Annotated in this window: 49 protein-coding genes (1 of these 49 running past the window's edge); 28 read left to right on the forward strand and 21 right to left on the reverse strand. The window is 42.6% G+C overall.

Translation table 11 applies throughout. The annotated features are described in order from the left end of the window. Nucleotides 1–195: 195 nt before the first annotated feature. The 6 genes from I6E84_RS05510 to uraD form a co-directional block, all read right to left on the reverse strand. Nucleotides 196–732: an ureidoglycolate lyase gene (locus I6E84_RS05510; RefSeq protein WP_227681314.1), complete on the reverse strand. Its 537-nt coding sequence runs from the start codon at nucleotides 730–732 to the stop codon at nucleotides 196–198. A 180-nt stretch (nucleotides 733–912) separates the two neighbouring features. Continuing rightward, complete coding sequence (locus I6E84_RS05515; protein ID WP_197216685.1) at nucleotides 913–1,749, reverse strand: bifunctional allantoicase/(S)-ureidoglycine aminohydrolase; 837 nt, start codon at nucleotides 1,747–1,749, stop codon at nucleotides 913–915. A gap of 74 nt (nucleotides 1,750–1,823) precedes the next feature. After that, nucleotides 1,824–2,804, reverse strand: coding sequence for an allantoinase PuuE (gene puuE, locus I6E84_RS05520; protein ID WP_197216688.1), 981 nt, complete (start codon nucleotides 2,802–2,804; stop codon nucleotides 1,824–1,826). Between the two features lie 106 nt (nucleotides 2,805–2,910). After that, nucleotides 2,911–4,260, reverse strand: coding sequence for a urate hydroxylase PuuD (locus I6E84_RS05525; RefSeq protein WP_197216690.1), 1,350 nt, complete (start codon nucleotides 4,258–4,260; stop codon nucleotides 2,911–2,913). A 171-nt stretch (nucleotides 4,261–4,431) separates the two neighbouring features. After that, the gene (uraH, locus tag I6E84_RS05530; RefSeq protein ID WP_197216692.1) at nucleotides 4,432–4,800 is read right to left on the reverse strand and encodes a hydroxyisourate hydrolase; all 369 of its coding nucleotides are present in this window, start codon (nucleotides 4,798–4,800) and stop codon (nucleotides 4,432–4,434) included. Nucleotides 4,801–4,835: 35 nt separating this feature from the next. Continuing rightward, a complete protein-coding gene (gene uraD, locus I6E84_RS05535; protein WP_197216694.1) occupies nucleotides 4,836–5,357 on the reverse strand; it encodes a 2-oxo-4-hydroxy-4-carboxy-5-ureidoimidazoline decarboxylase in 522 nt (173 codons plus the stop codon). 284 nt (nucleotides 5,358–5,641) lie between these two features. On the opposite strand from uraD, the gene I6E84_RS05540 reads away from it, so the two are divergent. Beyond that, nucleotides 5,642–6,307: a TetR/AcrR family transcriptional regulator gene (locus tag I6E84_RS05540; protein WP_194197766.1), complete on the forward strand. Its 666-nt coding sequence runs from the start codon at nucleotides 5,642–5,644 to the stop codon at nucleotides 6,305–6,307. A 90-nt stretch (nucleotides 6,308–6,397) separates the two neighbouring features. Here I6E84_RS05540 and I6E84_RS05545 read toward each other — a convergent pair whose 3' ends face one another. Further along, nucleotides 6,398–7,804, reverse strand: coding sequence for a uracil-xanthine permease family protein (locus tag I6E84_RS05545; RefSeq protein WP_197216696.1), 1,407 nt, complete (start codon nucleotides 7,802–7,804; stop codon nucleotides 6,398–6,400). 774 nt (nucleotides 7,805–8,578) lie between these two features. Between I6E84_RS05545 and I6E84_RS05550 the strand changes: the two genes are divergently transcribed. From I6E84_RS05550 to I6E84_RS05565, 4 genes are all read left to right on the forward strand, one after another. Continuing rightward, nucleotides 8,579–10,630 carry a TonB-dependent receptor domain-containing protein gene (locus I6E84_RS05550; protein WP_197216698.1) on the forward strand — a complete coding sequence of 684 codons (2,052 nt, stop codon included), beginning with the start codon at nucleotides 8,579–8,581 and terminating at the stop codon, nucleotides 10,628–10,630. 218 nt (nucleotides 10,631–10,848) lie between these two features. Next, on the forward strand, nucleotides 10,849–11,607 hold the full coding sequence (locus tag I6E84_RS05555; protein WP_197216699.1) for a siderophore-interacting protein: 759 nt from the start codon (nucleotides 10,849–10,851) through the stop codon (nucleotides 11,605–11,607). 528 nt (nucleotides 11,608–12,135) lie between these two features. Next, on the forward strand, nucleotides 12,136–14,439 hold the full coding sequence (locus I6E84_RS05560; protein WP_197216700.1) for a FepA family TonB-dependent siderophore receptor: 2,304 nt from the start codon (nucleotides 12,136–12,138) through the stop codon (nucleotides 14,437–14,439). A gap of 145 nt (nucleotides 14,440–14,584) precedes the next feature. Continuing rightward, nucleotides 14,585–15,934 (forward strand): PepSY-associated TM helix domain-containing protein, encoded by a 1,350-nt coding sequence (locus I6E84_RS05565; protein ID WP_197216701.1) that lies wholly within the window; start codon nucleotides 14,585–14,587, stop codon nucleotides 15,932–15,934. Between the two features lie 433 nt (nucleotides 15,935–16,367). Here I6E84_RS05565 and I6E84_RS05570 read toward each other — a convergent pair whose 3' ends face one another. From I6E84_RS05570 to I6E84_RS05585, 4 genes are all read right to left on the reverse strand, one after another. Beyond that, a complete protein-coding gene (locus I6E84_RS05570; RefSeq protein WP_197216702.1) occupies nucleotides 16,368–17,126 on the reverse strand; it encodes an ATP-binding cassette domain-containing protein in 759 nt (252 codons plus the stop codon). 40 nt (nucleotides 17,127–17,166) lie between these two features. Beyond that, nucleotides 17,167–18,279 (reverse strand): iron chelate uptake ABC transporter family permease subunit, encoded by a 1,113-nt coding sequence (locus I6E84_RS05575; protein ID WP_265090849.1) that lies wholly within the window; start codon nucleotides 18,277–18,279, stop codon nucleotides 17,167–17,169. Nucleotides 18,280–18,315: 36 nt separating this feature from the next. Continuing rightward, nucleotides 18,316–19,293 carry an ABC transporter permease gene (locus I6E84_RS05580; RefSeq protein ID WP_227681330.1) on the reverse strand — a complete coding sequence of 326 codons (978 nt, stop codon included), beginning with the start codon at nucleotides 19,291–19,293 and terminating at the stop codon, nucleotides 18,316–18,318. Between the two features lie 206 nt (nucleotides 19,294–19,499). Next, nucleotides 19,500–20,525, reverse strand: coding sequence for a siderophore ABC transporter substrate-binding protein (locus tag I6E84_RS05585; protein ID WP_197216704.1), 1,026 nt, complete (start codon nucleotides 20,523–20,525; stop codon nucleotides 19,500–19,502). A gap of 424 nt (nucleotides 20,526–20,949) precedes the next feature. On the opposite strand from I6E84_RS05585, the gene I6E84_RS05590 reads away from it, so the two are divergent. The 3 genes from I6E84_RS05590 to I6E84_RS05600 all read left to right on the forward strand — a co-directional run bounded on the left by I6E84_RS05590 (nucleotide 20,950) and on the right by I6E84_RS05600 (nucleotide 23,219). Continuing rightward, a complete protein-coding gene (locus I6E84_RS05590; RefSeq protein ID WP_197216705.1) occupies nucleotides 20,950–21,888 on the forward strand; it encodes an energy transducer TonB in 939 nt (312 codons plus the stop codon). Between the two features lie 123 nt (nucleotides 21,889–22,011). Further along, nucleotides 22,012–22,683, forward strand: coding sequence for a MotA/TolQ/ExbB proton channel family protein (locus tag I6E84_RS05595; RefSeq protein ID WP_197216707.1), 672 nt, complete (start codon nucleotides 22,012–22,014; stop codon nucleotides 22,681–22,683). Nucleotides 22,684–22,817: 134 nt separating this feature from the next. Beyond that, entirely contained in the window at nucleotides 22,818–23,219 is a 402-nt protein-coding gene (locus tag I6E84_RS05600; RefSeq protein ID WP_110923171.1) for an ExbD/TolR family protein, read from the forward strand. Nucleotides 23,220–23,432: 213 nt separating this feature from the next. On the opposite strand, the gene I6E84_RS05605 is transcribed toward I6E84_RS05600, so the two are convergent. Further along, nucleotides 23,433–23,966: a DUF2799 domain-containing protein gene (locus I6E84_RS05605; protein WP_227681316.1), complete on the reverse strand. Its 534-nt coding sequence runs from the start codon at nucleotides 23,964–23,966 to the stop codon at nucleotides 23,433–23,435. A gap of 256 nt (nucleotides 23,967–24,222) precedes the next feature. On the opposite strand from I6E84_RS05605, the gene I6E84_RS05610 reads away from it, so the two are divergent. Beyond that, nucleotides 24,223–24,816: a hypothetical protein gene (locus I6E84_RS05610; RefSeq protein WP_197216708.1), complete on the forward strand. Its 594-nt coding sequence runs from the start codon at nucleotides 24,223–24,225 to the stop codon at nucleotides 24,814–24,816. Between the two features lie 307 nt (nucleotides 24,817–25,123). After that, nucleotides 25,124–27,781, forward strand: a complete 2,658-nt coding sequence (gene topA / locus I6E84_RS05615; RefSeq protein ID WP_197216709.1) for a type I DNA topoisomerase — start codon at nucleotides 25,124–25,126, stop codon at nucleotides 27,779–27,781. Between the two features lie 158 nt (nucleotides 27,782–27,939). On the opposite strand, the gene I6E84_RS05620 is transcribed toward topA, so the two are convergent. Beyond that, nucleotides 27,940–28,497: a superoxide dismutase family protein gene (locus tag I6E84_RS05620; RefSeq protein ID WP_197216710.1), complete on the reverse strand. Its 558-nt coding sequence runs from the start codon at nucleotides 28,495–28,497 to the stop codon at nucleotides 27,940–27,942. A gap of 366 nt (nucleotides 28,498–28,863) precedes the next feature. Then, the gene (gene lon / locus I6E84_RS05625) at nucleotides 28,864–31,494 is read right to left on the reverse strand and encodes an endopeptidase La (RefSeq protein ID WP_197216711.1); all 2,631 of its coding nucleotides are present in this window, start codon (nucleotides 31,492–31,494) and stop codon (nucleotides 28,864–28,866) included. A 469-nt stretch (nucleotides 31,495–31,963) separates the two neighbouring features. Between lon and I6E84_RS05630 the strand changes: the two genes are divergently transcribed. Together I6E84_RS05630 and I6E84_RS05635 are read left to right on the forward strand one after the other, a co-directional pair. After that, nucleotides 31,964–33,325 (forward strand): Na+/H+ antiporter family protein, encoded by a 1,362-nt coding sequence (locus I6E84_RS05630; RefSeq protein ID WP_197216712.1) that lies wholly within the window; start codon nucleotides 31,964–31,966, stop codon nucleotides 33,323–33,325. 880 nt (nucleotides 33,326–34,205) lie between these two features. Further along, a complete protein-coding gene (locus I6E84_RS05635) occupies nucleotides 34,206–34,637 on the forward strand; it encodes a hypothetical protein (RefSeq protein WP_197216713.1) in 432 nt (143 codons plus the stop codon). 108 nt (nucleotides 34,638–34,745) lie between these two features. Here I6E84_RS05635 and I6E84_RS05640 read toward each other — a convergent pair whose 3' ends face one another. After that, on the reverse strand, nucleotides 34,746–34,988 hold the full coding sequence (locus I6E84_RS05640; protein WP_197216715.1) for a hypothetical protein: 243 nt from the start codon (nucleotides 34,986–34,988) through the stop codon (nucleotides 34,746–34,748). After that, nucleotides 34,988–35,638, reverse strand: a complete 651-nt coding sequence (locus I6E84_RS05645) for a 5-formyltetrahydrofolate cyclo-ligase (RefSeq protein ID WP_227681317.1) — start codon at nucleotides 35,636–35,638, stop codon at nucleotides 34,988–34,990. Before I6E84_RS05645 ends, I6E84_RS05640 begins: the two co-directional genes overlap by 1 nt. A gap of 198 nt (nucleotides 35,639–35,836) precedes the next feature. On the opposite strand from I6E84_RS05645, the gene fumC reads away from it, so the two are divergent. The 5 genes from fumC (at nucleotide 35,837) to I6E84_RS05670 (ending at nucleotide 39,922) form a co-directional block, all read left to right on the forward strand. Further along, nucleotides 35,837–37,240 (forward strand): class II fumarate hydratase, encoded by a 1,404-nt coding sequence (gene fumC / locus I6E84_RS05650; protein ID WP_197101792.1) that lies wholly within the window; start codon nucleotides 35,837–35,839, stop codon nucleotides 37,238–37,240. A gap of 163 nt (nucleotides 37,241–37,403) precedes the next feature. Next, nucleotides 37,404–37,931 carry a peroxiredoxin gene (locus I6E84_RS05655; protein ID WP_020444073.1) on the forward strand — a complete coding sequence of 176 codons (528 nt, stop codon included), beginning with the start codon at nucleotides 37,404–37,406 and terminating at the stop codon, nucleotides 37,929–37,931. A 313-nt stretch (nucleotides 37,932–38,244) separates the two neighbouring features. Next, on the forward strand, nucleotides 38,245–38,613 hold the full coding sequence (locus tag I6E84_RS05660) for a hypothetical protein (protein ID WP_227680913.1): 369 nt from the start codon (nucleotides 38,245–38,247) through the stop codon (nucleotides 38,611–38,613). Nucleotides 38,614–38,889: 276 nt separating this feature from the next. Then, nucleotides 38,890–39,279: a hypothetical protein gene (locus I6E84_RS05665; RefSeq protein WP_227681318.1), complete on the forward strand. Its 390-nt coding sequence runs from the start codon at nucleotides 38,890–38,892 to the stop codon at nucleotides 39,277–39,279. Between the two features lie 205 nt (nucleotides 39,280–39,484). After that, a complete protein-coding gene (locus tag I6E84_RS05670) occupies nucleotides 39,485–39,922 on the forward strand; it encodes a hypothetical protein (protein ID WP_197101796.1) in 438 nt (145 codons plus the stop codon). A 103-nt stretch (nucleotides 39,923–40,025) separates the two neighbouring features. Here I6E84_RS05670 and I6E84_RS05675 read toward each other — a convergent pair whose 3' ends face one another. The 4 genes from I6E84_RS05675 to I6E84_RS05690 all read right to left on the reverse strand — a co-directional run bounded on the left by I6E84_RS05675 (nucleotide 40,026) and on the right by I6E84_RS05690 (nucleotide 43,642). Further along, nucleotides 40,026–40,838: a MipA/OmpV family protein gene (locus tag I6E84_RS05675; protein WP_197101798.1), complete on the reverse strand. Its 813-nt coding sequence runs from the start codon at nucleotides 40,836–40,838 to the stop codon at nucleotides 40,026–40,028. 114 nt (nucleotides 40,839–40,952) lie between these two features. After that, entirely contained in the window at nucleotides 40,953–41,933 is a 981-nt protein-coding gene (locus I6E84_RS05680) for a rhomboid family intramembrane serine protease (RefSeq protein ID WP_197101799.1), read from the reverse strand. A 162-nt stretch (nucleotides 41,934–42,095) separates the two neighbouring features. Next, on the reverse strand, nucleotides 42,096–43,295 hold the full coding sequence (locus I6E84_RS05685; RefSeq protein WP_197216721.1) for an alpha-hydroxy acid oxidase: 1,200 nt from the start codon (nucleotides 43,293–43,295) through the stop codon (nucleotides 42,096–42,098). 38 nt (nucleotides 43,296–43,333) lie between these two features. Continuing rightward, a complete protein-coding gene (locus I6E84_RS05690) occupies nucleotides 43,334–43,642 on the reverse strand; it encodes a glutaredoxin family protein (RefSeq protein ID WP_197101802.1) in 309 nt (102 codons plus the stop codon). A gap of 207 nt (nucleotides 43,643–43,849) precedes the next feature. On the opposite strand from I6E84_RS05690, the gene mtgA reads away from it, so the two are divergent. The 6 genes from mtgA to I6E84_RS05720 all read left to right on the forward strand — a co-directional run bounded on the left by mtgA (nucleotide 43,850) and on the right by I6E84_RS05720 (nucleotide 48,342). Next, complete coding sequence (gene mtgA, locus I6E84_RS05695) at nucleotides 43,850–44,527, forward strand: monofunctional biosynthetic peptidoglycan transglycosylase (RefSeq protein ID WP_197101804.1); 678 nt, start codon at nucleotides 43,850–43,852, stop codon at nucleotides 44,525–44,527. Between the two features lie 103 nt (nucleotides 44,528–44,630). Continuing rightward, nucleotides 44,631–46,805 (forward strand): polyphosphate kinase 1, encoded by a 2,175-nt coding sequence (gene ppk1, locus I6E84_RS05700; RefSeq protein WP_413786943.1) that lies wholly within the window; start codon nucleotides 44,631–44,633, stop codon nucleotides 46,803–46,805. Between the two features lie 275 nt (nucleotides 46,806–47,080). Beyond that, complete coding sequence (locus I6E84_RS05705) at nucleotides 47,081–47,251, forward strand: hypothetical protein (protein ID WP_197216723.1); 171 nt, start codon at nucleotides 47,081–47,083, stop codon at nucleotides 47,249–47,251. A 161-nt stretch (nucleotides 47,252–47,412) separates the two neighbouring features. Further along, complete coding sequence (locus I6E84_RS05710) at nucleotides 47,413–47,664, forward strand: hypothetical protein (protein ID WP_197216725.1); 252 nt, start codon at nucleotides 47,413–47,415, stop codon at nucleotides 47,662–47,664. 113 nt (nucleotides 47,665–47,777) lie between these two features. Further along, nucleotides 47,778–48,077 carry a hypothetical protein gene (locus I6E84_RS05715; protein WP_227681319.1) on the forward strand — a complete coding sequence of 100 codons (300 nt, stop codon included), beginning with the start codon at nucleotides 47,778–47,780 and terminating at the stop codon, nucleotides 48,075–48,077. Nucleotides 48,078–48,141: 64 nt separating this feature from the next. Beyond that, entirely contained in the window at nucleotides 48,142–48,342 is a 201-nt protein-coding gene (locus I6E84_RS05720) for a hypothetical protein (protein WP_197216727.1), read from the forward strand. 180 nt (nucleotides 48,343–48,522) lie between these two features. On the opposite strand, the gene I6E84_RS05725 is transcribed toward I6E84_RS05720, so the two are convergent. Further along, nucleotides 48,523–49,263, reverse strand: coding sequence for a tRNA-(ms[2]io[6]A)-hydroxylase (locus I6E84_RS05725; RefSeq protein ID WP_197216729.1), 741 nt, complete (start codon nucleotides 49,261–49,263; stop codon nucleotides 48,523–48,525). 630 nt (nucleotides 49,264–49,893) lie between these two features. Here I6E84_RS05725 and I6E84_RS05730 point away from each other — a divergent pair. From I6E84_RS05730 to kdsA, 5 genes are all read left to right on the forward strand, one after another. After that, complete coding sequence (locus I6E84_RS05730) at nucleotides 49,894–52,092, forward strand: malate synthase G (protein WP_197216731.1); 2,199 nt, start codon at nucleotides 49,894–49,896, stop codon at nucleotides 52,090–52,092. A gap of 616 nt (nucleotides 52,093–52,708) precedes the next feature. Then, a complete protein-coding gene (locus tag I6E84_RS05735) occupies nucleotides 52,709–53,758 on the forward strand; it encodes a porin (RefSeq protein WP_197216733.1) in 1,050 nt (349 codons plus the stop codon). 279 nt (nucleotides 53,759–54,037) lie between these two features. Then, entirely contained in the window at nucleotides 54,038–55,081 is a 1,044-nt protein-coding gene (locus tag I6E84_RS05740) for a porin (protein ID WP_197216735.1), read from the forward strand. A gap of 192 nt (nucleotides 55,082–55,273) precedes the next feature. After that, nucleotides 55,274–56,908, forward strand: coding sequence for a CTP synthase (locus I6E84_RS05745; RefSeq protein ID WP_197216736.1), 1,635 nt, complete (start codon nucleotides 55,274–55,276; stop codon nucleotides 56,906–56,908). A gap of 339 nt (nucleotides 56,909–57,247) precedes the next feature. After that, nucleotides 57,248–57,671: the 5' end (the start) of a 3-deoxy-8-phosphooctulonate synthase gene (kdsA, locus tag I6E84_RS05750; protein ID WP_197216737.1), read on the forward strand. The gene runs 452 nt beyond the window's last position; only the first 424 of its 876 coding nucleotides appear in the window; its start codon is at nucleotides 57,248–57,250; the stop codon falls past the right edge of the window.

The following is a 57,671-nucleotide window of genomic DNA, read 5'->3' on the forward strand; positions in this document are numbered from 1 at the left end:
GATAGATGACTATCTTGCTTGCTTTAGCCTTGTTTCAGTATTCTAGTACAGTAGTACGTAAAAGACAAGTAAAGTCATAAAATGCTTCCTTCTTTTCACTAAACCTTTCCATAAAACTGAACTTGTCTAAAGTAAAAAACCAGCTAATGGTGATTAGCTGGCCTGTCTATCATTTGTTATTAATACTGTTTTAACCTACTCTGAGGCAAGCTCAATTTGTACCTGCCAACCGTCTATATCAAGCTCATAGCAATTTTTGCCTTCACCATTGATACGGTCAATCACTAAAAAGTCAGAGTCATGGCCCAGTGCGAGTAGGGGGTGATGCCAAACATTGGCGTCATATTGTACCCCTTGATGAGATTTGGCATAAAACACGGTCAAATCATCAGCAGATTGAGGCGGTGTACCTGCGGGAGCAACGACAACGATATAGTCCTGAGCATTCATTGAAAAAAACGCTTGCGTGCCAAATGGATGGTATTCCATCACCGATAAGCAGATAGGGAAATCACGTTTTTTGGCACGGAAGATACTCATGCCCACATTACCACCATCGAGCTTAGCCTCGGCAATGGCATGATGGCGACATGCGTAGCCTTTATTGATATGGTAGCTGTTTTCAGGCGTTTGCTCATCCTTGTTATAGGGTTCGATAACGGTGCCGTAGGGCGCAAAATCAGCTTTGGTTAAAGGTTTTGCAACGATCGTAGTCTTCATAAGAGTACTCATGATTTGCCTTACTTTTGGCGATTACTATTTATAATCACTGTTTATACTTATTATGAGCTAATTTATCATAAACCAGTACGCGACCTAAATCACCACTTGAGAATAAATGACATACTCAAATAAACGATGATGCGTCTATATTGTTTATTTATAGTCAGGTTAATACAAAAAAGAGACGACTTATCGCTCTGGGCGAATAAATGGCATATGTCTATTCACGTCTTTATAGAGCAAGTATCTAAATGGACCAGGTCCACCGGCATAACAAGACTGCGGGCAAAATGCGCGTAGCCACATAAAATCACCGGCCTCCACTTCGACCCATTCACCGTTTAAGTGATAAACGGCTTTACCTTCTAGTACATACAAGCCATGTTCCATCACATGCGTTTCATCAAATGGAATCACGCCACCCGGTTGGAAAGTGACGATATTTACATGCATGTCGTGACGCATATCAGACTGCTCTGTAAACCGAGTGGTTGCCCATACGCCGTCTGTGCCCAGCATCTCAATAGCAGCAACTTCGTGATCGCTGGTGACAAAAGGCTCAGGCGCATCAATACCGTCTACAAACTGATAGGCTTTGCGGATCCAATGAAATTTAACGTGCTTATCGCTGTTGTTTTTCACCGTCCACTTACATTCAGGCGGTAAGAAAGCATAGCCACCCGCTTCCAGATGATGCGCTTCGCCCTCAATGGTAATATCCATTTCACCTTCAACGACAAATAATACCCCTTCAGCTTTAGCGTCCAGTTCAGGCTTTTGTGAGCCTCCGTTTGGCGCTACTTCAACGATGTATTGTGAGAAGGTCTCTGAAAAGCCAGTTAAAGGACGTGCAATCACCCACATTCGCATGCCTTCCCAAAATGGTAGGTAGCTAATAACAATGTCGGTTAGTACACGTTTAGGAATAATTGCATAAGCTTCGGTGAAGATAGCACGATCGGACAGTAGCTGTGTTTGCGGAGGTAAGCCGCCAGTTGGTGCGTAATAAGTGCTTTTTTTTGACATTATTAATATTCCTTAATGGTGTTGTGCCGCGATAATAATGGTGTGCTGCGATAAATGGGTATCTAAACGTAGGGTTACAGCCAGTTTGCCGTGTTGTCCGCAGTGGCTGGATGGTTTTTATACCAGTGTTTGGCAATGTCATCGCGGCGGCATACCCACACGTCAGGTTTGCTAGTGATGTATTGCAAAAACTTTTTGAGGGCAGTGATGCGACCAGCGCGGCCAATAATGCGGCAATGCAAACCGATAGTCAGCATTTTAGGTGTATGTTCGCCTTCCTCGTATAAGGTGTCGAAGCTGTCTTTTAAGTACTGATAAAAAGGTTCAGCGTTGGTAAATCCGGGGCTAGAAGCGAAACGCATATCATTGGTTTCTAGCGTGTACGGAATGACCAGATGCGGTTTGCGTGCGATTTTGTTACCGTCTTCTACTTTGACATTGAGCCAGTATGGTAGCTCGTCAGCATAAGAGTCAGAGTCATAAATATAGCCACCTTGCTCGGCGACCAGTTCACGAGTGTTGGGGCTATCGCGACCAGTGTACCAACCAAGCGGCTGACAACCAATCATGCTCTCGAATATCTCAGTTGCACGGCGCACATGCTCGCGCTCGGTTTCGCGGTACATATTTTGATAAGTAATCCAGCGTAGACCATGACTGGCAATTTCGTGTCCATCTTCTAATACGCGTTCGATGATATGCGGTGTTTTTTCGGCAGCGGCAGCACAAGTAAAAGTGGTAATAGGTAAACCATACTCTTTAAAGGTATCCAATACTCGCCACACACCGACACGGCTACCGTACTCAAATGCTGACTCAATCGACTGGTGACGATTGTTAAACTCAGGCGTGCCCAAAACATCCGATAAAAATCGCTCTGACTGACTATCACCATGAATGACGCTGTTCTCTGCGCCTTCTTCAATATTGAGAACGAACTGAACAGCGATTTTGGCACCGCCTGGCCAGTTGGCTTTTGGCGGGTTATCGCCATAGCCTTTTAGGTCACGAGGGTAGGCATCTTGATTGAAATCACTGGTTATTTTTTTACTCATTGTAAATCTATCCTCAATATCTTAAATGCCTTAAATAAACTAAAGCAACTACAGCAAAGTAAGGCGTAACTTTGGATTTATACGATCTTTATCTATCGACTGTGATCTATAACCCTGACGCATAGGCAACCATCTGCTGACGTTCTTCATCCGTCAACTGAGTGAGGTTGGCTAATGGCATATAGCCTGTTTGTACGGCAGTGATTATTTTGGCTTTATGCATTTTTATGTCTGCTGGCGTTTGCAAGATGATACCTGCGGGCGGCGCGGCAAATCCCTGCTGAGTAGGCTGTGCTGCATGGCAAGTGCTACAGCGCGTGTGCACGACATTCATCATGGCATCGTCAGCAGAAGCAGTTACTGGCACGACATCGGCGGTGACACTTTCATTGGAGACAGCTTCATCCGAAACGGCATCAGTACTCACAGCAGAACTGGCGACGGCACTCTCAGTAGTTGGTGGCACATTATCGGGCGGTACGCTATCTAGTGTTGTTTCCGCAGCGACTGCAGCAGTAGCAACAGGCAACGGTTCAATTGGCTCAGGACGCATCCAAATAATTAATAAAACCGTTAATACCGCAGGGATAACCAAATAGCGGGGCTTATGATTGTCCAAATGCTTTTGGTTAAAGTAATGACGTACGATTGCAGTGATAATACAGACAAAGACTAAAACCAACCAACCGTGCGCATGAGCGTACATCATCGGATAGTGATTGCTAATCATGATAAAAATAAGCGGTAGAGTGAAGTAGTTATTCATCAACGAGCGGTTTTTGGCTTGTAGTGCCAAATCGGCTACTTCCTTGCCCGGTTTCTCTCCACGCCTCACGCAATCGACTAGCGCTCGTTGGGCGGGCATGATACCAAAGAAGACGTTACCCGCCATGACCGTACCTAAAATGGCACCGATATGGATAAACGACGCACGGTCACTGAATAACTGGTACGAACCCCAGCAAGCGATAATCAATAGGATAAAAATAATGCTACTAAAGATGAGTGAGTTTTTGCCCAAGTGACTACGGACAATCACTTCATAGATAAAGTAGCTACCAAATAAGAACAACAAGCTGGTCGAGATAGCACCAACACTGCTACCAAAGGCAACTTTGCTTGGGTCAATCAGATACGCCGTAGCATTGGCATAGTAGACGATAGACAGCATGGCCATACCCGTCAGCCAAGTGGTATAAGCCTCCCATTTGAACCAATGTAGCGTTTTGGGCATCTGTTCAGGTTCGAGCTTATATTTGGCAATTTCATAAAAGCCACCGCCATGTACCGCCCATAGGTCACCGGAAATACCTTTGTCCGTTTTCCACTGTGGAGGCTTACGTAGACTGAGATCTAACCAAACAAAATAAAATGAAGCTCCAATCCATGCTACGCCAGCGATGACGTGGAACCAGCGGAAAAATAAATTTAACCAGTCGAGATAATAAGCGCCCATGTGGCAAATGTCCTTTTTTACAATGTTCTGTCGTCAGCGTTTTTTTGTTCGATATGCTTTGTTATTTAATATACCGTTGTACTGGGATGTATTGTGATGTGCTCTTGCACCATCATTTCGTCGTCATGACCTCAAATCAAATGCCATTAAATCAAATGCCATTAAATACAGTCACGAGCCACGATAAGTGCTATAGCCATGTGCGCTAAGCAATAATGGTATGTGGTAATGATTGGCATCATGCACCATAAAATCGATGATGACTTGCGGATAAAATGCGGTGAGCTGCTGCGCATCAAAGTAAGACTGCGTATCAAAAGTCAGCGTATAACGGCCATGACTCAAATCAGATTCGCTACTATCAATTTCTGAGCCAAACTGCCAGCTATCAGGAGCCACGCGGCCATCGGCATTGGTGATACCGTTTGCTAATAGAGTAGCTTCGCCGCTATCGGTAATACGATGTAGGGTCACGGCGACATCAGCCGCTGGTTTGCCAAGATGAGTGTCTAAAATATGTGATGAGAGAGTGGCTGACATAATAACTCCGTTTATATATGTGGGGCAGATAAGATTTACGCGGCGCTCAGCAGTTTCTGTAACCGTAAACGCGTGATTTTATTTTGCTCGGCAGCGGCATTGACGAGTTCAGTATCGCGATCATTTGGTAGCCGTGCTAACAGTAGATCCAGCATTTGCTGAGCGCTCTTACCGGTGGCAAATACAATAAAGATAAAACCAAATTTATCGAGATAATCTTGATTGCCTTGTGCCAATGCTGCAATGACATCGTCTTCAGCATCATTGGCACCTGATTGCTCGTGTGCTGCACTGTCTTGAGTGTTGCGATATTTTGCTTTTAGCGAATCGACATTACCAATTTGTGGATGCCCATCAAACGCCTCTAGTAGATTTTTCTCATCCGTTTGAGCTTGTACCCAAGCGTCATCACTATGAGCGATTAAGGCGTGCATGTCGATGAAAGGACGTTTATTTACTAAAGTCTGCGCCCAGTGAGTGCTAGTACAACAGGTCAATAGATGTGAGGTTGCGTCAGCTGGCGAGAGTTCGTTAAATTGCTGTAAAGATAATTTCACAGTAATATCCTTTTCATTTAACAGTGATGGATTAGAATGGGCGGGCATTGGGTTTATGGTGATACGCTCATGCTGCTAGATACAAAATCACATACTGAAATAGTATTTATCGAATAATAATTGGTTTAATATTACTATTCTGCTCAAACCTGACCATTTGGTCAACTACTTTATCAGGATATTTTATTTAAGTGGCTTATATTTCATAAAAATTAGAAATTAAATAGAGCTACTTACTCGAATCCTGCTATCTATTCATCATAATAACGACAGGTATAACTCATATGGCCCAAGAGACCGACATAAACATACAAGAGACGTTTGAGGCGGCGACACCGCACAACCAGCAAGGCATTCGTGCGCATAATCAGGCTGTCATTCTAGCGGCAGCTGAAGAAGAGTTTGTGCTGCAAGGATTTGGTGGTGCGACGATGCAAAGTATCGCTGATAGAGCCAAGCTGCCAAAAGCCAATATTCATTATTATTTTAAAAATAAAAAGAATCTATATCAGATGGTGCTGCACTCTATTATTCAAGAGTGGAATGATGGTTTAGTGACTATGACAGTTGATAGTGACCCTAAAGTGGTCATCGAAAAATTTGTTCGTACCAAATTGCATCAAGCCTTTGCTAATCCAAACCGACATAAACTGTTTGCGCTTGAAGTCATCGGCGGCGCACCACATTTGAATAATTTTATGTCGACGACGATGAAAGAGTGGGCGATTGATAAAGCGAAGGTCATGAAAGTCTGGCATGAGCAAGGCAAAATTGGTATTGCTGACCCATTACAGTTATTGATTTTAATTTGGGCAACAACGCAACGCTATGCTGAATTTGAAACAGAAATCGTTGGCTTGATGGAAAAGACTGATTATGACCAGCAGGACGAAACACGTGCCGCTGATTTCTTGGTGCCGTTTATCTTACGCGGCTGTGGTCTTGAATAACGATTGTTTCTTGCCATTTTTTACGCACAAATTATAAAAAATAACGCTAGTACATTATCAATGCGCTAGCGTTATTTTCATTAGGAAAGGTTAAATTTTTTGTCTAAGCGGTTTTAGACCGTCATCCAAATGCTGCTCTGCTGTATCAAATTCGACACCGTAATTCTTGGGTAAAATCATATCAAGTGCAATGGCGACGATACCCGACATGGTCACCGCTGAACCAAAGATATTACGGAATAGCTGCGGTGCTTGTGCGAATACATCAGGTACAAAAGCCACACCCATTGATAGACCTAGAGAGGTTGCAATAATCAAGATATTGCGATGGGTAAAGTTCACCGTTGATAGGATGCGAATACCAGCAGTCGCTACCGTTGCAAACATCAGCAATGTCACACCGCCAACGACCGGCTTGGGTAACTGAGTAAAGATAGCGCCAAGGATAGGGAACATGCCCATGGTGAATAAGATAGCGCCAACATAAAAGCCAATATAGCGGCTGGCAATACCCGTCATTTGAATAACACCATTATTCTGACTAAAAGTCGTCACTGGGAACGTGTTGAATACCGCTGCAATCAATGAGTTGACACCGTCACCTAGTACACCGCCTTTGATACGTTTCTCGTATATTGGGCCTTTGATTGGCTCGCCTGAGATCATCGAAGTCGCCGTCAAATCACCTGACGTTTCAATACTGGTAATGACATACATAAAGGCGATAGGGATAAAAGCCTGCCAGTCAAAACCAAAACCGAATTTAAAAGGTACAGGCATTGTAAATAGAGGGGCTTCAGAGACCAAAGAAAAATCTATACGTCCCATAAAGACAGCAGCTATCAGCCCAAGCATCAACCCAATAAAGATCGCACTTGAGCGAATAACCTTATTATTGACGATGCTAATTAATACCACACTGACCAATACACCGCCACCTAATAGTAAGTTCTGCATACTACCAAAGTCTTCTGCACCGACACCGCCTGCCAAATCTGTCAAACCAACCTTAGTTAGTGATAGACCGATAGTTACGATCACACAACCTGTCACGATTGGACTCATCAATGATTTGAGTTTGGTGATGAACTGACTCAAGAAAATTTCGACAAAGGCACCAAGAAATGACACCCCAAAGATGACAGAGAGAATTTCCTCTGGACTACCGCCCCTGTTTTTTACCACAAAGCCTGCTGCTAGTACGGCGGCTAAGAAGCCAAAACTGGTGCCTTGTAATGCCATTAAACCTGAACCCACTGGCCCAACTTTACGTGTTTGGATAAAGGTTGCAATACCTGAAACCATCAATGACATGCTGATGAGATAGGGGATATGTTCCCCCAAACCCAAGACCCCGCCTATGATTAATGATGGAGTGATGATACCAACGAAGCTGGCAAGTACGTGTTGTACTGCCCCTAAAAATGCTTTTGCAGGAGCAGGACGGTCATGCAGTCCATACAATAAATCGGGGTTCCCTTGAGTGTGCTCACTCATCTTGGCTTCCTCCTAAGGTGACTTTCAGTCCCAGCTCTATGGAGATTATTAAGCAATGCGATGATACATAGTGTCAATGCACTATAAATGCGTTACAGCGTCAGCCTCACTTGAAGTATTCAATATACCTCTACACTCGGTTGCCCTGTCATACTTTCCAACTGAATTGATTCTAGTTTAGAGAAGCAGTCGTATTGTTTAGCCATCTCACAAAGAGTCGCACTTATTTTTATGTGAATACATAAAAGTAGGTAGCTATTAGTTATTTATGAGTCTAGCAAATAGCCACTATTACAAACCTGACTAATTGGTCAACTACCTAAGGGTATAGGGAAAGGGTTAGTTATTGCAACATTTTTCTAACATTAGCATGTTTATTTCTAAAATAATGGTTATTTATTACAAGAATGTGGATATGGACTTTACGGTAGAGGCATTGTTATATAAGGCTTTGATTAATAAGTAATCAGAATGTTTTGATGAAAGGTTAAGCCTTCAAACCTGCCTAAATATGAAATTAATCATAGTAATTATTGCTAAATTGTTAATATTTAGTTAGGATACCTATCTTTAATAAATGCTAACAATTATCATTAGCATTTTTATTTATGAGATAGATTTGGCATGGTAAAAATGGCTATTCATCTGAACGCCTATCATGCAAAAAGCAGTTGTTAATCATTAATAGAAGCGATTATTCAAAACAATCAACGTTTGAATAAATCGTCTTAAAACTCCTAATTCTTAATAGTAAATAAAGTGAGTAAGTTCGTTATGCGTGAAGTAAAATCATCAAAGCTCTCTAGCCCATTAACGGTATTGTCTATGGGTGTTGCTGCGGTATTGTGGTCGCAAGCGGCTAGTGCAGCTCCTGTAGAAGAGGTGCCAAACGTCACGTTACAGACCATCACAGTGACAGCCAATAGCTCTGTACGTGATGATTTGCAAAAGAATTCTGTTGATTCAGCTCAGTATATACCTGCGGGGCAAGCGAGTCTTTTGAGTGACTTTTTAGATGGCGTACCAGGCGCTTCGGTAGGCGGTACATCGGCTGTCAATCAACGTGTTCGTATTCGCGGATTAGATGATACGAATCTAAAAGTGACTGTTGATGGTGCTCGTCAAGAAGGCTATGCATTTCACCATGCTGGAGATTTGGTCATTGATCCAGACTTGTTGAAGCGCTCTGAGGTTTCAGTTGGTAATAACTCAGTCACTTTAGGCAATAATGCAATTGGTGGTGCAGTCGCTTTCGAAACAGTCGATGCAGCAGATTTGCTTGATGTTGATCAAAAGGTAGGCGCAAAAGTCCATACAGGCTACGCCAGTAACAATGACGAGCTGTTGACCTCAGCGACCGTATTTGCCGCACCAACTGAAAACGTTGATTTGTTGGCTTATTATGGCAAGCGTACTGCTGGGGCAGGTGAAGATGGTGCTGGCCGTGATATTCAAACGGAAGACAGTGACACAGAAAGCATTTTGCTAAAGGCAGGCACCTATTTAGGTGACAACCATCATGTCAGCGGTAGCTTTAGCCGTACAGAAAATGAAGGTATGTACCCAAACCGAGCAGATTTTCCGCTGACTGATGAAAATGGCTGGAACCCTGCTGTACCTTGGATACAAAACCGTGATACCTACACATTAGAATATGCTTACCAACCTGCAAACGACTTAATTGATATCAAAGCCAACATTTATCAGTCTGAAATGGAACTCGATAAAGACAATGGATATATTGAAGTAGATTTGGTAACAAAAGGCGGCAAGATAGAAAACACCAGTCGCATAGCAAGTAAGCTTGGCTCACATAAGCTGATTACTGGTGTTGAGTATTACACAAAAGAGTCTGATACTACCTTTTCAGGTGTGTTTGCAGGAAATGATGAAGCAAAAAATACGTCTGTATATTTAGAAGATCAGTGGCAGATGGGTAAACTAACGCTAACACCTGGTGTTCGATATGATCGATATGAAGCGCCAGGCGAAGTAACAAATGATGAGACATACGACAATGTCGTGGGTGCCTTTGCTGCTAACTATCAAGTGTTGCCAAGCACTAATGTGTTTGCAAGTTATACCCAGTTGTTCAATGGTCCTGACTTACAGGAAGCCATCCGTAATACAGATGGTGCAGATAAATATATTTCTTCTGATTTAGAGCCTGAAACTGGCAGTAATACTGAAGTTGGTGTATCAACTATTTTCCGTAATTTAACCATCGCGGATGATTCGCTACAGCTATCTGGTAAGTACTTTGTGACAGATTTGGAAAACTGGATTTCTTACGAAAGCGGCCTTGATTGCACCACAGGGTTGGCCTCTGATACGGGCACATGCGCAGGCTCATTTAATGCAGATGAAGATTATGAAATCAAAGGGGTAGAGCTCTCAGCTGATTACCGTACCAATAACTTCAATATGGGATTGAGCTATGCGCGTGCGCGTAGCGAAGGTAAAGAGACTGGCTATAGTCTGTCTCAAGGCACTGGTGATGAGAATGACTCTGGTGATAAGTATATGATTAACTTGGGATATGCCCCAACTGACACGCTTGATCTAGGCTGGCGTAGTACGTATGTGACCTCTATTAACCCTAATACAGGTGATGATACAGATACCGAAAAAGAAGGCTATGACGTACATGATATATTCATGACCTACACGCCTCAGCAGTTAGCGGGCGTGAAAGCGACGCTAGGGGTATATAACATGTTTGATGAAACATATGCAAATCATTCATCGCGCTACTCAGATGATGCGGACTATACGGATTATGCGGCTGGTAGAAATGTGAAAGCCTCTCTAACCTATCAATTTTAATAGCTAGATTTGATAGCTAGACAACGGGCATTTGATCATTCATGTTTAACACGTCAATTTGACAGCTAATAGCAGCCAGTTACCTTTTTGAGGTGGCTGGCTTTTTAATGTTTATATGAGATTGACTGTTCTATTTTTACCCCTGTTAAAGAACTATTGATTGAGTTGTTGTCAGACACTAAACGTTAGAGATAACTTTATAGAAAAAGGATGCAAAAATGGCCAAACCAACTCCTAGAATTTTAGAGGTTAAAAGTATTGTCGATATCACGCCCAACATGCGCCGTATTACGTTAGGCGGAGAGGCATTTGACGGTTTTCCCGCCGATCAGGAAAGCGGCTATATCAAGCTGATGTTTCCACAGGGTGAAGGGCGTAAACCGATTATGCGCACTTACACCATTGTCCAACAGCGTTACAGTGAGATCGATGTCGATTTTGTATTACATGGTCTTAATCATCAAGGTACCGAAGGACTGGCATCGCACTGGGCAAAAACAACTGCCATAGGAGATGAGATTTTGATTGGCGGCCCTGGTGAAAAAAAGCTGATCAATCATCAGGCAGACTGGTTTTTGTTAGTAGGCGATATGACGGCACTGCCAGCTATCACGGTGAATTTAGCACAGCTACCTGATGACGCAGTCGGTTATGCCGTCATAGAAGTGCTAAGCGACGCTGATATTCAGTCTGTTAAAAAACCACAAAATCTAGAGGTTCATTGGGTTATCAATCCAGCGGCAAGTGATAGCCACTATCCTTTACTAGAGCAAGTCAAAGCACTGACTTGGTTAGAGGGCGAGGCTGCCGTATGGACAGCGTGTGAGTTCAATAGTATGCGAGCACTGCGCCAGTACTTCAAACATGACCGAAATGTGGCCAAAACCCATTTGTATATTTCGAGTTATTGGAAACTGGACAATAGCGAAGATGAGCATAAAGTGATCAAGCGTCAAGATGCAGAATCTGATTCATAGCGTTTATAACGGTGTAAGTTGTCACTGAAGGTTTTGTGGGTTCTGATATATCTTGAAGATACCGATAGAGTTTGGATGGGCTTATACAAATGGCATTATGAGGCGTTTCTATAGGTATATTGAGCACTGATTTCGCATTTAAAACAGCTATTAGGTGGTGTGTGCAAACATTAATGAGAATAATTATCATTAATGTTTGCATTATCTTTTCTATCTTGCTAAAGTGTGTTCCGTTCATTACAGAATAGTTAAAGATTCTTTGCTGTACCTATTCTAGAGAACTTATCGTGATTCATATTTTAAGCAGTTGGTCTATGCCAGTTGTCGCGTTACCAAACTTTTAACCCTACTCAGTACCTACCTTTACTAATTTGTCTTACATCGATATTTAAGCCACTTGACCATGCTTTAGTCACACTTTGCATACGCATACTTCATGACATGTTTGTTACGGAGTGGCTAAAAATATTCGCTGTCGGTGCAATTGAAAGGTACTAATGAGCCTAAGTGCTTCAAGGAACGTTATTTATGTTAAACCAATCAGGTCGCTCTGATCATTCATACCTCACTTCTCCAAAGAACTCTCAACGCTTAGTGACGGGCAAAGTTTTGCTCAGTATCGCTGTGGCCTCTATTCTTAGTAGCACGGCTGTTGCAGCAGAAAGCGATGAGATGGTGACGCAAGCAGCGACTGAGCAGGAAGCAGTGCCTACAGCCACACTAGACACGATTGTGGTACGAGCGGCTAGAGAGGAGTTAGAGCAGGCGGCAGGGTTGTCTATCATTAGCGAAGAGGCCATCGAAAAAGCATCGCTTTCTAATGATATCTCAGAGATTGTACGTAAAATGCCAGGTGTGAATCTATCGGGTTCATCGACTTCGGGTCAACGTGGTAACCAGCGTCAAATTGATTTGCGTGGGATGGGTCCAAACAACACGCTTATCTTAATCGACGGTCGTCCTGTGACCTCTCGCAATGCCGTACGCCCTGGCCGTGCTAGTGAGCAAGACACGCGTGGTGACTCACAATGGGTACCACCAAGCGCTATTGAGAGTATCGAAGTACTGCGTGGACCAGCAGCAGCCCGTTATGGCTCTGGTAGCATGGGCGGTGTCGTAAACATCATTACCAAGCGCCCAACAGAAACGGAGTTTTCTGTCAGTGGACATTACGAAGCACCAGAAAGCGATCTAGAAGGCAGTAGCTGGCGTACCAATGTCAATATGTCTGGTGCATTGACTGACAAGCTGTCCTCGCGTACCACTCTTGGTTACCACGATAGTGAAGCGGATGACCCTTCTATTAATGCAGCAGAAGCGCAAGACGATTCTATTGCAGCAGGCACTGAAGGTGTCGAAAATATCGATGTGCGTCAGCTGTTCGAATATGCAATGGATGCGATGAATACCGTCGGTTTTGAAGTGAACTATAGCCGCCAAGAGAATCGCTGGGCAGGTGACTCACAGTTCCAATCCATCAATGAGACTCTAGTGGATGAGTTAGAAGGCGAAACAACCAATAAAATGCAGCGCTATGGCGCGGCAATCACGCACCGCGGTGAGTACGATAACGCCAGCAGTAACAGCTTCATAGAATATACTAAGACAGTTAATGAGCGCTTGGGTGAAGGTAGTGCTGGTGGTGGTGAGGGTCAGATTGTCATACCTGACGATGGAGAAACGTTTGAATGGGTAGAGGCAACCTATGACACGCTCAATGCCAAATCAGAGTGGGATATGTATTTTGACCGTCATACTTTAACAGCCGGTGCCGAGTTCCGTGGTGAAAAGCTGGATAACCCTGTCGTTTCTACTCTAGAGTTCGACGATGGTTTTGAGTTTGGTGATGTAGAGACTGACCCTGAAAAGCGTGATCCAATATCTGATGCCTATCTTGTCGGTGCTTACTTAGAAGACAATTACGAGATTACACCTGATTGGTATATCACTCCAGGTCTACGCTTTGACTATCATAGCGAGGCGGGTAGTAACTGGTCGCCCAGTATCAACAGCACTTGGCACTTTAGTCCTGATTGGTCAGTGAAGGGTGGTGTCAGTCGTGCATTTAAAGCACCTTCGCTGTATCAGCTTGATCCAAATTATATCTACTATACCCGTGGTAATGGTTGTCCACAATATGTGAAAGATGAAGGCAGAGCCGGCGGCTGTCAGGTTTTGGGCAATTCTGATCTAGAAAGTGAGACTTCTTGGAACAAAGAGATAACCTTTACCTATGATGATGGCACTGGGTTGTCCGCTGGCTTAACCTACTATCATAATGCCTATGATAATCGCATCGGTGCTGGTGTCGACCGTGTGGCGGTAGATACAGCGACAGATCGTTCTATATTTTTATGGGAAAATCAAGGCGAGGCTGTTATCGAAGGTTTAGAGGGGTTTGTAAAAGTCCCTGTTACCGATACGGTGTCATGGTCTTCTAACGTAACAGGCATTCTCCGCTCAGAGCGAAAAGACAATGGCGAGCCGCTATCATTGATTCCTAAATTTACTGTAAACACGGGTGTCGATTGGGATATTACGCCTCGCTGGAATGCTAACGCTGATGTGAGCTACTATGGCACGATTGAAGCGCCTAATGTTTCGGTGACAACAGGTGACGATCTTGATACCTTGTCGCTCGACCGTGATCCGTACGCCATTGCTAATGTGAGCACTCGCTATGATCTGACGGATGGTATTACCGTTGGTGCGGGTGTCAAAAACTTGTTTGATACGGGTGTTTATCGCGAAGGCACTAGCACCAATGCTGGGGCACGTACCTTCAACGAACCTGGTCGTACTTATGTGTTTGACGTTAGCGTTGACTTTTAATAGGTAGATACAGGGTTTGTTCGATTAAAAAAGGTCTGAGCTATTGGTTCAGACCTTTTGTGCTGTCAGTAACTTTTTTTAAATGGCTTTTTTTAATTAAAATTCTCTAATCAATAACTATCACAATATAACAGCAGATTTATTTATGTCATTCAATCTTAGCCTCAGCTGTCTTTGGATTCACCGTTATACGGGGCTTGCCATGGCAGCTTTTTTAATTATCGCTGGTATTACTGGCACATTATTGGCATTTCATGACGAGCTGGACGATGTGTTCAATCATAAACTGGCTCAGGTAGATGTCCAAGACACGCCGCATCTTCCTATTGCGGTGCTTCATGATAGGGTTCTTAGTGCCTATCCAGAACATAATTTTTCTAGTATGCCAACGTCGATAGCGGCAGACAGGTCGGCAGTATTTTCGGTAGATAGAGCCAGAGGCAAGGCTGCCCAAAATCAACCAAAAGCACCGTTTCAAGAAGTTTATGTGAATCCCTATGACGGTAATATCATTGGAACTCGTGATAAAGACCAATGGGCATTGCACAATACCATGTGGAAAGTTTTCTGGTTGCACCGCGATTTATTGCTTGGCGATATCGGCAAATGGGTATTAGGTATCGTGTCTGTCGTTTGGACCATTAACTGTTTTATCGGCTTTTATTTAACGTTTCCGAGAGCGGTTAAAAAGAAAAACGCGCAGAAAAAATCCTCATCTAAAAAACGTGCGTCATTTCTCAAGCGTTGGTTACCAGCGTGGAAAATTCGTACCAAGAGCAATCTGTTTAAACTGAATTATGACTTGCACCATGCCTTTGGATTGTGGCTCTGGGGCATGTTATTTGTCATCGCTTGGTCGAGTGTTGGCTTTAATTTACAGCAAGTCTATCGACCTGTCATGCAGGCAGTCGTTGGGCTCGAAGGCAGAGGCGAAAAACAAGAAAAATCAAAAAAACCACGTGAAAAAGTTGGGCAGGCTGCTAATGCAGACAGGGGTGCGAGGATTGACGCTGCAAAGGGTGAGGCTTTGAGTAACGAGGCTAGTAATGTCGATACTATTGATGTCGTCAATAAAGCCAATAGCATTGCTTATCTAAGTGAGCATGCGGATATCGCTGCCAAAAGTAAGGGCATGACAGTACAGCAGCTATTGGGCATACGCTGGGTAGAGGATGAAGGTCAATGGCAACTGCGCTTTAAAACGGATAGAGATATCGGTAAAAAAGGCGGCGCTTCGTCTATTACTGTCAATGCAAGGACGGGTAGCGTTGAGCGTGTAAATTTTGGCTATCAAAGCTCATCATTTGGCAGCAAAACTGATCAATGGCTATCGACGCTACATATGGGGCATATCAGTCAAGGTATGGGTCATGTACTTTATCAAATATTTTTAGCATTGATAGGTTTGGCCGTGACTATTTTGTCTATTACTGGCGTTTATCTGTGGTGGAAAGGTCGTCAACAGCGATTAAAGGCGCTGCAAAAGGGTAGGTAATAGAGCTAAGTTTCTAAGGTAGGCTTTTAATTCAGTAAATAGCTATCTACTGAATTAAAGGCATACCCTAGTTATCACTTGAATTGCAAAAATATTGTGTATGCTATCAAGACAGTAAAAATACAGGAAGAAAATCTCTCACCTAGCATCACCCATTTATGCCATGTATTATTTTCATCGTAGTTCTTTGTGTAGTCTACTGAAGAGATGTTTTGAGTAAAATCCATAGGAATAACCACCAATCTTAGAGCATATAAAGTTATTCCTAACCAAAAAAAGGTATTTGATATCTCTTTATTTAAAGCATTAAAAATGAACAAGCAAAAGCTAATCACTAAAATTAATATAGATAGATTTTTATAGTTTATCCATCGATTATTCAATAAAGCTTTATGCATCGACAATTCCTTTTTTCGTTTGCAAAGTTCGGTCCTTAAACCGCATCAACAATCACTGGGCGACCTTGATGGTTTAGCACGGTTACATCGACATTGTATAACTGTTTCATCGTTTCTCGCGTGATGACATCGACAGGCTGACCAACAGCCATCACTTGGCCTTCTTTCATCGTGACCACGGTATCAGCGAATTGTGCGGCTTGATTGATATCATGTAAGACGATGACGACGGTCTTCTGCTGACTGTGGCTCAGCTCTCGTAGTTCACGCATCAGGCGACCAGCGTGATACATGTCCAAATTATTCAGCGGCTCATCAAGCAATAGATAGGGCGTATCTTGGCAAACAATCATGGCAATCAGTACGCGCTGGCGTTGACCACCGGACAATGTCGACAAGAAGCGGTCGGCCAATAGCTCCAGCTCAAATCGCTCAATAATTTTTAGTACTTTCTGATGATCATCTGCGGTTGGCTGCCCTTGATGATAGGGATAGCGCCCAAACATCAGCAGCTCATGCACGCGCAGTCGCCCTTGCACTTGATTGTCTTGGCCGAGCATCGCCACTGTCTTAGACAACGTCCGAGCATGACAACTGACGATATCATGCTCACCAAAACACACTTGCCCTGACTGTAGCGGCTGCAAGCGTGCCATGACAGAAAACAAGGTGGATTTACCAGCACCGTTTGGACCGATCAAAGCAATGACTTGTTCGCTTGGCAGAGACAGCGTAATGTCATGTAGAATTTGCTGTTTGCCAATATGGTATGAGATATTATTTAGTTTAATCATAGTGCTTCTTGTCTTTATAGAGTGCTAATTTTTATTGGTATTATCGACGGCGACGTTGTGTCGTAAAGATTAATAATAAGAATACCAAGCCGCCCGCGAGTTCAATCACGACCGATAATACGCCTGCCATACCCAGTACTTGCTCAAAGATGGTCTGACCGAGTACCAAGCAAATCATGGCGACCAGACTGACCAATATCAGTCGCTCGCTGTGGTACATATGACGGGCGATACGATTGGTCAATGCACATACCAATAAGCCAAAGAAAGTCACAGGGCCAACCAAAGCCGTAGCAGTGGCGACTAATATGGCGATGACGGTCAATAGGCCAAATGCGAGACGTTGATAATGAATACCAAGGTTGATGGCTTGTGATTTACCGAGCATCAATACATCGCACTGATAGCGCCAGCGCCAGATAAATACCGCACTCATGAGGCAAATAACTAGGCTGATGCCAAGCAGTTGTGGATTGACCGTATTGAACTGCGCATAACTGCTAGATTGCACGATAACAAAATCATCAGGATTAATTAGCCTAGCAATCAAGGTTGATAAACTGCGAAACAGCACGCCAAAAATAACGCCTACCAATATTAGCCGTGTCAAATCCTGACTGCTTTTTGAAAATAGCAGCTTGAATAACAATAATGACGCACCAAACATCAAGACAATTTCAAGTGTGAATTTGGCAAGAGGGTCGATACTGGTAAAGCTAATCGCACCCAAAAAGAACACCAGTAGGCTTTGCAGTAAGATATATAGTGAGTCAAAGCCCAACAAGGAAGGCGTGAGAATAGGGTTGTGCGTTAAGGTTTGAAACAGTAGTGTCGATACCCCGATAGCATAGCCGACCACCATTAATGCCAGCAGTTTTTTGCCACGTAATGGTAGGGCAAAGTCCCAATGTCTATTAACGTTGAGTGTCAAAAATAGCAGCATCGAGATGACCAAGATAGCGGTGGCAATCGACTTTGGATGATTGACGATCCATGCCCAAAGTTGTGATAGACGACTTTGCCAAGCCGTGGCAGTAGCACTGTTTTTCAAAGTGCTATCTTCCAAGGCACCGCTTTCTATCGAGCTGTATTTTGTTGTATTGGTTTTAGCCATGGTCGTTTTTTCAGAGCGAGGCGTAGACGGTGAAAACATACGCGAATCCTGTAGTATCAAGCATAAATATCAGGCTTATCGATCAGCCGGAGCGCGCAATAGTAGCCACAAAAACAGCACGGTACCAACCACGCCAAATACCGTCGCAACGGGCACTTCAAATGGATAGCGGATAGAGCGACCAATGATATCGCAGAGTAGGACAGCGGATGCACCGAGCAATGCGACTGCTGGCAAGCTACGACGTAACTTATCTCCCATCAATCGGCTGACAATATTGGGCACGACTAAACCGATGAAAGGAATCATCCCAACCGTGACCACGACGACAGCACTCATCATCGCGACCATGCCGACGCCAAGCCATGTGACCTGCCGTTTACTAATACCCAAGTTCAGTGCGATATTATCGCCCAATCCTACGATGGTGAGCTTATCAGCGATGATATAAGCTAACACACACAGACCTCCGGTCAGCCATAGCAACTCATACCGACCAGCCAATACGCCAGAAAAATCACCAAACTGCCAAACGCTGAGCATCTGCAATGACTCAGTCTGATAAGCGATAAAGGTCGTTACTGCTTCGAGAATGCCACCAAAGACAATACCAATCAGTGGAATCATCAAAAAGTCTGTCGGTGGAATCCGATGAATAAGCAGCATAAACAGCATCATGCCAAGTACTGCTGCGACGGTCGCCACACCCATTTTGATAATGAGTGCGCTGGCTGGAAACAGTAGACTGACTACCAATAATCCAAGCGCTGCGCTCTGAGTGGCACCAACCATTGAGGGTTCTACAAAGCGGTTTTTTAGCACTACTTGGATAATCATCCCTGCAACTGCCATCGAGATACCGGTCAAGATAATCGCAATAGTGCGAGGTAGTCGGCTGACTAAAAAAAGCGAGCTATCAGAGTTGGCGCTATGATTGATAAGGCTGCGTAGAAAACCGGACCACGAAAAATCTGCGACACCAATAGATAAGCTCAATAACACCAAAAGCCCCATAATAATGAGGCTTCCCGTGTTGATTAACCATGGTGGCATGGCGGCACGGCGATGTTTAGCATTTAGACTGTTACCAGTACTTCCTTTCCAACTCGCTGATGCGGCTGGTGAAGAAGTACTGGCTTTAACGCTGGGCTGTGCACGATGTGAAAATAATGACATAACGGCTACTGGCATACAGATGAGGTATAAAAACGGTCATTAAAAACGGCCATCAACAACAGTTAATTAAGCAATGATGGCGTTTACTTAGCGTTAGTAAAGGCATCTTTGATGGTCGTCAAATCTTGCATCCACTGATAATAGCCGCCAAATGCAAGGTAAGAATCTGGGCTTAGATAAACCACTTGGTCTTTTTTCCATGCAGTGGTTTGTGCCACTAGTGGATTGTCTAATACCGCTTTTGCACCGACACTGTCTTCGCCGATAGCCGCACTACGATCCACTACAAATAACCAGTCTGGATTTGTCTTTTGTAAGTACTCAAAAGAGATTGGCTGACCATGACGCCCTTCTTTGATTTGATCATCAGCGATGGGTACGTTTACGACATTATGAATAAAGCCATAGCGTGATTCAGCACCATAGACAGACATTTTATTACCATTGACCATGACCACTAGGCCAGTACCGCTGTCTTTGGTGACGGCTTTGGTTTCTTCAATCAAACCATCAATGTCTTGTTGTAATTTAGCGGCTTGTTCACTTTTGCCAAACAATGCGCCTAAATCGGCCAAGCGGCGTTTACTTGACTCATAAATATTGGCCGTATCGATAGACATGTCTAACGTCGGGGCAATGCTAGAGAGCTCATCATATTTTTCAGCCATACGTGAGCCAACTAAGATGGCTTGCGGCTGCATAGCATTCAATGCCTCAAGATCTGGCTCAAATACCGTACCGACGCCTGCAGGTGCTGGTTGGTTTTTGGCTTGTAAGTTATCTAGAGGTGTTGTGGCTGGCGCGCCATCAATCGCCACATCAAGCGCTGCCAAATCCTGCATCAATGTCATGTCATACACCACGATTGGCGATGGGTTTACCGCTAACTCGACGTCTCCTTTTACGGTATCCACTGTTATAGTGCTAGCAGCGCTGTTATCGGCAGTTTGATTTTCAGTCGTGATATCTGTTGGCTCAGAGTCCGTTGATTCTGGTGAGCTACAGCCTGCCACACTGATACTAGCAACGAGTGCGGTCGTCATAGCAGTCAGTAATGGGCGTTTAAAAAAGGCACTAGGAGAGCGGTTAGACAATAAAGCGATAGACATAAATAACTCGGTATATTAGCAGTTTGGGCAAATTGTTAAAAAAATGATTACCCATATAAAAATGAAATGAGTTTGTCCAATGTGATGTATATACCAGACAATGCTCGGCGGTATTTATTTAACTGTTATAGTTTTTATGAGGTGGTTGTGCACTTATAACTTAAATTTTTTAATTATCTTATGGTGTAAAATAAGAGATAGTATTCGATAAGCAATCTTCGATAAACAACTCAAGAACCGCAATGATAAGGCAATTGAGATTCATTATCAATATAAATGATAATGATTTTTATTAACAAGGTAGATTCGGTTTGTTATAATTGTATTAATAAAAGAGCAATTATCTCAATTTATTATTGATAATAATTATCGTTTGCATTATTATCTACGCCATTCTATCTCAGTTAATTAATATTAGGGTGTTATGAGTTCAACGAATTTAGACGCGCCATCACCTAAGTTGACGCTTGCGACTATTGCGGTAGTTGTGGGATTGCATGTGCTGACGGCAGTAGCATTAGCGGCGGTCAAAACGCCTGAGATGAAAGTAGAACCAGAAAAAGTGACGCCATCTATTGAAATAGAGCTGATTACGCCTCCACCACCTCCGCCACCTGTGGAGATTGAAGAAATAAAAATTGAAGAAAAGCCGAAATCAGTCAGAGAGGTTAAGCCTAAGCCAAAAGCAAAGCCAGTTGCTGCGCCCAAGCCTAAAGTTGTGCAGAAGAAGCAACCAGTAGATAAGCCGAAAGCGAAACAAGCTGAAAAGCCTAAGCCTGCTGAGTTCACGCCACCACCTGCTAAACAAAAAACTGCCCCTCAAAAAAGCACTACGACGCAAGTGGCTGATAATCAGCAGAAGCTTTTGGCAGCGCAAGCAGCGCAAGCGAAAAGAGATGCATTATTAGCTGAAAAACAGCAAGCACAAGCCGATGCCGATGCCATAGCAGCACAGGTAGCTGCTGATGCGAAGAGAGCTCAAGAAATAGCTGATGCTAAAACCGCTGCCGATGCAGCTGCGGCACAAAAAGCAAAGGACGCAGCAGCAGAAGCTGCTAATAATCAACCGGTACCATTTACTGCCAATAGTGCCAGCTGGGCATCTCCGCCAAACTTCGAATTTCCTAAACGTGCTGCATCTAGTGCTCGTCCAGGCGAGACTTTTAATGTTGTATTGAAAATGACTGTCAATAAACAAGGCGCTATCAGCAATGTAAGAGTGGCAAGGTCGTCAGAGAATCGAATAGTTGATAATGCAGCTAAACAACAAGTTACATCTGGTAGATTTAAACCTTTTACTCAAAATGGTGTTCCAAGAGTAGGAAATGTCACATTTACTGTTTCTTATCAAGTGCCAGAGTAATACCAAGTTTTTTATAGATTGTGATATCAATATTAATAATTCTAAATAACATTGTCATAATGAAAGCAACTGTGCTATCTGCAATGATATCAAGCCATAACACAAAAGACGAAGGAGTCTGACATGGACTTTATGCAATACTGGCAATATAGTGACATGGTGACCAAAACCTTGTTCTTTGTACTATTCGCTTTATCCCTTATCTCTTGGGTGACGGGTATCATTCGTGTACTACAAAGCCGCAAGTTGGCGGCGACGGTTGCCGATGATTTAACTCATCAAGTTCAAGCCAAACAGACTGGGTTGAGAGAAGTAGATGCGCCCACTCGTCGCTTGGTGATAGAGCAGGCGTTGCTCAAGCATATTGGACGCTATCGCTTTTCTAGTGAGCGTGGTCTGCCTATCCTTGGTACGACGGCAGCGATTGCACCGTTTATTGGTTTGTTTGGTACCGTATGGGGTATTTTTCATGCGCTGCATAATATTGGTACGAGCGGACAAGCAGGCTTGGGGCAAGTAGCAGGGCCAGTCGGTGAGGCTCTTATCATGACAGGCTTGGGTATTGCTGTGGCTATTCCAGCGGTGGTCTTTTATAACCTCGCTGTGCGTATCAATCGCCGTGTGATGTATCACGCAAATGATAGAGCACATGACTTACTGGCGGATTCTGCGAATATAAAAGCAGTAGCGAACACGCAGCCTACCGAGCAAGTAACTTCAGTGAAAAGCTCAGCTGACACCCAAACGAGCAATACTAATAAACAGTATCGTAATGTGTCTACTTCGCAGTTATAGACGGTATCATGGGATAGCGACGGTTACCTTTAGCGGGTAACAGTGCTTCCTATCATCGTATAAGTAACGATGAGATAAACAGTGAAGACAAGTACTGACTAAGCACACATAGTAAGCATATATTGAGAGTAATTATGGCATTTCAGTTAGGTGATGATGACGTCCAAGGCATGAATGAGATGAACCTCATTCCGCTTATCGATGTCATGCTGGTTTTGATGATTATCTTTTTGTTGACTGCGACCGTTCTTAATCCGACTGTTCCGCTTAACCTGCCGGAGACGAGTGCACAAGTCAACGAACCACCACCAGAAGCGATTCAGATCAGTATCGATCAGGATGCAGGCGTGTTTTGGGACAGTGATCCTATCACGATAGAAGAGTTGGATAAGCGCTTGCAACAAGAAAGTGCGCAAGGCAAAAACCCTTCTATTCAGCTGCGTGCGGATAAAGAAAGCAAATATGATACGGTCGCACAAGTACTGGCATCTGCCAGCGAAGCAGGACTGACCAAGATAGCCTTTGTTAATGAGTAAGGTAAGTATAAAAGGTGGGTTGGGATTGTCATGTGACGATTGTTAGATAGCCAACCATTAGATAGGTAGAAAGATAGGTAGCTAGTATAATAATAAAATAAAAATAATAAACTTTTCTCCAACCTCACTGAGTACTTAAACCTCAAATTAAGTACTCGGTGAGGTTTTCTTTTTTACCAACGATGCTTTATTTTTACTAATAATGTCTAATTTTTACCAGCGATGGCCTAGTGGGCGATATCTGCGATCAAAGTGACCATATCCGAAAGGATAAGGTGAGCGTAAATAGTCCAAATCTTGCTGGCGGATATAGTAGTAGCGCCCTTGTGAGTAGGCTTCTTCCAACTTCTCGATACCTTCTAGTGGACATACCGCTTGCCACTCGTAACCTTCGCGGCCGAGTTTGTAAGCCGTGAGCTCGGTGCAGTAGTTTTTGAGCCCTTGCTGACGCCCCTGTTCCCACTGTATCCGATTGGGTGTCGCACCGCCTATACTTGCACAGCTACCTGCATAGTGGCCGAAATAAGCACCTGAGCGGCCACGGCTGCCATCTGTATAACCGACTTCTTGCCAGTTACTGGCTTGGCATTGCTGCGGTGTGAGGCTTTGAGTGGTTGCACAGCCTGACAATGTCAGTAATGCAGCACCGACCAGTGATATAGAGATACCTGATTTGCTCATGACTTTATTGACCAAATGGTGAGAAATATCGGTAGTCGATGAGTTTCGCTTAATAAGATAATTCATAATAAACCTGCGCGCGTTTAAAATTATGGTTTATCATAGCACTTTTTGCGGCTGACCACTTTTTCTATCTTATTATTAGGCTGGCTTTCAGTGCCTCTAAGTAGTTGATATGTCAATATATATAGCGATGGTATGGTGGTCTAAATGAGTCGTTGTTGAATGGCTGCTAGCTCATCATGCTTGATTTTTCGTGGTTCGTGCTCATTATAAGCATCTATATAGTATTACTTTAATTCAGTCAAAAGGTCAGACCATCATGGGCATATTTATTGGCGTTATCATTGTACTATTTGTATTAGGGAGTATGATGGCGCTCAAACCGAACGGTATCGATCAGCGCTTGGATAAACTGCGCATGACGGCGCGTCGGTTACAGCTTAATCCAAAGCTGGTTGCTTGTCCTGATTGGATTAAAGGCAAAGACAACGAGTATGGCCGTGGCATGATGGGTCAATACTGCTTGGTGCTAGATGACACGCAATTACCGCATACCCGTTATCAAGTGATTGATGGTCAGTGGCGTCCAGACAGTAGTTTTGTCGATATGACGAGAGATACGACCAAACTCACTATCCCGAGTGCCATTCGTTCCAATTATGGTCATGCGGATACCACGGTCAAAAAAACCAATTTTAGCTTGGATAAAGTACCGCTCGATTTGCCAGTCAGTATTGAGCCGTTTATAAAAGGCTTATGGACCAAAGCCAATAGCATTATTATTTATTGGGAAGACATCGCTTATGTACGTCCATTAAGTAACCCTGCTTATCATCACTCATTGATTGAAAAAGACCTGCTAGCGTTAAAAGAAAATTTGGAAAAATGGGCAATAGAAGTACAGAAAACCTAAGCAGGGTAGTAAATGATTTTTTAATCTCCATTAATAACCAATATGCAAGCGCTTTTGATAGACTCCCAGTCATTTTCAGTTGACAGTTTAGCGCTTAGCAGTGTAACGTCTTTATAACTATATCTTTATATTATGGTTATTGTTTGTTTTATAACTGTTTTTATGAGCAACTATCAGCGCCATGGTCGAATGTTTAATGCGCCTCAATACAATAATTCGCTGAGCTATTATAACCAATTATTATAAATTGCCATGCCGCTGAATTTATTCTTACTTTTAATTTACTTATATTATGGTGTCGTAAAATATGGCAAAAACCGCAGCCAAAAAAAGTACAGCAATTACTGCTGACAGCCCAAAGGGTAAGTCTTTGGTGATCGTAGAATCACCAGCCAAGGCAAAAACCATTAATAAATACCTTGGCGATGACTTTATTGTACGCTCAAGTATTGGTCACGTTCGTGATTTACCAGTTGGTGCGAGCAAGAGCGCCAAAAAAGCAGCAACGACCAAAAAAGATGAGAGCCTAAGCAAAGAAGAAAAAACCCAGCAAGCCCTAGTAAGGCGTATGGGTGTAGACCCAGAACACGACTGGGCTGCAGTCTATGAAGTACTGCCAAACAAAACCAAAGTCATCAAAGAGCTAAAAGCCCTAGCCAAAGACGCTGACAAAATCTATCTCGCAACGGATATGGATAGAGAAGGGGAAGCAATCGCTTGGCATCTAAAAGAAGTCATTGGCGGTGCTGATAGTAAATATGAGCGCGTGGTCTTCAACGAGATTACCAAATCTGCTATCCAAAATGCCTTCAAACAACCATCCAAGCTCGATATTGACCGTGTCAATGCTCAACAAGCACGTCGCTTTCTAGATCGTGTCGTTGGTTTTATGGTATCGCCACTATTGTGGCAAAAAATTGCGCGCGGTCTGTCAGCAGGTCGTGTACAGTCAGTCGCCATGCGTTTGGTGGTTGAGCGTGAGCATGAGATTCGAGCTTTTATTCCAGAAGAGTACTGGCAGATTCATGCAGACACGCATATTGCCAATAGTAAAAAAGACGCTGAGCAAATTGGTATACGCCTAGAAGCGACCAAGCAAGGTGGCAAGACGCTTAAGCTGGTGAATAAAGAACAGACTGATAAAGTACTAGCCATCCTTAATGCAAATGACTTTATCGTCAAAGACCGTGAAGAAAAACCAACACAGTCACGTCCTAGTGCGCCATTTATCACCTCAACATTGCAACAAGCTGCCAGTACGCGATTGGGATTTTCTGTTAAGAAAACCATGATTTTGGCACAGCGCTTATATGAAGCTGGCCATATCACCTATATGCGTACCGATTCGACATTCTTGTCGGGTGATGCACTGGCGGCGGTACGTGGTTATATCGAAGACAGCTATGGCGCAAAGTATGTGCCAGAAAAACCAAACTTTTATGGTAATAAACAAGGCGCACAAGAGGCGCATGAGGCCGTTCGACCTTCTAACGTCAATATGAAGTCTATTCAGCTTAAAGGGGTTGAGCGTGATGCAATACGCCTATATGAGCTGATTTGGCGTCAGTTTGTGGCCTGCCAGATGCTACCAGCAAAATACCTATCAGTGAATTTGTTTGTTGGTGCTGATGATGTTGAGCTAAAAGCCCGTGGTCGTACTATGGTGTTTGACGGCTATACCAAAGTATTGCCACCAGCCAAGACCGATGACACGTTATTACCTGATGTCAAAAAAGGCGATAAGCTAACGCTAGATAAGCTAGATCCGAGTCAGCACTTTACCAAGCCTGCACCTCGTTTCACCGAAGCCAGTCTTGTCAAAGAGCTTGAGAAAAAAGGTATCGGTCGTCCATCGACGTATGCTTCTATCATCTCGACCATTCAAGATCGCGGTTATGTGAAACTTGAGAATAAGCGTTTATTTGCTGAAAAAATGGGTGATATCGTTACTGATAGACTGACAGAAAGTTTTCCAGATTTGATGGATTATACGTTTACTGCCGCATTAGAAGACAAGCTTGATCACGTGGCAGAAGGTGAGCAAGACTGGAAAGACGTGCTCGATAACTTCTACGGCGAGTTCAAAACGACTCTGGATCGCGCTAAAGAAAAAGACGGCATGCGTCCAAATGATCCGACCGACGTACCAGACGTCCATTGCGATATTTGTGACCGTCCAATGCAGCTGCGTACTGGCTCTACAGGTGTATTCTTAGGGTGTACTGGTTATAATTTGCCACCGAAAGAGCGCTGTAAAGGCACTAAAAACTTAATGCCAGTCGAAGCTTTCGCCAATCTCGATGATGCCGAAGGTGAAGAAGACGAAGCGGCCGAAGTCAAAGATTTGATGGAGAAAAAACGCTGTCCAAAATGTGGTACAGCGATGAATGGCTATATCGTGGATGGTGGTCTGAAGCTGCACATCTGCGGTAACAACCCTGACTGCGACGGCTATATTCTAGAAGAAGGTAAGTTCGAAGTACCGGGTTCAGATGCCCCTACCATTGATTGTAATAAGTGTGATGGGCAGATGGAGCTGAAGACGGGGCGTTTCGGTCCTTACTTCGCTTGTCAAAAATGTGACAACACTCGTAAAGTACTAAAAACAGGCGAAGCAGCACCACCGCGCATGGATCCTATTCACTTGCCAGAGCTAAAATCGGTCAAGCATGAAGACTATTTCATCTTGCGTGAAGGCGCAGCTGGGATGTTCTTAGCGGCATCCAAGTTCCCGAAAGTGCGCGAGACACGTGCACCTAAGCTCGCTGAACTAAGAGAAATAAAAGATAAGATGGAAGACAAGTTCCAGTATCTATTCGAAGGCCCAGACGAAGATCCTGAGGGTAACGCAACGATTTTGCGTTGGTCGCGTAAGAAAAAAGAGCAGTATATCGGCTCTGAGAAAAATGGCAAAGCCACGCGTTGGGGTGTGTACTGGCGTAAAGGCGAGTGGGTAGAGGAGTAGTATTCAATATTAAATTAACTATCGTGCTATTGCAGCGTCAGATTCATTTCATGTAATAGCACTATATTTGCTTCAATATCTATTATTAATAAAAAGCCCCTCTTGGATTATCCAAGAGGGGCTTTTTTATGGTGCTAATGAATCTTTATCAAATGTTATTACATCGTTTCGATAATACCGCAAGCAACACGGTCGCCTGCATTGCCCGCTGGCTGACTGGTGTAGTCATCAGTACCACCATGAACGATAAAGGCTAGGCGGTTAACACTATATTTACCTGCTTCATTAGCAGATATTTTCTTATTTACATAGTTGATGGTCGCAACGCCGTTTTCATTGGCCGTTAGGTTAGGTAGGTCGCCAGCATGACCATTCATATCGTCTGGGTTAGAGTGTGGCTTATTGTCTGGATTGAAGTGACCGCCTGCTGCTTTGCCCATATCGGCACAGCTACCCGTTTCATGGATATGTAGCGCCACTGTCTGACCTGGCTTTAGATTCATCAGCTTACCGTATACTTGTACGCCGTCATCAACTGGGCGTAAGAATATTTGACCAACTTCTTTTTTGTCACCACTTACAGTGTGTATGGTTGATTTTAGGGTAGGTTGGCTCAGAGGGTTGCCTGTTTGCATTTGGCCTTCGACTGTTTGGCAACCAGTCATTGCTAAAGCTGAACCACATAATAGAGTACTTGCAAGCATCATTTTATTCATTATTTTCTCCAATTGTTTTAGTCATTATTTTTAGTCGTCATTAAATTTCGAATATCTATGGTTATTGTTCTATTAAGACTCGTATCAATATTCGTTAACATCGGAGTTAGTATAGCCAAGGTAACCCTATAGTTATTCATCAAATGCGCAACAATCAGTTAATAAATGTAAGTATCGTATGGGTTTGAAAAATAGACTTAGCTAAATATTTTTTGAGATTAAACGAATTTAGATATATAAGCAGTATATCTTGAATAATAGTTGAATGTTCCAAGAATAAATAATGAACATGCATAAAAAAGCCGCCCATCATATGATGAGCGGCTTTTTAGAATCTGTCAGATTGAGCTAATAACAGAACACTTATTAACTGTGCAATGCTTTACCTTTAGTTTTATCGACCGTTACTTTAGCAGGCTTGATTGGAACTGGCATGCTCACCAAAGCAACCTTTAAGATTTCTTCAATCGTGGCTACTGGTTGAATGGTCAAACCTGCTTTAACGTTATCAGGGATATCAGCCAAATCACGCTCATTGGTCGCTGGAATCAACACATGCTTGATACCACCGCGATGTGCCGCGAGCAGCTTCTCTTTGAGACCACCGATACGCAGGATTTTACCGCGTAAAGTGATTTCACCTGTCATCGCAATATCTGGGCGAATGGCAATGCCAGTTAACGCAGAGACTAGTGCTGTCGTCAGTGCACCACCAGCTGATGGGCCATCTTTCGGTGTGGCACCTTCAGGCATATGCACATGGACGTCAGTGGTTTTAAACGTCTCATAGTCAATGCCCAAGCTTTCACCGCGAGCACGAACCACACTCATCGCTGCACGAATCGATTCTTTCATGACATCGCCGAGCGAACCCGTAAAGCTAAGCTCGCCTTTACCTTTCATAGCAACTGCTTCGATAGTGAGTAGCTCACCACCGACTTGTGTCCACGCCAGACCAGTAATACGGCCAATCTCAGGCTCTTCTTCAGCCAGACCATAGTCATATTGATGGACACCGAGATAGTCATCGATGTTTTTGTCATCAACCACGATTAGCTCACGTTCTGCTTTTTTCGGAGCACGGGCACCATGGGTTTCAACCGAACCACGAACTACTTTACGGCAGATTTTATTGACTTCACGCTCAAGGTTACGGACACCTGCTTCACGCGTATAGCTACGAACGATACTGTGCAGCGCCGCTGAAACAATCTCAATCTCGCCATCTTTGAGACCGTTATTCTTAATCGCTTTTGGCACGAGATACTTCTGCGCGATATTAACTTTTTCTTCTTCGGTATAACCCGGTAAGCGAATAACTTCCATCCGATCAAGCAGTGCCGCTGGAATATCCATGCTGTTTGCCGTACAGATAAACATCACTTGTGATAAGTCTAAGTCCATATCTAAATAATGGTCATTAAATGTATCGTTCTGTGAGGGATCCAAGACTTCAAGCAATGCTGATGCTGGATCACCGCGGAAGTCTTGCGCCATCTTATCGATTTCATCCAATAAGAATAGCGGATTTTTGACTTCGACTTTGGCCAGTGACTGAACGATTTTACCTGGCATTGCACCGATATAGGTACGGCGATGACCACGAATTTCCGCTTCATCACGCACGCCGCCAAGCGCCATACGTACGAACTTACGACCAGTGGCACGTGCAATCGATTCACCCAATGAGGTTTTACCGACACCTGGAGGACCGACGAGACATAGAATCGGGCCACGAAGTTTTTTCACACGTGATTGCACGGCGAGATATTCCAAGATGCGGTCTTTTACATCTTGTAATCCGTAATGGTCTTCGTCTAATACGGTTTTAGCTTTGTCTAAATTGATCGAAACTTTGGTCGTCGCGTTCCACGGCGTGTCCAAAATCCATTCAATATAGTTGCGTACGACTGACGATTCACTCGATGCAGGTGGCATCATCTTGAGCTTCTTAAACTCTTGCTCCGCTTTTTTGCGGACATCTTCTGGCAAGTCAGCATCTTCTAAACGCTGTTCAAGCTCGGCGACATCATCATCACCATCGAACGCGCCGTCATTCATATCTGACAGCTCATTTTTGATGGCTTTCATTTTTTCGTTTAAGAAGTACTCGCGCTGATTCTCTTCCATTTGCTGACGGACAGCTTCTTGGATATCTTGCTCGATATTTTGCTCAGCACTTTGTTTGACCAAGTATTCAGTCAAGGTATTGATATGCGTTTTGATATCGTCTTTTTCTAAGAACGATTGCTTGATATCCAGATCCATCGACACACGAGTTGAGATGAAGTACACCAGCTCAAGTAAGTCGTCGATACGTTTGGCCACGCGCGTTAGCTCGCGAGCATTACGCAGACGTGCATCAGCATAGCTTTCAAAGAGCGTAGTCAGCGCTTGAATGGTGTTCTTTTGCTGACTCTCATCCATACTGACATCGAGGTCAGCACGCTCAAATCTTGCCATCAATAACGTGTCGTGATCTTCTATATTGTCAACGCGCGCACGATACTGACCTTCGATTAATACCTTGATGCAATTTTCATCGCTATCATGCGGCATGGTGCTGACGATGCGGCACACCGTACCGTATTGATATAAGTTGTCTTGATCAATGTCTTCGGTCAGCGAGTCTTTTTGCGCCACCACCAGTACTTTATTACCGTACTCAGCCTGTGCCAGCTCAACGGCTTTGACCGATGGCGCACGGCCTACGAACAAGGCAATTTGCATATGTGGATAGACGACCACATCTCTCAATGCCAATAACGGTAAGTAGGTGTCGTCTTCAACGCTGTCTTTAGCATCGTCGTCTTCACTATCGTCATCTTTGACAGTATCTTCATCTTTTGTAATATCTTCGATACTGTCAGACGCGGTCTCTAACTCGCTTTCTGACGCATGACTAGACAAGGTGTCTGGCTGGTTATCATCAGCAATAGTAGATGAAACGTCGACATCTATGTCGATATTGTCTTGGGCTATTTTATGTTCACTCATATATTTTTCCTCGTTCACCAGACTTGTAAAGTCAAGTTCGTGGTTCATGTTTAGATAAATGGTGCTCACAGATAAAATTGCAAGGCTTGTATTCATACTCACCTGCTTAACTTTGCAAAATATTTATATCTGGCTGAGTATAGAGCGTCATATGGTTATGAGCTTAATGCGTCACTGGTGAGAGTCAGTATATCGGAAGTAGCCATACAAGAGTCATAGAAAGCAGTCATAACAGATGCTTAGAGAACACTTATAAATAGCATCTATCAAATATCTATTGGGTTCTTCGCATAGGTTTTATAGGCAAAATAAGGTAAACTGTCGCGCGTCTTAAACGGTGTGTTTTAGAGTAGAACGCTTTAGAGACACATTCGAGAAAAAGCATTTTTGAGACGACGGCGATATCCATACATTATGAGATATCAATAAGTTTAAATTGAACCAAAGCAAATAGAATACGAGGCAACACATGGCAATCAATGCGGTACTGCTGGCAGTCATCATCATGTTGGGGCTGTCACTTGCGCGAGTGCACGTGGTGCTCAGTTTATTAATTGGTGCGCTGGCTGGTGGACTAATAGCGGGTCTCGGTATCACTGAGACTCTAGAGGCGTTTCAAGAAGGTATCCGCAATGGTGCAGAAATTGCACTGTCATATGCGTTACTTGGAGCGTTTGCGGTCGCCATTGCTCATTCGGGATTGCCGCAATCATTGGCAGGATCCGTCATCAAGCGCATTGATGCAGGCGGCACTAGTGGCATGATTAAGTACATGCTGTTTGCAGGCCTCATTACCATGAGCTGCTTTAGCCAAAACTTAATCCCTATTCATATCGCCTTTATTCCTTTATTGGTACCGCCACTGTTACTAGCATTCAATCGCATGCATATTGACAGACGTCTGATTGCTTGTTTGATTACCTTTGGTCTGGTCACTACCTATATGTTTATCCCATATGGTTTTGGTGATATCTACCTCAATCAAATCATGCTCAAAAACGTGGGTGAGGCGGGCATTGATGTTAGTGATATCTCTGTCACTAAAGCGATGGCGATACCAGCCTTAGGCATGTTTATTGGTTTGCTGATTGCTGTCTTTATCAGTTATCGCAAGCCACGCGCTTATCAACAAGTTGCCATAGATAAAGAGGCACATGATGCGGTCGTAGAGGGTGATACCTTGAGCAAAACGGCGGCTGATGCACAGTCCCAAAGCAAGCTCAAAACACTGGTTGCACTGGCAGCGATTGTGACTGCTTTTGTCGTACAGCTTTATACTGATTCGCTGTTGCTGGGTTCGATGTTTGGTTTTGGTGTCTTTATGGCCACTGGTGTGGTCAAGTGGCGTGAAGCCGATTCGGTCTTTAATGATGGTATCAAATTGATGGCGATGATTGGCTTTATTATGATTACGGCACAAGGGTTTGCGGAAGTCATGAAAGTAACTGATCAGATTCAGCCGCTGGTCGATGGTGCGGCGTCATTATTTGCAGGTAATAAAGCAATTGCTGCGTTTATTATGCTATTGGTTGGTCTGATTGTGACCATGGGTATTGGTTCGTCATTTTCGACGATTCCTATTTTGGCTGCGATTTATGTACCACTATGTATCTCGTTAGGATTCTCTCCATTGGCAACCGTTGCGATTATCGGTACGGCTGGCGCGTTGGGTGATGCGGGTTCGCCTGCGTCAGACTCGACTCTAGGGCCAACGTCTGGTCTAAATATTGACGGTCAGCATGACCATATCAAAGACAGTGTGGTGCCGACCTTTATTCACTATAATATTCCGTTATTGTTATTTGGTTGGATAGCAGCGATGGTGCTGTAATACAATTATTGAGATTGTTTACAAATCATATCGTTTCAAGTAGATATGACAGATCAAAACGAAAAAAACTCTCTGATATTTTTATATCAGAGAGTTTTTTTATTTTGATAAGACGACTTGTTTTTAAACGTTTAAATGGTGTTTTGGACTATGTACTGAGTATTCGTTGTCTGGTTAGTTGTATATCTTTAAAGATATAGCTCATAAGAAATAGCCCAAAAACGAGAAAAAGGAAACCATCGTATTCTTCTATACCATTAACCATATTATAAGCGAATAAGATGGCTGACGGAATTAAGAGCATTGATATAGCCCAAAAAGTAAAAGTCGATAACTTTAAGAATTTCTTATCAGAAGCTAGTAGCGAGCTATTATTCTCTATCTGAAACGATGAGCGGGTGACTAATAGTAATTTTTTATCGTAGATACGCTTTTTCGCTTGTTGTACTTCTCTATAAGTAACGATAATCATTGAAACCATGAAAGAGACATAATAAACGAACCCTACTAAGCTGCTAGTTCCATCATATTCCCAAAAGTAGACACCAAATAGTAATAGAGCTACCCAAAAAAATAGTAAGAACATTAGTAAGTATGGCGATATAAATTTATTTGCAAAGTAACCAGACACTAGAATACCTATTCGGTAATGATAATTATTTCCAATAATTATAGTTTATACATAATTTATAAACAATAGTTTGATATAAAAATAAGTATTTACCCGTCAAAGTACTTTATTATTGATATTTGGTTGGATAGCGGCACTGGTGTTGTAGATTGCTTTAGCTAAAACGTAGTTCTATAAAAAGCCATCGTATAGATGGCTTTTTTGTTTTAAGGCGGGAATAGAAAATAGTGCATAAAAAAGGATGGATTTATGAAAGTTAAAGAACACATGAGTGCAACTCAGCTTAAAAATATAATTAATGACAGAAAGCATCTGAATGAGAGCAAAGTAAGATATTTATTAATTTTCCTTGAAAAGTACTTAGAAAACATTACGCCACCCGAAACCTTTGAAAAATCACGCTACATATATCATACCGATGACGCCGTCTTTTATGCGATTGCTTATGGTCGTCCTGACCCTTATCAGCGTTTCGCGTTTTTAAATGACAAATTTATCGTAGGTGTAGGAGTTGGCTACTATTATCTTGAATTAGACTTTGGAGGTAATATTAATAAACCAACAGAGCAAGATCAGAGGGAAGTCATTAATCAGTTGTTCGACATCGTCGAAAATGCAGACATTTTTTTACTTGAATGTATGACTAGAGACAACACAACCATTGAATTTGTAGGGGTATAACATGAATATTGACAATGTAGGTATCTCAGTCTGAGTGTAATTAAAATCTAGCGAACCAAAAAAAATTGATGATAGTTATTGGTGCGCTGGGCACGCACCCTACTCAAATCAGAGGCCATCTTCATCAAAATCTCTAATCTCACCACTCAAACTACTCAAAAACTCATTGCTTTGCGCCAGCAGTTTATTTAGACGCTCTTCATTGACTAGCCTTGTCATTTCATTAGAGCTAAAAGGTTGCTCTTGACTGTAGTAACGTTGCTCTCTAGCGTCCTCGTTACCTAACGTCTGCAAATACTCATCCACATGCTCTGCGCTAGAGTCTTTTTCAAATTGTTTACCGTCTTTCATCAAAACCACCTTATGCCGCTTGGCGTAATTAAGCCATCTAATGGCACATCCCAAGGCTGCCGTTGTAATTGTTCAACTACCTGAAAGTCATAACACCAGCCAATTTTTAATGGCTTTTTAGCGCCCGACCGATAGCTTTTGCCAAGCGTCGTATCATAGAACCCACCACCCATGCCCATACGGTTGCCGTGTTTATCTACCGCCACCAGTGGGCAGATAATAACATCCAATTCTCGTGCCCAAAGTAGTCGACGATGATGGTTTTGCTTCATACCTAACCGATGTATACGTGTCGGTATGTTGAGTAGTTTTGAATGATAAATAGGTACGAAACGTAGATGTTTATCTTCAAATCCATTGCTAGTACGGCCAAGTGAGCCGACGACTGGTAAGTAAGGAAAATAGCCTAAGCGTTGACACCAGTCCAATATTGGCTGAGTAGGCAGTTCACCAAAGCCATCGTAATATAGTCCAATACGTGCATTCGTTGGCAAGCGCTGCTGTAGCTTAGATAGATGCAAGCTTGCAGACTGAGCAAATTGTCTCCGCGTGCCGTCGCTTAACTGGCGGCGCTGGCGAGTAAAGTGCCGTCTGGGCGGATTGCTAACTGCCGAATCCTCCGCCGCTACGTTTTTTGGTTCAGGATGCATAGTTATACTATCCGATAATTTATTGAGTTGATGGTGACTGGTGCTTTTAGACATTGCTCAAGGCTATTTGTGAATATTCAACACGCCCTAGTCATGCTATCATAACGCCACTTTATATCGTATTCTCCTTTATGTGCAGCAGCTGTTGCATTTTTTACGAAGCAGTCATAAAACAACAAACCATCAAAGAGGGTAGTTATGTCGACACAGAATCAGGCAACTCGTACCGAAAAAGACACCATGGGCAACGTGGAAGTCCCAGCTGACGCTTATTGGGGTGCGCAAACTCAGCGTAGCCGTGAGAACTTTAAAATCGGTGGCGAGACTTTGCCACGTCCGATGATTGAAGCAATGGCACTGGTCAAAAAAGCCGCTGCGATTACTAATGCAAGCCTAGAGCGTATCGAAGATGACAAGCGTGATCTCATCGTGCAAGCCGCTGACGAAATCATCAACGGTGGTCTAACGGATCAGTTCCCATTGGTTGTATGGCAGACGGGTTCTGGTACGCAGTCAAACATGAACATGAATGAAGTATTGGCCAACCGTGCCAATGAAATCGCTGGTTCTGAGCGCGGCAGCTACACGCCAATTCACCCAAATGACCATGTAAACCATGCACAGTCTACCAACGACAGCTTCCCAACGGCGATTCGTGTGGCGGCTGCTCGTCAGATCAATAGCTTATTGATCCCTGCGGTAAAAGCATTGCGTGATACGCTAGCTGCAAAAGCCAAAGAATTCGATAGCATCGTAAAAATCGGTCGTACGCATTTACAAGACGCCACGCCTTTGACGTTAGGTCAAGAGTTCAGCGGCTATGTTAGCCAACTTGATCACTCATTGGTACGTATTGATAATGCGTTGCAAGGTCTATATGAATTGCCATTAGGTGGTACTGCAGTTGGTACGGGTCTAAACGCCCATCCTGATTATGCAGTAAAATCAGCTGAGCAACTAGCGACTTTGACTGGCTTGCCATTCGTTACCTCACCGAACAAATTTGAAGCACTAGCGGCTCGTGATGCAGAAGTGTTTGCGTCAGGCGCACTAAAAACGCTAGCAGCTAGCTTGAACAAAATCGCTAACGATGTACGTTGGTTGGCATCTGGTCCTCGTTGTGGTCTAGGTGAATTGACGATTCCTGAGAACGAGCCAGGCTCTTCTATCATGCCGGGTAAAGTAAACCCAACTCAGTCAGAAGCATTGACGATGGTTGTTGCTCAAGTCATGGGTAACGATGTGACGATCAGCATGGCTGGCGCATCAGGTAACTTTGAGCTAAACGTGTATAAGCCAGTTATCGCGTTTAACTTATTGCAATCTATCAAACTATTGGGTGATGGCTGCAACAGCTTCAATGAAAACTGTGCCGTTGGTATTGAGCCAGTAAAAGATAAAATCGATGACTTCTTGCACAACTCATTGATGCTAGTGACTGCATTGAACCGTCATGTAGGTTATGAGAATGCTGCGAAAATCGCTAAAACTGCTTATAAAGAAAACAAAACGTTGAAGCAAGTTGCGGTTGAGCTAGAGCTATTAACTGAAGCTCAGTTTGATGAGTGGGTAATTCCTACTGATATGGTGAACCCTAAGTAAGCAGTAGACCAAGCAGTAGATCAAGTAGTGACCTGCTACGGCGTCAGACATTGCTTAATGTACGATAAGTACCATTTGCATTCGTTTTTCTGGTAGCAGCGTCATATTTGTTCGACTGAGAATTTAGAAATAAAAAAGACAATAACCTAAATCGGAGTAAACAATGATTACCCATGTACCTGATATGACTTTTAAAACTCGTGTTCGTGATGACTCTATTGGAGGAGACAACCCATTCACATGGTATGATCTAACCACAGATGAGTTATTTGCCAATAAAAAAGTGGTTGTGTTTTCTCTACCAGGTGCGTTTACGCCAACTTGTTCAACCAGCCATCTCCCCCGTTATGAAGCGCTCTATAATGAGTTTAAGGCATTAGGCATAGATGAAATAGTTTGTATTTCTGTCAATGATGCGTTCGTCATGTACCAATGGGGTCTAAAGCAAAACCGTGAAAACGTTTTCTTACTTCCTGATGGTAATGGTGAGTTCACTCGTAAAATGGGCATGCTTGTTGATAAGAGTAATGTTGGCTTTGGTATGCGCTCATGGCGTTATTCGATGGTTGTCGACAATAAAGAAGTTAAAAAAGTGTTTAAGGAAGCTGATTTTGGCGACAACTGCCCAATAGACCCATTTGAAGTATCAGATGCAGACACTATGTTAGCGTATTTAAAAAGTAATGCTTAGATTCCATTGAGAAGTTAGAAATAAAAAAGACCTTGTCACGCTATGTGGCAAGGTCTTTTTTTGCTTTCTGATTTGGCTGTGTTCTTTATTCATCTAAACCAGTAGGATACCACTGCAGTTAGAGCTATATTAGACCCCTTTTATATTTAATAAACTAGACAAGACAACAGTGAATATAATATACAAGTTACGATGACATATTTTTGAGCGAATATAAAATGATAGTAAATCTGCGTGACTATATAAAGCAATACACCAAATCTCAACAAGTTGGCATCTATATAATATTTTTTTAATTTATCTGGGTTTGTTTATGAAAATTTGGGGATTTAATATGATAGCTGATAAGTTAGCGGAAGATCCAAGTAATTTCAAACAAGGATGTATGTATTATGAAAGTACGTTTATAGATAAAAAAATAAATATGAAGATTTTGACTGTATCTATAGATGGCTATAAAAGTGAACACATTCATATTTTTGCGAATAGCTTTCCTAGTAATAAAAACTGGAAAGGGAAAACGTATAAGAGGTTTATTGATTATGCAGAAGCACATCGACGAGACTGCCACCCTGTAGAATACATAGAATTCCCTTTATTGATAGGACGCGAGATTTATATCTACAATTATTTAGGTGATTTTGGTGACACCATGAGTCCCTCCAATATCACCAAAGACTGATACTATGACGATTGTTAAAAATAGAGTATTAAAAAAAAGACCTTGCATAAGTAATCGCTACCCTCTAAAAGTATATTGGGGGAAGTCAGTGAAACGGTACTTTTGCAAGAGGTCTACTAGACAAGATGCCAGTGAATATAGTGTACGAATTACAGCAACATATTTTTAAGCGAATATAAAATGATAGTAAATCTACGTAACTATATAAAGCAATACACCAAATCTCAACAAGTTGGCATCTATATAATATTTTTTTTAATTTATCTGGGTTTGTTTATGAAAATTTGGGGATATCGCTTGATAGCCGACAAGTTAGCGGAGGACCCAAGTAACTTCAAACAAGGATGTATGTATTATGAAAGTACGTTTATTGATAAAAAAATAAATATGAAGATTTTGACTGTATCTATAGATGGCTATAAAGATAAACATATTTCAATCTTTGCGAGAAGTTTTCGTCGAAATCAAAACTGGGAAGGGAAGACATATAAGGGGTTTATTGATTATATGGAAGCACATCGACGAGACTGCCATCCCGTAAAATATATAGAATCTCCTTTACTGATAGGACGCGAGATTTATATTTACAACTATTTAGGTGATTTTGGCAATACCATCCGCTTCTCTAATACCACTAACTCTACTTCCAATATCACTAAGGACTAATACCATGACGATTGTCAAAAATAAAGTATTATAAAAAAAGACCTTACCACATCACGCGACAAGGTTTTTTTATGCTTATGAATTTTTGATGAAGAGGATGCGACAAAAACATAGCTTTTACGCAAAGTAAGGAGTGTTAGATAGGTATATTAGGAGCTATTAGATCAAACAACCATTGCTCCAGTAGAATAGGTAAGGATAACTCATGAGCCTTGATCATACTTGTCCCAACCCTCCAACACTGTCTAAAATAGCTCTGTACGTGTGGCTACTATCTCTATGTTTACCTGCGCTACATTACGATGGTGAAACCTATTTTGGTTATGAGACTTTAGTAATGGGTATTCTATTTGGTTGGGTCGGTTTAGTATTCCAAGCTTATAGTAACCTCACTTTTTTGCTAGCTATATACCTGACGTTTCGCCATAAAAACCCGATTAACCTTGCCGCTTTTACTTTTATGCTTGGGTTATCTACTTTTTTTATCACAACCATAGTAGCAACAGGCGATAAAGGAATTCATGATTCAGAAATCGAACTGAAAGTTTGGGGATTCGGGTGTTGGATTGGCTCATACATATTATTATTCATAAGTACGGTTTGGCGCTTCTATTTAGAGCAAAACTTAAATAAAGTACGATAAAAAAGCCAGCAGAGCGTTTGAGTTTATAACAGCTTGACTTAAACCAAAAAAAGCCGAGCAAAATGCTCAGCTTTTTCACATCAAATCAAATATCTAACCCTAACTAGAACTTATAAAGCAAACCAAGCGTTGTCGCCGCTTCAGTACGTGAGTCGACCATTGGACTATCGTACTGCTCATTTGGGACATAGCTCACGCTTTGATTGGCAAACCCTGCCCAACGATCATTGAAGTCATAGTTGGCACTAATATTAATATACGGGTTCACACTCGAATTAGATTTATAAGCGTCAACGCCTGTTTCCGCTGATTCTTCATCACTGACGCCATAATAGTATTCATTGTAGTCAGCATCATGATACTCAAAACCAATGCTCGGATAGACCGTCAGCTTGCCTTTAGTGATTCTAGCAAGATACGTCAAGCGAGCCGTGTTGCCGCCACTACGATCTAACACATCAGTCCCTATCTGAGCACGGATGCCGCCAACAGACGTACGACGCTGATAGCTCAGACCCGCTTCTGCTGATGATTTGCGTTTATCCAGACCTTGAAGCGCACCATTGGCATCATCAGGATCAAACTCAGAACCAGCGAGTTTGGCATAGGCAGACAACTGATTGACACCATCATTGATCGCGTAGACACCCGCTTGCGCGCCGCGTATATAAAATCTGTTATTGTCATAAAATGCGCCTGGTAACACATTTACCTCGGTATCATCTTCCAGATCATAAGCTGATTTGACCGCCATGACGTTGACGCCGACGCTTAGTACAGCATCTTTGTCAGTCGGTAAGTTGTCATTAAAAATCGCAGCGTTAGACAGGCTAGCCACACTGAGTAGCGCAGTAGCGGTTAACGCATTGAACATAGTACGCGTAGAGATATGAGGTAGCGCTGCAAGTGTAAACATAAGAGAATCTCGTAAAGGAGTGGTCGTCATAAGATAAAACAATTAGGTAGCAATAAGCGAGTAGGGAAAACCAAACTAAGAAGCCGTTGAGCCATGATAGATAAGTATGGACGTTTACTCAATAGCTTTTAATATTTGTAGTATCTGATAGTGAATATCTTGCCACCACCAGACAAAGCCAATACTGATCAATAACATCGCTAGCCATGGCAATAACTGCCAGATAAACGAGGGTTTGATAGGTGTTTTTGATGGGATGCTGCTGGTATGAGCAGTGTTGATATCTGACCCTGCATCCGTTCCAGTATTACTTTGAGCATAAGTATCATCGCTACGTGAATCGGTCGTATCTAAATCAGTAGCCTGACGAGCTGAGTAACTATCGATGCTAGGCGGTTGATTGATGTAGGTCGTTTGATAACGGTGTAAATTTTGGTTTTGATAGATAGCCGCGTTTTGTAGCGTAACAGCCAAACGCTGACGGTAAGCAATCGCGAAAGACAGTGCGATGATTAGTCCGGTAATAGCACCACCGATATGACCCGCGTTATCTATACCCGGTACGGCAAAACCATAAACCAAGTTAATGCCCATGATAAATATCAAGCTTTTGAGATTGAGCACCATGCCATTCACTGATATTTTAAACAGTGCAGCGATTAATAATGCCGCGCCAATACCCATAATACCACCAGAGGCACCAGCCGACAGTCCAGGCTGTCCCGTACCATCCAAAAGACTCTGCCATGTCACATAACTATTGAGTAAATTGCCACCGATTGCGGACAATAAAAACAATGCCAAAAACTTGGCTGAACCAAACATCGGCTCGGCAACTTGCCCAAAGAAATACATGGCAAAGCCATTAAACAACAAATGCATCAAGCCAATATGCAAAAATGCACTGCTCACCAGCCGCCATGGTTGTTCTTGCATGGTGTAAGGCAACGCATTCGCGCCCCATTTTAGCAAGGCCTCAGTGGAGGGATTATTGGCATCGACGCCTGTCAGCACTTGCACAATAAATAAGCCAATAAAGCTGACTAACAATAACGTGGTGACGGGCGCTGTTTTGAATAACTGTTGAATGGTCATAAAAGCTAACTATTAATGAAAGGTTGTGAGTAGAGTATAAAGGGTATGGTCAGATAATGTTATGCATCAACCTGCCAGCGCGTTTTAAAGCTTGGCAATTTTTATGATTAGCGACTCATACATTGCCATTTCAAAAGTGGCTGGTTTTAAAAATGGCTAGATTTAAACACCAGCAACTTTGAGGTTTTCATAAGTGCCTTTCACTAAAATATTATCCGTGACGTTATTGATATCGGTATGACCACAAAATGCCATTGAGAGATCACATTCTTTATAAATGATTTCAAGCGCACGGCGTACGCCATCTTCACCATAAGCGCCAAGCCCATACAAGAAAGCCCGTCCAATCATAGTGCCTTTTGCACCCAGCGATATAGCCTTTAATACATCTTGACCAGAACGAATACCGCTGTCTAGCCAGACCTCTATATCGCTATCCTCAGCATGCACAGCCTGCACGATGTCAGAAAGCGCAGAAATAGAGGACAGCGCCCCATCTAATTGACGGCCACCATGGTTTGAGACGACCAGAGCATCAGCGCCACTACGGGCAGCCATGATGGCATCTTCTGGTTCCATGATGCCTTTTATAATGAGTTTACCACCCCACATGTCTTTTATCCGTGCGACATCGTCCCAGCTTAAACGCGGGTCGAACTGCTCTTCTGTCCAAGCGGTTAGTGAGGACAGATCGTCTACGCCTTTTGCATGACCAACGATATTGCCAAAGCTGTGACGTTTGGTGCCGAGCATATTTTTACACCATTGCGGTTTGGTCATGAGATTGACGATATTGGCAAAAGTTGGTCTAGGCGGTGCGGACAAACCGTTTTTAATATCTTTATGACGTTGTCCAAGTACTTGTAAATCAGCAGTCAGAATCAGTGCTGAGCAGTTAGCATCTTTCGCCCGTTGAATCAGATTAGCGACGTAGTCTTGATCGCGCATTACATATAACTGAAACCAAAACGGCGCACTGGTGTTTTCAGCGACGTCCTCGATTGAGCAGATACTCATGGTTGAGAGTGAGAAGGGCACGCCGAATTTTTCAGCAGCCTGTGCGGCCTTAATTTCACCGTCTGCCCACATCATACCGGTAAACCCTGTTGGAGCAATGGCGACTGGCATCTTGACGGATTCGCCAATCATTTGTGTGGCCAGACTGCGGTTGTCCATATCGACCAAGACCCGCTGGCGTAACTTGATACGGTCAAAGTCGGTTTCATTACTACGATAAGTGGTTTCGGTCCATGAGCCTGAATCGACATAATCATAAAACATACGTGGTACTTTGCGTTCGGCGATTCGGCGCAAGTCTTCGATTTCAGTAATCTTTTTTAAAATAGGCTTTAGATCTTTCATGGCGTTCCCACTATCTGGTTTTTATGACTGTTTTAATATTATTGACTGAGTAGTTGCTGTAAGTCCAGTACCGAAAACGGATAATTTAATCGCTTTGACGGCGTCAAGATAACAGGAATCGTGGTGGCAAATTCCATCATCAGGGATTCATCAAAATCAGCGATATCGACATCATGATAGGTAACGGGCTGTACTGCTTGAAACTGTGTCAGCAGTTGCGCGGCGACATCACATAGATGACAGCCAGACGTGCCTAGCAACCACCATTTATCCTGATAGGCATTAAGGCTAGGGGACTTTTCAATGATCCGTGCTCGTAGTTCTTTTATATTATTATCATCGTACATAGTTGTTCTCTTGTTTTAATACTTGTCACAAAAAGCTTGTCTTAGAATTTTAGTCAAAAATTAACATAGTGTTTCACTGTTATGACATGATAAAGAAGTAGGGTAAATAATGACAGCGATTGTGAGATTAGGTAAGATGACCTGCTGCTTTTCATTACTGACTTATTACTTCATCTTATTACCTTTTTTAACATTTGGATATCGCGCATGGCAAGTTTTGGCAAATTTCTCAAACGACTATTATTGGTATTGATACTGTTAGTCGTGGCATTTCACGTGCTAGTCGCTGGACTGCTGTTAATTTGGAAAACGCAGCCGATCAATAACAGTATGTTTATGTTGTCGCATCGCCTAACGGGTGGCACGGTCACTCAGACGTGGGCTAATTATGATGCCATTGCAAAATCTGCCAAACAAGCGGCGATAGTAAGTGAGGACTCGACGTTCAGCCAACATAGTGGTTTTGATTTCAAAGGTATTAAAGCTGCACGTAAGAAAAATGAAGAGACAGGTAAGGCGTCTGCTGGCGGCTCAACGATTACTCAGCAGCTCGCAAAAAACTTATTTTTGACCTCGCATCGCTCGTACGCGCGTAAAGGCGAAGAGGCCATAATTACCGTGATGATTGAGACGCTATGGGACAAGCAGCGTATCTTGGCTGCGTATCTCAATGTGGCAGAGTTTGGCAATGGTATTTATGGTATCGACGCAGCAGCGCATCATTATTTTGATAAGTCGGCTGCCAACCTCAACCGTGATGAGTCAGCTTTGCTTATTTCTATGTTGACCAATCCAAAATATTACGAAGACAATCAGGGCGATAGACGATTACGTAACAAACAAAGCATCGTTAAAAAGCGTATGAAAAACGCAGTATTGCCATAGTCACCCGAGTTTAATGACCCTATAACAGATGATGGTGTATCGATACAGTAAAAGGACTAATGACGTGTTAGATGTGAATAAAGAGCAAAGTAATGATAGCAATGTGAATGACGTTGTGGCTGTTGATAATAAAACCCATATAGAGGGTAATAATGAGAATTTGACCACAGTGGCATGGCAGCGCTCAGAAGACGGCAGCTATTCACCGAGCAGCTATATCAATCGTGACCTGTCTTTATTGCAGTTTCATTTACGTGTGTTAGCGCAGGCGGCCAGTCCTCGCCATCCGCTACTTGAGCGCCTGTTTTTCTTGATTATTTTCTCATCAAACATCGATGAGTTTTTTGAGATTCGGGTCGCAGGCCTGATGCAAAAGCTCAATATTGGTGATGTCTCGACCAGTGTCCACGGTATGCGCCCTAGTGAGGTGCTGAATGAGATATCCACGGTCATGCATGACGCTATCGATGAGCAATATCGCATTCTTAACGAAGATGTCTTGCCCGCGCTTGCTAAGGAAGACATCCGTTATCTGAAACGCGATGAGCTGAATGCAGAGCAGTCGGCTTGGATGAAGCGCTATTTCACTGAGCAAGTATCGCCAGTGTTGACCCCGATTAGTATCGATCCTGCGCATCCGTTCCCACGTTTGGTTAATAAAAGCTTAAATTTCATCGCTACCTTAGAAGGCAAAGATGCATTTGGTCGTGATATCAATCTTGCGATTGTGCCAGCGCCGCGCAGTCTGCCACGTGTGATTCGTCTACCTGATGAATTGACAGGCGGCAAAGAGCATCACGTCATGCTATCTGCCATCATTCATGAGCATATCGGTGAGCTATTCCCTGGTATGAATGTGACAGGGTGTCATCAATTCAGGCTGACTCGTAATGCCGATTTAGATCTGGCTGATGATGTCGAAGATATTGCCAAAGCGCTAGAGGGTGAGTTAGAAAACCGCCGTTTTGGTGACAAGGTTCGTTTGGAGGTCACCATGGACTGTCCGACGCATATCAGTGACTATCTGCTCAATGAGTTTGAGCTGCATGATAATCAGCTATACCGCGTCAATGGTCCGGTCAACTTAACACGGTTGCTGTTTGATTTTAATATTCCAGCGCTGCGCTATGAGCCGTTCACTCATGTGATACCGAAAGAATTCCGCCGTGAGATGGACAAACTGGACAAAGCGACCAGCATGTTTGCCGCTATGCGCAAAAAGGATGTGCTCGTACATCACCCTTTTCATGCGTTTTCGCCAATTATCAATTTATTATGGCAAGCTGCCAGTGATCCAAAAGTGCTAGCGATTAAGCAAACGCTGTATCGTTCAGGCACCAATTCCGAAATCGTCAAAGCGCTTGCCGCTGCTGCTCGTAATGGTAAAGAAGTGACCGCTGTCATCGAACTGCGTGCGCGTTTCGATGAAGCCTCTAATATTGCTGTTGCCAACTATTTGCAAGAAGCGGGCGCGGTCGTGGTCTATGGTATCGTCGGTTATAAGACCCACGCCAAGCTCATGCTCATCGTTCGCCGTGAGGATGACCGTATCCGCCGTTACGTGCATTTGGGTACGGGTAACTATCATGCTGCCAACGCAAAAGTCTATACTGACTATGGTTTGTTTAGCGCAGATCCTGACATCTCAGAAGACGTTCATAAAATATTCCAAGAGCTGACAGGGATGGGCAAACCTGCCAATCTCAAAAAGCTACTGCATGCCCCATTTACGTTACATGATAAATTAATACGCTTTATCGATGCTGAAATCGCACATGCAAAAGCAGGCAAGCAGGCTCATATTATCGTAAAAGTTAATGCCCTAACTGAGCGTCGACTGATTGCTAAGTTGTATGATGCCTCGCAAGTAGGCGTCAAAATCGAGCTGATTTTGCGCTCTATATGTTGCTTACGTCCACAAGTAAAAGGCCTGTCGGAAAATATTACCGTACGCTCTGTAATTGGCCGGTTTTTAGAACATACGCGTGTTTATTATTTTTATAACAATGGTGATGAGCGCCTATATTGTGGCAGTGCTGACTGGATGGATCGCAATCTATTTCATCGCGTAGAAGTGGCATTCCCTATTGAAGACAAAAAACTGTTTAAGCAAGTCTATCAAGATGGATTGCTCAGTTATCTAAAAGACAATACTCAAGCTTGGACGCTGGATGGCAATGGTGTGTGGACACATCTGCAACCAGTAGCGGGTGAAACGCCGTATATCGCCCAAGAACACCTATTAAAGGTCATCAATGGGGTGGGAGATTCAGTCTAGCTCACTCTGTAAATAATATCTTTGATGGTATTAGAAGTTGCAAATGAATTAACAAAACCAAGCACTGGTCAGTACTGGCGCTTGGTTTTTATTTGGGCAAATGATTTGTATAAGTTACAAACTGTCTTGTAACCTCACATTTATTCACATATTGATACGGCAGTACACTGGTGAGGTACGCAACGTTCTACTTATAATCAATGTCAGTCCTGCTAGATAGGCAGCTATATAAAAAACAAGTAAAACCAATGAATTATAAAAATAGGGGAATCATTATGAGTACGACAAACCACGACAGCTCAGATATCAAACAAGCAGCAGAAAACGCTGACAGCAAACAAATTGCACAAAATCTCAATAGTGATAAAAAAGTAGATGCGCCTGAATCATTGAGTGAAGAAGAGCAAACCTCTTTCATCGAAGATGAACTACGCACTGATAAATAGTCATGGTAATAAATGCTTTTATTTAACGTTTAACGAAATATAGTTGATTCAGTTTAAAAGAGAGACAAGGCAACCAAGTGTAGACGTACATCTGATACTTCAAGCGAGGTTAACGCTGTCACTATTTTATAGAGGATTGACTACAACTTGAGGGATAAGCTATGACAATTAATAGTCAGTCAAACAATGAAGAAAAAGTAGTAGTCAATGATTTGGCAGCATCACATCCAAATAATGCGCAGGACAGTTATGAAGGGCGCAAGCATGAGCCAGACATTGATGGTCCACAGCAAGACTCACAAGAAACAGATGAAATCTACGCCGATCCCCGCAAAGAAGAAGACTTACCAGCGGGTGGCAAAAATGTTGCGGATTTGAATGCCCAAGACTTGAGTCAAAAAGGTAACGAGTAAAGATTGGCTGATGTCGAATGAATTTGATAAACAGCTTTTAATGATAAATAACTTCTAACGATAATTGACATAGCCGTTAAAAAGAGACGAATAAAAATAATAAGGATATGACCATGGAAAACAAAAAATCAGTATTATTAGATGGCCAGATAGAAAAGAATATCACTGAGAACAAAGGAACGGACACGTTTGAAGAAGGGGTTGTTCGTTCGGAACACGTAAATGACAACGATAATCCTGCCCGTCAGCCTGATCGCCGTGACCAAGAGGGCAATGCTTTTGATGACGGTATCAATGAGCATACAGTTGGCAGTGAGCCTTCTAAAAGTGAAGGTATTAATAATCTAAACCGTTATGCAAACGCTGACAATGCGCAATTACGTGTGTTGAACCCTGATGAAAAAGACAGATAGTATTTACTTAGTAATTTATATGTAGATAAGACAATAATAATAACGACGAGAGTGAGGTGTCATTATGAGCATGCCAGACGATAAGGCAGTGAATGAGAGTCATAAATTAAAAGATGCAGATGATAACAATGGCATTGTCGCTGATAATGCCTTACAGAAAGCAAATCCTGCTGCTGCAGAAAGAGCGACGGACGATCACGACCCACATAATATTGCCAAAAACCATAAACAGTATGACAGTCCGCTAATGAAAGACGATAAATAGTGATTTATTGTGATGGTTCTAGGCTTAACAAAGAATGTCATAAGCGAAAAGGTCAATAGACAGATCTAATCAGAATCAGGAAAGGTACTACTAGAGTTCAAGCTAAATATCTTGAACTCTAGTAGTACCTTTTTTATTTGTCTAAACGATTACCAGTATCTAAATGACTAGCAACAATATCTAAGCAGGTGTACCGCTATGAAAGCGTAATTCAGCATCCGGACTAGATATCAGCTCTGATTCCACTTCTTTAAAGAAAGCCACTCTTTCATCGATATTGTCTTCAGATAGTGATTGAGCCAAGGCCAAGTAATCCTCAAAATGACGACTTTCTGACTTAAGTAAGTAACGATAGTACTTTGCCAAGCGCTCATCATTGATAACCTCAGCCAACGACGCAAATCGTTCGCAAGAGCGTGCTTCAATGAATGCCCCAATGATTAACACATCGACCATCGCTGCTGGCTCGTAAGTGCGCTTGTGTTTCAACATGCCTTTAGCATAACGTCCAGCACTGAGGTATTTCCACTCCAGACCACGGTCATTCATGATGCCTAATACCTGCTCGTAATGTAGCATCTCTTCACGTATCAACTGCGCCAGCTTACACTGCAAATCATAGGAAAACTCATAGCGGAATATGAGATTCATGGCGGTGCCCGCTGCTTTTTTTTCGCAATTGGCATGATCCTGAATGATTAATGGCAAGTTATTAATCGCAGCATCTACCCAAGCCTGTGTGGTTCGAGCACCCAAGAAATTATAGACAGGGGAGAGGTCTACCTTGATGGGCGTACGTAGCTGAGTGATATCAACACTGTCTGTTTCTATGCTGTCTTTTACCATCTCGTTGTCGTTCGTAAGTTCATCGTTTAAGGCGTTATCACTGCTGTTAATAGGTTTCATATTTTCTTTGTTCATAGTCTCTGTCATGGTTAAGTATTTGATACGTATTGGCTAAACATAAAAATGGGATAGATAACTAATAACTATAAGTCGATACAGTAATGATTACTTACTGTTTATCTAGGCCTAATTGTCTGTGCATATAAAAGCACTGAGAATAGGCTTTAGGGCCGACAGTTTATAGGTCATCATAATTATACAACCCCAACATTTACTTGGTGAATGGTGTTTTCTTGTTTATTTCTTTATTTGATAGTAGGATAAGATTTTGCTAAAGCAGAATCTTTCTTACTATTGACATATCAGTCATCGCTTAGTGATGGGTAGTGAGCATTATAGCTCATGCCAATACGACATAAAGCTATTGATACACAGGTATAGGCCGTTTGAAATAAATGGCTGTATTTATGACCTATATCGTTTTCTATAATGTTGTTAGCAAGCGTGATTCAATGCAGCAAAAAATGTATGCTAGTAGCATAGCACAAATGTTTAAAGTGCTATTCATGACAAGCTTATATGATAGAACAACAGATTTGATTCGTACTCATCTAAACTTGGAATAGATGTCTAAGACCGACAATGTCCAATCATTGCGGTAGCAACTTCGTATTTACACTCTCACGAACAGATAAGGATAACAACATGAGCCAGTCTTCTAACGCCAATCGTATTCAAAAAGGCATCCTTGCCATCGACCAGCAATTGTATGACTTTATTGAAAACGAAGTGCTACCGAAAGTCGGTGTTGACTCAGACAGTTATTGGTCAGGTTTCGAAAAAGTCATCAAAGAGTTTACCCCGCGCAACAAGGCACTGCTGGCGACTCGTGACAAAATTCAAGCACAGATTGATCAGTGGCATTTAGATAACCCTGCCAAAGATGGCGAAATCGATTACCCTATATATAAGGCATTTTTACAAGAGATTGGGTATCTATTACCAGAAGGCGATGACTTTAAAGTTAGCACACAAAACGTTGATGATGAGATTGCTCATATCGCAGGGCCACAGCTGGTCGTACCCGTACGCAATGCTCGTTACGCACTGAACGCAACCAATGCACGTTGGGGTAGTTTGTATGATGCCTTATATGGTACCGATGTCATCAGTAATGATAATGGTCAAGAAGCAACAGGTGGCTATAATCCGACTCGTGGTGCTGCCGTCGTCGCTTATGCAAAAGCATTCTTAGATGAAAACTTTGCGCTAGCATCAGGTTCATACAATGACGCGACAGGCTTTGCAGTGGTTGATGGCGCACTTGAAGTTATCCAAGGTGATAGCAGCACTTCGCTAAAAGACACTGAAAAATTTGTCGGTTTTGTGGGTGATGCCGCAGCACCAACAGGTATTTTATTAAAGAACAACAATCTGCATGCCGAAATCCAAATCGATGCCAACCATCCAGTCGGTAAAGATGACCCTGCAAATATCAAAGACGTCTTACTTGAGTCAGCGATTACAGCCATTCAGGATTGTGAAGATTCAGTCGCTGCGGTTGATGCTGAAGAAAAAGTTGAAGTCTATCGCAACTGGCTTGGTTTGATGAATGCTGACTTGCAAGAAACCTTTGAAAAAGGTGGCAAGACGCGTACTCGTCAACAAAACCCAGACCGCGAATACACCACGCCAGATGGCGGCAAGCTTATCCTACCGGGTCGTTCGTTGCTACTCATTCGTAACGTCGGTCATTTGATGCAAAACCCAGCAATCTTAGTAGATTTGGGTAATGGTCAAGAACAAATCTTTGAGGGATTGATGGATGGCTTAATCACGCCGTTATTGTCTTTGAATGATTTGAAAGGTAAAAACCCACTATCGAACTCACGTAAAGGCTCAATGTATATCGTTAAGCCAAAAATGCATGGCCCTGAAGAAGTCAAAATGGCCAATGACTTGTTTAACGCTTCAGAAGACTTGCTAGGTCTTGAGCGCAATAGCCTTAAAATCGGCATTATGGATGAAGAACGTCGCATGACGGTCAACTTAAAAGAAGCCATTCGCCAAGCCAAAGAGCGTGTGATCTTTATCAATACTGGTTTCCTCGACCGTACAGGTGATGAGATGCATACCAGTATGAATGCAGGCCCATTTGTACCAAAAGGTGAGATGAAGTCACAAGCATGGCAGCCAGCCTATGAGCAGTGGAACGTAGATGTTGGCCTTGAGACAGGTCTACAGGGTGTTGCTCAGATTGGTAAAGGCATGTGGGCGAAGCCTGATGAAATGAAAGAGATGATGGACACCAAGGCTGCGCATCCTAAGTCGGGTGCTAGTACGGCATGGGTACCGTCACCAACAGGGGCAACCTTGCACAGCATGCACTATCATCAAGTAAATGTGACAGAAGTACAAGACAGCCTAAAATCACGTGAGCGTGCCAGCTTGGACGATATCTTAACCATTCCATTAGCGAAAGACACCAACTGGTCTAAAGAAGAAAAGCAACAAGAATTAGAGAACAATGCGCAGGGTATCTTAGGTTACGTCGTACGCTGGGTAAACCAAGGCGTTGGTTGCTCTAAAGTACCTGATATCGATGATGTTGGTCTTATGGAAGATCGTGCCACGCTACGTATTTCCAGCCAACATATCGCTAACTGGTTGCATCATAATGTGATCAGTGAGGAGCAAGTATTAGAGACCATGAAGCGTATGGCAAAAGTTGTTGATGAGCAAAATGCTGGTGACAGCGATTATCAACCAATGGCCAGTGACTTCGAAAACTCTTATGCGTTTAAGGCAGCCTGTGATTTAGTGTTTAAAGGACGTGAGCAGCCTAGTGGCTACACTGAACCATTGTTGCATCAGGCACGTCTTGATCTAAAAGCAAACACCTAAAATGATAAATTAAGTATCATTTTTTAGGCAGGCTTAAGCGAATGAGCAGGATGGTATATTGTACTATCTTGCTCGTTTGTGACTGTCAAATGTGACAAAAATAAGACAAGCAGTATTTTAAAATAGCTATTTATTGTTAAATAAATAGCTATTTTTTTGGTTAAATACTTGATATTCATTACTGCTATTTAAGATTATCAGTAATGATATTAATCAATGTTTTCTGTATCTTATTGAGTCAATAGAATTTTTTTTAGTGATCGCTCAAATACAACCAAGCATTTTTTATTTGATAATGGATGTATCGAAAAAGCAAAAAAACATGTTGCAAATTATGTCAAAGTTGTTATGCTTGTACTCGAAGTATGAGTTTGGTAACGGATGTTACGCACGGAGCAATAAATACCAAAGGTTACATGGCAGTTACGTTGTTTAATCCCAGTCATGTGAGTCATGGTTTTTGATCTTACTGCAATAGCAATTCGCCACACTTGTTCCTGACTAATCTCGGTAGCCAGTTACACATTATATCTTTGAGGATTTGTGACGATACCATTATGAGCACCAGCTAATAATAGCTAGCTTATTACTAAAATTGTAAAGTGGAGATACACCCATGAAAAAACTACTTTTAGCTACAGCAGTTGCTGCTTTATCTGTATCTGCAGCCAATGCAGCCCCTACTATTTATGGTAAAGCATTCGTTACTGCTGACTATGTAAATGCTGAGCGTGACTCATCACTTCCAGAATATGATGTAGATAGCGATTCAGTACAAATCAACTCAAACATCTCACGTCTTGGTTTTAAAGGCTCTGAAGCAATGACTGCTAACACTGATGTTATCTATCAGTTAGAGTATGGCATTGCTATCGATGACAGTGGTGATGATAATGTTGCTTTAAGAAGCCGTGATACTTACCTTGGTCTAGACAACAAAACCTTAGGTCAGTTCCGTTTCGGTCGTAACTACTCAGTGACTGACTACATCAATAACGTAACTGTTACTGAAGGTTTTTGGGATAATCTAGGTGTTAGTAACCTTGACATGGAAGACGATATCCTTGATGCAGTAACCATGGCTGATGGTGGTCGTGTTAATAACTCAATCGTATGGATTGCACCTAAATACAATGGTTTACCATTAGAACTTGCACTTCAGTATGGTGCTGATGAATCTTTTGTATCTGATGATGATGACCGTGATAGTGGTTTTGGTGCATCGTTGATGTTTGACCAAGGTACTGGCTTCACTGCTGGTGTTGCTTATGATAAAGACATGAGCCAAGCAGGCGAGCTTTTACGTGGTAGTGCAACGGTTGATCTAGGCAAATACATGGCAGCGCCAGTTACTTTAGGTGCCATGTATCAAGTAGCTGATTTCGATGGCGGCGAAAAAGACGAAAAAGGCTTGGTTGTTAGTGCTGAAATGGGTCTAACTAACTTTGCTCGTCCAGCATCTGTCTATGTTCAATATAACGGCACTAAAAACCTAGCTGGTTTTGAAGACCGTGATTCAGACCAAGTTGTTCTAGGTGGTAAATACAACTTCAAAGACAACATGATTGCTCATGCTTATATTGGTGACAACTCTGCTGAAGATAAAGCTACTAATACTGATCTTGATGTATTCGCAATTGGTGGCGGTCTAGAATACTTATTCTAGTATCAGCTGCTAATAGCTAATATATAAAAACTCACCCTTCGAGGTGGGTTTTTTTATGATAAAAATAAAATATTAAATACAAAGAATAGTAATATTGAATAATCACAGTCATGTAAATTTTGTTTTTTCACCTTACTGTAATATTTGTTCGGTAAAGTAGTGTTTAAGCAGTTTTCATGACTCGTTATATATAGTGGTTTTGAGTATCTTTGGATACACCATTATATACATCAACTACTTAGCCAACTTATCACTCAAATCGTAAAGTGGAGATATCCTTTGAAAAAATTACTTTTAGCTACAGCAGTTGCCGCTTTATCTGTATCTGCAGCCAATGCAGCACCTACCTTATATGGTAAAGCATTCGTTACTACTGACTATGTAAATGCTGAACGTGATGGTACATTGTATGACGTCGACAGCGACTCAGTGCAAATCAACTCAAACAGTTCACGCCTTGGTTTCAAAGGCTCTGAAGCAATGACTGCTAACACTGATGTGATTTATCAATTAGAATATGGCATTGCTGTCGATGACAGTGGTGATGAGAATATTGCTTTAAAGAGCCGTGATACTTACCTTGGTCTGGATAACAAAAACTTAGGTCAGTTCCGTTTTGGCCGTAATTATTCAGTGACTGATTACATCAATAATGTAAGCGTTACTGAAGGCTTTTGGGATAACCTAGGCTCTAGTAATCTTGACATGGAAGGCGATGTTTTAGATGCGGTAACTATGGCTGATGGTGGTCGTGTTAATAATTCTATCGTATGGATTGCACCTAAATATAATGATCTACCACTAGAGCTCTCACTTCAGTATAGTGCTGATGAAGCTTTTGTATCTGATGATAATGACCGTGACAGTGGTTTTGGCGCTTCGTTGATGTTTGACCAAGGTACTGGCGTTACTGCTGGTGTTGCTTATGATAAAGACATGAGCCAAGCAGGCGAGCTTTTACGTGGTAGTGCAACGGTCGATCTAGGCAAATACATGGCAGCGCCAGTTACTTTAGGTGCAATGTATCAAGTAGCTGATTTTGACGAAGGTACTAAAGACGAAAAAGGTTTGGTCGTCAGTGCTGAGATGGGTCTAGCTAACTTTGCTCGTCCAGCTGCTGTTTACCTTCAATATAACGGTACTAGAAACTTAGCTGGTGTTGAAGATCGTGATTCAGACCAAGTCGTTCTAGGTGGTAAATACATGTATAAAGACAACATCATTGCTCACGCTTATGTTGGTAACAACTCTGCTGAAGATGGTGCTACTGGTGCTGATCTTGATGTATTCGCACTTGGTGGTGGTCTAGAGTACAAATTCTAATCTAAGCATTAGAATCTGATTATAAAAACTCATCCTTCGGGGTGGGTTTTTTGTTGGTTAGCATTTAAATTGCAGAAAAATGTTGATTACCAACACAAAAACAGAAGAGTTTCTGACAGTTTGCATTTTTGCCCTATATTTTATGGCGTATTTTTAGTAAAATCCTTCTTTACCAATTACCGAAAGAGTACTATGACCAAGTTTATATTTGTGACCGGTGGGGTAGTGTCCTCACTAGGAAAAGGTATCACCGCAGCATCTCTTGCCGCTATCTTAGAAGCACGTGGCGTAACAGTCACGATGACCAAGATGGATCCGTACATCAATGTCGATCCAGGTACGATGAGCCCATTCCAACATGGCGAAGTTTTCGTTACCGAAGACGGCGCAGAGACAGATTTAGATTTGGGCTACTACGAGCGCTTTTTACGTCATTCAAAAATGAGTAAAAGCAATAACTTCACCAGTGGTCGCATCTACCAAAACGTTTTAAACAAAGAGCGTCGTGGTGAGTATCTCGGCGGTACAGTACAGGTTATCCCGCACATCACTGATGAAATCAAGAGTAAAATCTTGGCCAGTGGTGAAGGCTATGATATCGCTATTATCGAGATTGGTGGTACAGTCGGTGACATCGAGTCACTGCCTTTCATGGAAGCCGTACGCCAAATGCAAGTAGAGCTTGGCCGTAACAGAGCCATGTTGATGCATTTAACGCTAGTACCTTATATTGCTAGTGCTGGTGAAACCAAAACCAAGCCTACCCAACATTCTGTAAAAGAGCTGCGTTCTATTGGTTTGCAGCCTGACATATTGATTTGCCGTTCTGAACATCATATCTCACAAGACAATCGCCGTAAGATTGCGCTATTCACTAATGTGGAAGAGCGTGCAGTCATTATGTGTGAAGATGCCCAAAGTATTTATCAAATACCGCGCACTTTGCATGAGCAAGACCTTGATGACTTGATTTGTGAGCGTTTCGGCATTGATGTACCTGAAGCAGACTTGAGCGATTGGGATAAAGTTGTTGAAGCGCAGCTCAATCCTGAGACGACTGTGACCGTAGCGATGGTTGGCAAGTATGTCGAACTGCCTGATGCGTATAAGTCTATCAATGAAGCATTGCTCCATGCTGGTATCACACATAAAGCAGACGTAAAGATTGATTATATCGATGCCGAGCGTTTGGAGAGTGATGATAGTTTATTCGCGCAGCTAAATAACGCTGATGCTATCTTAGTACCAGGCGGTTTCGGAGAGCGTGGTACTAATGGCAAAATGAAAGCCATTACTTATGCACGTGAAAACAGCGTACCTTATCTAGGTATCTGCCTCGGTATGCAGTTGGCAGTGATTGAGTATGCTCGTAATGTGCTTAATATTGATGCTAACTCTTCTGAGTTTGATCGCAAGACTGCTGAGCCGATCATCGGTCTCATCACTGAGTGGCTAGATGAGCGCGGTGAGCTACAGATTCGTAGTGATGATTCAGATCTTGGTGGCACTATGCGTCTAGGTGCACAGCAAGCCGAATTAGTTGCTGGCAGCAAATTAAGCCAAATCTATGGCGCGAGCAATATTACGGAGCGTCATCGTCATCGCTATGAGATGAATAACCGTTATATCGAGCCACTAGAGCAAGCAGGTATGACCATATCTGGTTATTCAGCCAAGCAGCATTTGGTTGAGTCAGTTGAGATTTCTGAGCATCCATGGTTCGTTGCTGTACAGTTCCATCCTGAATTTACTAGCTCGCCACGCGGTGGTCATCCACTGTTCAACAGCTTTGTAAAAGCGGCGAAAAACTATAACGAAGCCAGATAGTTCAAACCAAGTCGTTATAAACGCCTGACATATTTACATGTATAAAAAAGACTGATTTTCGAATCGGTCTTTTTTTGAGCCTATATTTTAGAATTAGAGAACATGGTTATCGCAATATAATTGTCCATTACACCTTAATTACGGATAACACCAAACCCAAAAAATATCATTAACCACGTGAAAAGTGATTAGTCTAATAAATGAGGCAGTTGCACTCATTTCTCGGACTATTCTGATTTTTAGGAATGGTATGATTACGCTTGGATACTTTTATTAATTGGGCTATCGGTTACAATATGCGATAGAACCACTGATAACAATAAAGAGGATAGTTGTTTAATGGAAAATTTATTAAAAGCACAATCACATATTCAGCTTAATACGCCTAACAATAACACTATTAATATTGGTAACGATCAGCCGTTTGTATTGTTCGGCGGTATGAATGTTTTGGAATCTAAAGAGTTAGCGTTTGAGATTGTTGAACAGTATATTGATATATGCCAACGTTTGGGCATCGATTATGTCTTCAAGGCCAGTTTTGACAAGGCCAACCGTTCAAGCCTGCACTCTTATCGAGGCCCAGGATTGGCGAAAGGCATTGACTGGCTTGGTCAAATCAAAGAGAAGTTCCAAGTACCTATCATTACTGACATTCATGAGCCTCATCAAGCAGCACCTGTCGCTGAAGTAGCTGACATCATCCAGTTGCCTGCATTTTTGTCACGTCAGACTGATTTGGTCCATGCAATGGCGAAGACAG

This window comes from Psychrobacter sp. SCQQ22, assembly GCF_015864605.1.
In the GTDB taxonomy this organism is placed as follows: domain Bacteria; phylum Pseudomonadota; class Gammaproteobacteria; order Pseudomonadales; family Moraxellaceae; genus Psychrobacter; species Psychrobacter fozii.

Coding starts and splice junctions, on each gene's coding strand:
- I6E84_RS05510 (WP_227681314.1), bottom strand. CDS start 732: ATGAGTACTCTTATGAAGACTACGATCGTTGCAAAACCTTTAACCAAA.
- I6E84_RS05515 (WP_197216685.1), bottom strand. CDS start 1,749: ATGTCAAAAAAAAGCACTTATTACGCACCAACTGGCGGCTTACCTCCG.
- puuE (WP_197216688.1), bottom strand. CDS start 2,804: ATGAGTAAAAAAATAACCAGTGATTTCAATCAAGATGCCTACCCTCGT.
- I6E84_RS05525 (WP_197216690.1), bottom strand. CDS start 4,260: ATGGGCGCTTATTATCTCGACTGGTTAAATTTATTTTTCCGCTGGTTC.
- uraH (WP_197216692.1), bottom strand. CDS start 4,800: ATGTCAGCCACTCTCTCATCACATATTTTAGACACTCATCTTGGCAAA.
- I6E84_RS05540 (WP_194197766.1), top strand. CDS start 5,642: ATGGCCCAAGAGACCGACATAAACATACAAGAGACGTTTGAGGCGGCG.
- I6E84_RS05545 (WP_197216696.1), bottom strand. CDS start 7,804: ATGAGTGAGCACACTCAAGGGAACCCCGATTTATTGTATGGACTGCAT.
- I6E84_RS05550 (WP_197216698.1), top strand. CDS start 8,579: ATGCGTGAAGTAAAATCATCAAAGCTCTCTAGCCCATTAACGGTATTG.
- I6E84_RS05555 (WP_197216699.1), top strand. CDS start 10,849: ATGGCCAAACCAACTCCTAGAATTTTAGAGGTTAAAAGTATTGTCGAT.
- I6E84_RS05560 (WP_197216700.1), top strand. CDS start 12,136: ATGTTAAACCAATCAGGTCGCTCTGATCATTCATACCTCACTTCTCCA.
- I6E84_RS05565 (WP_197216701.1), top strand. CDS start 14,585: ATGTCATTCAATCTTAGCCTCAGCTGTCTTTGGATTCACCGTTATACG.
- I6E84_RS05570 (WP_197216702.1), bottom strand. CDS start 17,126: ATGATTAAACTAAATAATATCTCATACCATATTGGCAAACAGCAAATT.
- I6E84_RS05575 (WP_265090849.1), bottom strand. CDS start 18,279: ATGTTTTCACCGTCTACGCCTCGCTCTGAAAAAACGACCATGGCTAAA.
- I6E84_RS05580 (WP_227681330.1), bottom strand. CDS start 19,293: ATGCCACCATGGTTAATCAACACGGGAAGCCTCATTATTATGGGGCTT.
- I6E84_RS05585 (WP_197216704.1), bottom strand. CDS start 20,525: ATGTCTATCGCTTTATTGTCTAACCGCTCTCCTAGTGCCTTTTTTAAA.
- I6E84_RS05590 (WP_197216705.1), top strand. CDS start 20,950: ATGAGTTCAACGAATTTAGACGCGCCATCACCTAAGTTGACGCTTGCG.
- I6E84_RS05595 (WP_197216707.1), top strand. CDS start 22,012: ATGGACTTTATGCAATACTGGCAATATAGTGACATGGTGACCAAAACC.
- I6E84_RS05600 (WP_110923171.1), top strand. CDS start 22,818: ATGGCATTTCAGTTAGGTGATGATGACGTCCAAGGCATGAATGAGATG.
- I6E84_RS05605 (WP_227681316.1), bottom strand. CDS start 23,966: ATGAATTATCTTATTAAGCGAAACTCATCGACTACCGATATTTCTCAC.
- I6E84_RS05610 (WP_197216708.1), top strand. CDS start 24,223: ATGGGCATATTTATTGGCGTTATCATTGTACTATTTGTATTAGGGAGT.
- topA (WP_197216709.1), top strand. CDS start 25,124: ATGGCAAAAACCGCAGCCAAAAAAAGTACAGCAATTACTGCTGACAGC.
- I6E84_RS05620 (WP_197216710.1), bottom strand. CDS start 28,497: ATGAATAAAATGATGCTTGCAAGTACTCTATTATGTGGTTCAGCTTTA.
- lon (WP_197216711.1), bottom strand. CDS start 31,494: ATGAGTGAACATAAAATAGCCCAAGACAATATCGACATAGATGTCGAC.
- I6E84_RS05630 (WP_197216712.1), top strand. CDS start 31,964: ATGGCAATCAATGCGGTACTGCTGGCAGTCATCATCATGTTGGGGCTG.
- I6E84_RS05635 (WP_197216713.1), top strand. CDS start 34,206: ATGAAAGTTAAAGAACACATGAGTGCAACTCAGCTTAAAAATATAATT.
- I6E84_RS05640 (WP_197216715.1), bottom strand. CDS start 34,988: ATGAAAGACGGTAAACAATTTGAAAAAGACTCTAGCGCAGAGCATGTG.
- I6E84_RS05645 (WP_227681317.1), bottom strand. CDS start 35,638: ATGCATCCTGAACCAAAAAACGTAGCGGCGGAGGATTCGGCAGTTAGC.
- fumC (WP_197101792.1), top strand. CDS start 35,837: ATGTCGACACAGAATCAGGCAACTCGTACCGAAAAAGACACCATGGGC.
- I6E84_RS05655 (WP_020444073.1), top strand. CDS start 37,404: ATGATTACCCATGTACCTGATATGACTTTTAAAACTCGTGTTCGTGAT.
- I6E84_RS05660 (WP_227680913.1), top strand. CDS start 38,245: ATGAAAATTTGGGGATTTAATATGATAGCTGATAAGTTAGCGGAAGAT.
- I6E84_RS05665 (WP_227681318.1), top strand. CDS start 38,890: ATGAAAATTTGGGGATATCGCTTGATAGCCGACAAGTTAGCGGAGGAC.
- I6E84_RS05670 (WP_197101796.1), top strand. CDS start 39,485: ATGAGCCTTGATCATACTTGTCCCAACCCTCCAACACTGTCTAAAATA.
- I6E84_RS05675 (WP_197101798.1), bottom strand. CDS start 40,838: ATGTTTACACTTGCAGCGCTACCTCATATCTCTACGCGTACTATGTTC.
- I6E84_RS05680 (WP_197101799.1), bottom strand. CDS start 41,933: ATGACCATTCAACAGTTATTCAAAACAGCGCCCGTCACCACGTTATTG.
- I6E84_RS05685 (WP_197216721.1), bottom strand. CDS start 43,295: ATGAAAGATCTAAAGCCTATTTTAAAAAAGATTACTGAAATCGAAGAC.
- I6E84_RS05690 (WP_197101802.1), bottom strand. CDS start 43,642: ATGTACGATGATAATAATATAAAAGAACTACGAGCACGGATCATTGAA.
- mtgA (WP_197101804.1), top strand. CDS start 43,850: ATGGCAAGTTTTGGCAAATTTCTCAAACGACTATTATTGGTATTGATA.
- I6E84_RS05705 (WP_197216723.1), top strand. CDS start 47,081: ATGAGTACGACAAACCACGACAGCTCAGATATCAAACAAGCAGCAGAA.
- I6E84_RS05710 (WP_197216725.1), top strand. CDS start 47,413: ATGACAATTAATAGTCAGTCAAACAATGAAGAAAAAGTAGTAGTCAAT.
- I6E84_RS05715 (WP_227681319.1), top strand. CDS start 47,778: ATGGAAAACAAAAAATCAGTATTATTAGATGGCCAGATAGAAAAGAAT.
- I6E84_RS05720 (WP_197216727.1), top strand. CDS start 48,142: ATGAGCATGCCAGACGATAAGGCAGTGAATGAGAGTCATAAATTAAAA.
- I6E84_RS05725 (WP_197216729.1), bottom strand. CDS start 49,263: ATGAACAAAGAAAATATGAAACCTATTAACAGCAGTGATAACGCCTTA.
- I6E84_RS05730 (WP_197216731.1), top strand. CDS start 49,894: ATGAGCCAGTCTTCTAACGCCAATCGTATTCAAAAAGGCATCCTTGCC.
- I6E84_RS05735 (WP_197216733.1), top strand. CDS start 52,709: ATGAAAAAACTACTTTTAGCTACAGCAGTTGCTGCTTTATCTGTATCT.
- I6E84_RS05745 (WP_197216736.1), top strand. CDS start 55,274: ATGACCAAGTTTATATTTGTGACCGGTGGGGTAGTGTCCTCACTAGGA.